The sequence below is a fragment of the Streptomyces sp. HD genome (assembly GCF_028369295.1).
Lineage (GTDB): Bacteria > Actinomycetota > Actinomycetes > Streptomycetales > Streptomycetaceae > Streptomyces.
This window is the reverse complement of record NZ_JAQMYP010000014.1, coordinates 1-57,671: the sequence shown is the minus strand read 5'-3', so window position 1 is coordinate 57,671 and position 57,671 is coordinate 1. Positions and strand designations below refer to the sequence as shown.

At 70.2% G+C, this 57,671-nt stretch carries 45 protein-coding genes, 3 tRNA genes and 3 pseudogenes (1 of these 51 running past the window's edge); 23 read left to right on the top strand and 28 right to left on the bottom strand.

Translation table 11 applies throughout. The annotated features are described in order from the left end of the window. From pdxR to POF73_RS16005, 3 genes are all read right to left on the bottom strand, one after another. Positions 1 to 727: the 5' portion of a MocR-like pyridoxine biosynthesis transcription factor PdxR gene (gene pdxR / locus POF73_RS16015; RefSeq protein WP_272115497.1), read on the bottom strand. It extends 653 nt beyond the left edge of the window; only the first 727 of its 1,380 coding nucleotides appear in the window; it begins with the start codon at positions 725 to 727; the stop codon falls past the left edge of the window. Between the two features lie 129 nt (positions 728 to 856). After that, entirely contained in the window at positions 857 to 2,344 is a 1,488-nt protein-coding gene (locus POF73_RS16010) for an aminopeptidase P family protein (RefSeq protein WP_272115496.1), read from the bottom strand. Between the two features lie 193 nt (positions 2,345 to 2,537). After that, complete coding sequence (locus tag POF73_RS16005; protein WP_272115495.1) at positions 2,538 to 4,043, bottom strand: PP2C family protein-serine/threonine phosphatase; 1,506 nt, start codon at positions 4,041 to 4,043, stop codon at positions 2,538 to 2,540. Positions 4,044 to 4,544: 501 nt separating this feature from the next. On the opposite strand from POF73_RS16005, the gene POF73_RS16000 reads away from it, so the two are divergent. Next, the gene (locus tag POF73_RS16000) at positions 4,545 to 5,204 is read left to right on the top strand and encodes a bifunctional DNA primase/polymerase (protein WP_272115492.1); all 660 of its coding nucleotides are present in this window, start codon (positions 4,545 to 4,547) and stop codon (positions 5,202 to 5,204) included. A 55-nt stretch (positions 5,205 to 5,259) separates the two neighbouring features. After that, a complete protein-coding gene (locus tag POF73_RS15995) occupies positions 5,260 to 5,874 on the top strand; it encodes a hypothetical protein (RefSeq protein ID WP_272115490.1) in 615 nt (204 codons plus the stop codon). Between the two features lie 243 nt (positions 5,875 to 6,117). On the opposite strand, the gene POF73_RS15990 is transcribed toward POF73_RS15995, so the two are convergent. The 3 genes from POF73_RS15990 to POF73_RS15980 all read right to left on the bottom strand — a co-directional run bounded on the left by POF73_RS15990 (position 6,118) and on the right by POF73_RS15980 (position 8,869). After that, positions 6,118 to 7,107: a DUF5926 family protein gene (locus POF73_RS15990; protein WP_272115488.1), complete on the bottom strand. Its 990-nt coding sequence runs from the start codon at positions 7,105 to 7,107 to the stop codon at positions 6,118 to 6,120. 107 nt (positions 7,108 to 7,214) lie between these two features. Then, positions 7,215 to 7,853 (bottom strand): ATP-binding protein, encoded by a 639-nt coding sequence (locus tag POF73_RS15985; RefSeq protein WP_272115486.1) that lies wholly within the window; start codon positions 7,851 to 7,853, stop codon positions 7,215 to 7,217. Positions 7,854 to 8,041: 188 nt separating this feature from the next. Then, positions 8,042 to 8,869 (bottom strand): glycerophosphodiester phosphodiesterase, encoded by an 828-nt coding sequence (locus POF73_RS15980; protein ID WP_272115484.1) that lies wholly within the window; start codon positions 8,867 to 8,869, stop codon positions 8,042 to 8,044. Positions 8,870 to 9,177: 308 nt separating this feature from the next. Here POF73_RS15980 and POF73_RS15975 point away from each other — a divergent pair, with 308 nt between their 5' ends. The 3 genes from POF73_RS15975 (at position 9,178) to POF73_RS15965 (ending at position 13,018) form a co-directional block, all read left to right on the top strand. Continuing rightward, on the top strand, positions 9,178 to 10,779 hold the full coding sequence (locus POF73_RS15975; RefSeq protein ID WP_272115482.1) for a S1C family serine protease: 1,602 nt from the start codon (positions 9,178 to 9,180) through the stop codon (positions 10,777 to 10,779). Between the two features lie 379 nt (positions 10,780 to 11,158). Continuing rightward, positions 11,159 to 12,805, top strand: coding sequence for a serine/threonine-protein kinase (locus tag POF73_RS15970; RefSeq protein ID WP_272115480.1), 1,647 nt, complete (start codon positions 11,159 to 11,161; stop codon positions 12,803 to 12,805). 126 nt (positions 12,806 to 12,931) lie between these two features. Continuing rightward, positions 12,932 to 13,018: transfer RNA gene (locus POF73_RS15965), tRNA-Ser, on the top strand. A 146-nt stretch (positions 13,019 to 13,164) separates the two neighbouring features. On the opposite strand, the gene POF73_RS15960 is transcribed toward POF73_RS15965, so the two are convergent. The 13 genes and pseudogenes from POF73_RS15960 to POF73_RS15900 all read right to left on the bottom strand — a co-directional run bounded on the left by POF73_RS15960 (position 13,165) and on the right by POF73_RS15900 (position 24,035). Beyond that, positions 13,165 to 14,574, bottom strand: a complete 1,410-nt coding sequence (locus POF73_RS15960; RefSeq protein WP_272115478.1) for a tyrosine-type recombinase/integrase — start codon at positions 14,572 to 14,574, stop codon at positions 13,165 to 13,167. Positions 14,575 to 14,636: 62 nt separating this feature from the next. Next, entirely contained in the window at positions 14,637 to 14,828 is a 192-nt protein-coding gene (locus POF73_RS15955; protein ID WP_272115476.1) for a helix-turn-helix transcriptional regulator, read from the bottom strand. Between the two features lie 298 nt (positions 14,829 to 15,126). Next, a complete protein-coding gene (locus POF73_RS15950) occupies positions 15,127 to 16,671 on the bottom strand; it encodes a YfjI family protein (protein WP_272115474.1) in 1,545 nt (514 codons plus the stop codon). Continuing rightward, complete coding sequence (locus POF73_RS15945) at positions 16,668 to 17,732, bottom strand: DNA primase (RefSeq protein WP_272115471.1); 1,065 nt, start codon at positions 17,730 to 17,732, stop codon at positions 16,668 to 16,670. The genes POF73_RS15950 and POF73_RS15945 overlap by 4 nt, the downstream gene beginning before the upstream one ends. A gap of 90 nt (positions 17,733 to 17,822) precedes the next feature. Next, on the bottom strand, positions 17,823 to 18,287 hold the full coding sequence (locus POF73_RS15940) for a hypothetical protein (RefSeq protein WP_272115469.1): 465 nt from the start codon (positions 18,285 to 18,287) through the stop codon (positions 17,823 to 17,825). A gap of 172 nt (positions 18,288 to 18,459) precedes the next feature. Continuing rightward, positions 18,460 to 20,529, bottom strand: a complete 2,070-nt coding sequence (gene traB, locus POF73_RS15935) for a plasmid transfer protein TraB (RefSeq protein ID WP_272115467.1) — start codon at positions 20,527 to 20,529, stop codon at positions 18,460 to 18,462. A 12-nt stretch (positions 20,530 to 20,541) separates the two neighbouring features. Further along, positions 20,542 to 21,105 carry a plasmid transfer protein TraA gene (gene traA, locus POF73_RS15930; protein ID WP_272115465.1) on the bottom strand — a complete coding sequence of 188 codons (564 nt, stop codon included), beginning with the start codon at positions 21,103 to 21,105 and terminating at the stop codon, positions 20,542 to 20,544. Between the two features lie 16 nt (positions 21,106 to 21,121). Then, positions 21,122 to 21,622 (bottom strand): hypothetical protein, encoded by a 501-nt coding sequence (locus POF73_RS15925; RefSeq protein ID WP_272115463.1) that lies wholly within the window; start codon positions 21,620 to 21,622, stop codon positions 21,122 to 21,124. 47 nt (positions 21,623 to 21,669) lie between these two features. Further along, complete coding sequence (locus POF73_RS15920) at positions 21,670 to 21,909, bottom strand: hypothetical protein (RefSeq protein ID WP_272115461.1); 240 nt, start codon at positions 21,907 to 21,909, stop codon at positions 21,670 to 21,672. A gap of 27 nt (positions 21,910 to 21,936) precedes the next feature. Further along, positions 21,937 to 22,277 (bottom strand): annotated as a pseudogene (locus tag POF73_RS15915) (RRQRL motif-containing zinc-binding protein). Then, positions 22,277 to 23,251, bottom strand: coding sequence for a DUF2637 domain-containing protein (locus POF73_RS15910; RefSeq protein ID WP_272115459.1), 975 nt, complete (start codon positions 23,249 to 23,251; stop codon positions 22,277 to 22,279). The pseudogene POF73_RS15915 and the gene POF73_RS15910 overlap by 1 nt, the downstream one beginning before the upstream one ends. Then, positions 23,248 to 23,781 carry a hypothetical protein gene (locus POF73_RS15905; protein ID WP_272115458.1) on the bottom strand — a complete coding sequence of 178 codons (534 nt, stop codon included), beginning with the start codon at positions 23,779 to 23,781 and terminating at the stop codon, positions 23,248 to 23,250. Before POF73_RS15905 ends, POF73_RS15910 begins: the two co-directional genes overlap by 4 nt. Further along, on the bottom strand, positions 23,778 to 24,035 hold the full coding sequence (locus POF73_RS15900) for a DUF6284 family protein (protein WP_272115457.1): 258 nt from the start codon (positions 24,033 to 24,035) through the stop codon (positions 23,778 to 23,780). The genes POF73_RS15905 and POF73_RS15900 overlap by 4 nt, the downstream gene beginning before the upstream one ends. A 551-nt stretch (positions 24,036 to 24,586) precedes the next feature. Between POF73_RS15900 and POF73_RS15895 the strand changes: the two genes are divergently transcribed. Both POF73_RS15895 and POF73_RS15890 read left to right on the top strand, forming a co-directional pair. Beyond that, a complete protein-coding gene (locus POF73_RS15895; protein ID WP_272115455.1) occupies positions 24,587 to 25,381 on the top strand; it encodes a GntR family transcriptional regulator in 795 nt (264 codons plus the stop codon). Then, positions 25,378 to 26,040: a YdcF family protein gene (locus tag POF73_RS15890; protein WP_272115453.1), complete on the top strand. Its 663-nt coding sequence runs from the start codon at positions 25,378 to 25,380 to the stop codon at positions 26,038 to 26,040. The genes POF73_RS15895 and POF73_RS15890 overlap by 4 nt, the downstream gene beginning before the upstream one ends. A 2,064-nt stretch (positions 26,041 to 28,104) precedes the next feature. Here POF73_RS15890 and POF73_RS15885 read toward each other — a convergent pair. The 4 genes from POF73_RS15885 to POF73_RS15870 form a co-directional block, all read right to left on the bottom strand. After that, a complete protein-coding gene (locus POF73_RS15885) occupies positions 28,105 to 28,563 on the bottom strand; it encodes an amphi-Trp domain-containing protein (protein WP_272115451.1) in 459 nt (152 codons plus the stop codon). A gap of 103 nt (positions 28,564 to 28,666) precedes the next feature. Further along, complete coding sequence (locus POF73_RS15880) at positions 28,667 to 29,197, bottom strand: DinB family protein (RefSeq protein WP_272115449.1); 531 nt, start codon at positions 29,195 to 29,197, stop codon at positions 28,667 to 28,669. 181 nt (positions 29,198 to 29,378) lie between these two features. Further along, a complete protein-coding gene (locus POF73_RS15875; protein WP_272115446.1) occupies positions 29,379 to 29,810 on the bottom strand; it encodes a hypothetical protein in 432 nt (143 codons plus the stop codon). 93 nt (positions 29,811 to 29,903) lie between these two features. Further along, on the bottom strand, positions 29,904 to 30,770 hold the full coding sequence (locus tag POF73_RS15870) for a bifunctional DNA primase/polymerase (protein ID WP_272115444.1): 867 nt from the start codon (positions 30,768 to 30,770) through the stop codon (positions 29,904 to 29,906). 378 nt (positions 30,771 to 31,148) lie between these two features. Between POF73_RS15870 and POF73_RS15865 the strand changes: the two genes are divergently transcribed. The 6 genes and pseudogenes from POF73_RS15865 (at position 31,149) to POF73_RS15840 (ending at position 37,086) form a co-directional block, all read left to right on the top strand. Further along, complete coding sequence (locus tag POF73_RS15865) at positions 31,149 to 31,475, top strand: hypothetical protein (protein WP_272115442.1); 327 nt, start codon at positions 31,149 to 31,151, stop codon at positions 31,473 to 31,475. A 281-nt stretch (positions 31,476 to 31,756) separates the two neighbouring features. Beyond that, the gene (locus tag POF73_RS15860) at positions 31,757 to 32,788 is read left to right on the top strand and encodes a bifunctional MaoC family dehydratase N-terminal/OB-fold nucleic acid binding domain-containing protein (protein WP_272115440.1); all 1,032 of its coding nucleotides are present in this window, start codon (positions 31,757 to 31,759) and stop codon (positions 32,786 to 32,788) included. Then, a pseudogene (locus tag POF73_RS15855) lies at positions 32,775 to 33,161 on the top strand (MaoC family dehydratase); the annotation flags it as partial. The gene POF73_RS15860 and the pseudogene POF73_RS15855, both read left to right, overlap by 14 nt. Positions 33,162 to 33,373: 212 nt before the next feature. Continuing rightward, a complete protein-coding gene (locus tag POF73_RS15850) occupies positions 33,374 to 34,540 on the top strand; it encodes a lipid-transfer protein (RefSeq protein WP_272115438.1) in 1,167 nt (388 codons plus the stop codon). Between the two features lie 146 nt (positions 34,541 to 34,686). After that, on the top strand, positions 34,687 to 35,256 hold the full coding sequence (locus POF73_RS15845) for a SigE family RNA polymerase sigma factor (RefSeq protein ID WP_272115436.1): 570 nt from the start codon (positions 34,687 to 34,689) through the stop codon (positions 35,254 to 35,256). Positions 35,257 to 35,430: 174 nt separating this feature from the next. Further along, positions 35,431 to 37,086 carry a long-chain fatty acid--CoA ligase gene (locus tag POF73_RS15840; RefSeq protein ID WP_272115434.1) on the top strand — a complete coding sequence of 552 codons (1,656 nt, stop codon included), beginning with the start codon at positions 35,431 to 35,433 and terminating at the stop codon, positions 37,084 to 37,086. A 222-nt stretch (positions 37,087 to 37,308) separates the two neighbouring features. Here the strand turns inward: POF73_RS15840 and POF73_RS15835 are convergent, their stop codons facing one another. Together POF73_RS15835 and POF73_RS15830 are read right to left on the bottom strand one after the other, a co-directional pair. Beyond that, entirely contained in the window at positions 37,309 to 41,859 is a 4,551-nt protein-coding gene (locus tag POF73_RS15835) for a PAS domain-containing protein (RefSeq protein ID WP_272115433.1), read from the bottom strand. Positions 41,860 to 42,179: 320 nt separating this feature from the next. Further along, positions 42,180 to 42,689, bottom strand: coding sequence for an SSI family serine proteinase inhibitor (locus tag POF73_RS15830; RefSeq protein ID WP_272115432.1), 510 nt, complete (start codon positions 42,687 to 42,689; stop codon positions 42,180 to 42,182). A 169-nt stretch (positions 42,690 to 42,858) separates the two neighbouring features. On the opposite strand from POF73_RS15830, the gene POF73_RS15825 reads away from it, so the two are divergent. Together POF73_RS15825 and POF73_RS15820 are read left to right on the top strand one after the other, a co-directional pair. Then, a tRNA-Ser gene (locus POF73_RS15825) sits at positions 42,859 to 42,949 on the top strand. A 198-nt stretch (positions 42,950 to 43,147) separates the two neighbouring features. Continuing rightward, a tRNA-Arg gene (locus POF73_RS15820) sits at positions 43,148 to 43,220 on the top strand. Between the two features lie 115 nt (positions 43,221 to 43,335). Here POF73_RS15820 and POF73_RS15815 read toward each other — a convergent pair. Next, positions 43,336 to 46,281: a SpoIIE family protein phosphatase gene (locus POF73_RS15815; RefSeq protein ID WP_272115430.1), complete on the bottom strand. Its 2,946-nt coding sequence runs from the start codon at positions 46,279 to 46,281 to the stop codon at positions 43,336 to 43,338. Positions 46,282 to 46,443: 162 nt separating this feature from the next. On the opposite strand from POF73_RS15815, the gene rutA reads away from it, so the two are divergent. Both rutA and POF73_RS15805 read left to right on the top strand, forming a co-directional pair. After that, positions 46,444 to 47,511, top strand: a complete 1,068-nt coding sequence (gene rutA / locus POF73_RS15810) for a pyrimidine utilization protein A (RefSeq protein ID WP_272115428.1) — start codon at positions 46,444 to 46,446, stop codon at positions 47,509 to 47,511. After that, positions 47,508 to 48,233: an isochorismatase family protein gene (locus POF73_RS15805; protein ID WP_272115426.1), complete on the top strand. Its 726-nt coding sequence runs from the start codon at positions 47,508 to 47,510 to the stop codon at positions 48,231 to 48,233. The genes rutA and POF73_RS15805 overlap by 4 nt, the downstream gene beginning before the upstream one ends. A 74-nt stretch (positions 48,234 to 48,307) precedes the next feature. Here the strand turns inward: POF73_RS15805 and POF73_RS15800 are convergent. After that, positions 48,308 to 48,731 (bottom strand): annotated as a pseudogene (locus POF73_RS15800) (GtrA family protein); the annotation flags it as partial. Positions 48,732 to 49,030: 299 nt separating this feature from the next. Next, positions 49,031 to 49,567 (bottom strand): MarR family winged helix-turn-helix transcriptional regulator, encoded by a 537-nt coding sequence (locus tag POF73_RS15795; protein WP_272115424.1) that lies wholly within the window; start codon positions 49,565 to 49,567, stop codon positions 49,031 to 49,033. A 78-nt stretch (positions 49,568 to 49,645) separates the two neighbouring features. Between POF73_RS15795 and POF73_RS15790 the strand changes: the two genes are divergently transcribed. The 6 genes from POF73_RS15790 to POF73_RS15765 all read left to right on the top strand — a co-directional run bounded on the left by POF73_RS15790 (position 49,646) and on the right by POF73_RS15765 (position 57,667). Beyond that, positions 49,646 to 50,041, top strand: a complete 396-nt coding sequence (locus tag POF73_RS15790; RefSeq protein ID WP_272115422.1) for an HGxxPAAW family protein — start codon at positions 49,646 to 49,648, stop codon at positions 50,039 to 50,041. A 341-nt stretch (positions 50,042 to 50,382) separates the two neighbouring features. Continuing rightward, complete coding sequence (locus tag POF73_RS15785) at positions 50,383 to 51,267, top strand: DUF2797 domain-containing protein (protein WP_272115420.1); 885 nt, start codon at positions 50,383 to 50,385, stop codon at positions 51,265 to 51,267. 208 nt (positions 51,268 to 51,475) lie between these two features. Further along, positions 51,476 to 52,216, top strand: a complete 741-nt coding sequence (locus POF73_RS15780; protein ID WP_272115418.1) for a response regulator transcription factor — start codon at positions 51,476 to 51,478, stop codon at positions 52,214 to 52,216. Further along, positions 52,213 to 53,850, top strand: a complete 1,638-nt coding sequence (locus POF73_RS15775) for a sensor histidine kinase (protein ID WP_272115416.1) — start codon at positions 52,213 to 52,215, stop codon at positions 53,848 to 53,850. Before POF73_RS15780 ends, POF73_RS15775 begins: the two co-directional genes overlap by 4 nt. Before the next feature lie 14 nt (positions 53,851 to 53,864). Beyond that, on the top strand, positions 53,865 to 55,355 hold the full coding sequence (locus POF73_RS15770) for a bifunctional glycosyltransferase family 2/GtrA family protein (RefSeq protein ID WP_272115414.1): 1,491 nt from the start codon (positions 53,865 to 53,867) through the stop codon (positions 55,353 to 55,355). Further along, on the top strand, positions 55,352 to 57,667 hold the full coding sequence (locus POF73_RS15765) for an ArnT family glycosyltransferase (protein ID WP_272115412.1): 2,316 nt from the start codon (positions 55,352 to 55,354) through the stop codon (positions 57,665 to 57,667). The genes POF73_RS15770 and POF73_RS15765 overlap by 4 nt, the downstream gene beginning before the upstream one ends. Positions 57,668 to 57,671: the final 4 nt, after the last annotated feature.

The window sequence follows — 57,671 nt, the reverse complement described above, 5'->3', positions numbered from 1 at the left end:
GATGCAGCGTCACCCCGGTCGGATACTGATGCGCGGGTGTCACGACAACGGCGGCACAGTCCCCCAACTCCCCTGCACGCGCGCCCCGTTCGTCGACCCGCACGGGCACGACGGCACCCCCGTTGCGCCGCACCACCTCCCGGTGGAACGGCAGCCCCGGATCCTCCATGCCCACGGCGCCGCCCTCCAGCACGCGCGTGAGCAGCGCCAGCCCCTGTACATACCCGGAGGTGACCACGATCCGCTCCGGCGGCGCGATGACTCCACGCGCGCGCCCCAGATACCCGGACAGCGCGTTCCGCAGCTCGATACGCCCACGCGGATCGCCGTAGTCGTACGCCAACGAGGGCGCCGTGGCGATCGCCCTGCGCAACGCCCGCAACCATGCGGCGGCCGGAAACGCCCCCACGTCCGGGCTGCCGGGCCGCAGATCGAACCGCGGCTCACGCGCGCGTGCGGCGGCCTCCGACGGTTCGGCGTGGACCGGGAGCAGCGGGGCGACCTGCGTACCGGCTCCTTGCCGGGCGGTGAGGTAGCCCTCGGCGACAAGCTGGTCGTACGCCGCCTTCACGGTGTTCCGGGAGACCCCGAGCTGGTCCGCGAGCCGGCGCGTGGCAGGCAGCCGCTCCCCGGGCGTCAACCGCCCCTCGCGCACGGCATCACGCAGCGCTCGCTCCAGCCCCGCCCGACGCCCTTCACCGACGTCGGTTTCCAAGTGCAGGTCCACCCCAACCCCCTCAGGGGCGCGCGACTGTACCGATATGCGGCTCCGCCGCGTGGGCGCGACCAGCCCCCACAACCCGCAGACCGCGACGATGGCCGGACACCCCTCTGGCATCCGGCCATCGATCCAACGTCAGCCCTTGAGAGAGGCCATCCAGCTCTCGACCTCGTCCGACCGCCGAGGCAGCGCAGCGCTCAGGTTCCGGTTGCCCTCCGCCGTCACCAGAATGTCGTCCTCGATCCGGACGCCGATCCCCCGGTACTCCTCCGGCACCGTCAGGTCGTCGGCCTGGAAGTACAGCCCCGGCTCGACGGTCAGCACCACGCCCGCCTCCAGCGTGCCGTCGACGTACGACTCCACGCGCGCGGCAGCACAGTCATGCACGTCCATGCCGAGCATGTGCCCGGTCCCGTGCAGCGTCCACCGTCGCTGCAGCCCGAGCTCCAGCACCCGCTCCACGGGCCCCTCGACAAGCCCCCACTCGACGAGCCGCTCGGCGAGCACCCGCTGCGAGGCGTCATGGAAGTCCCGGTACTTCGCGCCAGGCTTCACGGCCGCGATCCCGGCCTCCTGGGCGTCGTACACGGCGTCGTAGATCTTCTTCTGGATCTCGCTGTAGCGGCCGTTGATCGGCAGCGTGCGCGTGACGTCGGCGGTGTAGTACGTGTGCGTCTCCACGCCCGCGTCGAGCAGCAGCAGATCACCCGAGCGCACGGGCCCGTCGTTGCGCACCCAGTGCAGCGTGCAGGCGTGCGGACCGGCGGCGCAGATGGAGCCGTAGCCGACGTCGTTGCCCTCCACGCGCGCGCGGAGGAAGAACGTGCCCTCGATGTAGCGCTCGGAGGTCGCCTCGGCCTTGTCGAGGACCTTCACGACATCCTCGAAGCCGCGCACGGTCGAGTCGACGGCCTTCTGCAGCTCGCCGATCTCGAAGTCGTCCTTGACCAGTCGTGCCTCGGACAGGAAGACGCGCAGCTCCTCGTCCCGCTCGGCGGTGACCTTGTCGGTCAGCGCGGCCTCGACACCGGCGTCGTAGCCACGGACGACACGCACCGGCCCCGTCGCCTCGCGCAGCCGGTCCGTCAGCTCGCGCACGTCGGAGGCCGGGATGCCGTACAGCTTCTCCGCCTCGGTGAGCGAGTGCCGGCGGCCGACCCACAGCTCGCCCTGGCCGGAGAGCCAGAACTCGCCGTTCTCACGGTCGGAGCGGGGCAGCAGGTAGATCGTCGCCCGGTGGCCGTCCGCGACGGGCTCCAGGACGAGCACGCCGTCCTCGGTCTGGTTGCCGGTGAGGTACGCGTACTCGACCGACGCGCGGAAGGGGTACTCGGTGTCGTTGGAGCGGGTCTTCAGGTTGCCCGCCGGGATCACCAGACGCTCGCCCGGGAACCGCGCCGACAGCGCGGAGCGGCGCGCGGCGGTCTCGGCGGCCTGGGGGATCGGCCGCAGGTCATGCAGCTCCGTGTCGGCCCAGCCGGACTTCATGCTCTCGGCGAGCTCGTCGGACACGCCCGGGTACAGGCCGTTCTTGCGCTGCTTGATCGGCTCTTCAGACTCTTCCGGGCCCGCTGCGGTAGCAGCAATGGACTCGGCCGGGGTGAGCTCGTCGGCCACGGTCATCCTCCTCGATACGGCACTGGACCTCGTCCATCGTACGGACGTGCAGGACGGAACCCAGGGTCGTAGGACCGGTCACCCGGCGCTCGGGCGCCGCTGTTATGGCCGAGATCACTCGCCTGTTATGGGTGCTTTCCGATGAGCGCTACGCGCGCGTGCCGAGCGACTACGCGGACTACGCGTGTGTGCCCCGCGACTACTCGAAGCGAGCGGCGAGCAGTACGACGTCCTCCTCGCTGTCCGCCCGGTCGAGCCCGTCCGGCAGTACGGTCCGCAGGACGTGGTCGACGACGGCGTCCGGGTCGTGCCGGATCGCCCGGGGCACCCCGGCCGCTGCCGCGTGCAGCCGTGCGAAGGCGCGGTCGGTGGGGTCGCCGGTGCGGTGCAGCAGCCCGTCGGTGTACAGCAGAACCGTCTCTCCGGCTTCTGCGGTCAGCTCCACGCTCGGCGCCTCCCAGCAGGCCAGCATGCCCAGCGGCGCGGACACGGAGGTCTCCACGAACTCGGTGCGCCGGTCGCCGATCAGCAGCGGCGGGGTGTGTCCGGCGCCGGCCAGCGTGATCTTGCGCAGGGCGGGCTCGCAGTAGGCGAACAGGGCGGTGGCGGAGCGGGCCGGCTCGGTGAGTCTGAGCAGCAGCTCCAGGTCGGACAGGACCGCGACCGGGTCCTCGCCCTCCATCACGGCGTACGCCCGCAGGCTGGCCCTCAGCCGTCCCATCGCGGCGACCGCGCTGGGCCCGGCCCCGGTAACCGAGCCGACCGCGAGGCCGAGCGCGGCGTCCGGCAGCGGCAGCGCGTCGTACCAGTCGCCGCCCCCGCGCGGGCCGGTGCGATGCCGGGCGGCGAGCTGGACGCCGGCCATGCGCGGCAGACGGGAGGGAAGTAGTTCCTCGGCCATCGTCCGCATGCACGCGCGCGTGCGCTCGACTTCGAGGAGCCGGGCCAGGTGCTCGGTGGCGTAGCGGGTGTACAGACCGACGAGGTGCCGCTGGCGCTCGGCCGGTTCGGCGGGCTCGTCGTACAGCCACACGGCGGCACCGAGGCGGCCGGCGGCGTCGGTGGACAGGGGGAGTGCGTAGCACGCGGCGTAGCCGAGGCGTGCGGCCACCTCGCGGTGGCGGGGGTCGAGCCCGTCCTCGGACATCAGATCCGGCTGGGCGATCTCGCCGTCACCACCCGGCAGTCCGTCGAGGATCCGTCCGTACGACATCGCGCTGCGCGGCACGGTCTCGATGTGCCCCAGGTCGGCGCGGGCCAGGCCGAGCCCGATGGTCGTGTCCGGTCCCAGGCCGTCGGCCGGTTCCAGTACGACGAGTCCGCGCCGGGCACCCACGAGGGCGGCTCCGGCGCGCAGCAGTTCCTGGAGGGCGTCGGCGAGTGCGTCCGTGCGGGCCAGGCGTTCGGTGAGTTCGTGGAGTGTCGTGAGGTCGGACACCCAGCCGGCGAGCCGGTCCTGGAGCACGAGGCCCGGTGCGTTGGGTGAGGGGACCGCTGAGCCGCCCGGGGTCGCGGGCGCGACAGTGTGTGCGGGTGAAGGAACCGTCGCATCGATTCCGGCCACTTTCGAAGGGTGAGGGGCGTTCATGGCGTCCGGCTTTCCGACCGGTGCGTATTGCTCAAAAGCATCGCAAACCCCCATGTCATTCTGCGCCGCTAGCAGTGTCTCCACATCTACACGCACTCGTAAGGGGATGTCCAGCATTGTCCTGCCGGGATTCCTGGTGTCCGTGGGTAACCAGAGCGCTCGTCGTAGACCTCTTGCGCAAAGGCAAAGTTGGCTTAAAACTGCTTCAGGGAACGGGGTATTGCGGTCGACTGGTTTCGCTCCACAGAGCGTCACAGCGGTCGTGATGGGTACGTACTCGGAGAAGGCCAGGGGTGGTTGACAGCCACCCGGAACCTGGCGACGGACCCGGGCGTCTTAGCCACCGACGACCGGCCCCATCCTCCCGTGGCGGAGGCGAAGAGAAATACGCGCGACGGTAAACGCCAGACTTCGCCACCCCACGCCACGCCCATGTTTTTGGTAGACGCAGTATGGGCGAGGTTGCCGCGGAAGCAGCCAACGCTCGGCCCATAGGGGTTTCCCTTGCTCACAGCAGGGGTGTGATGCGCCATTAGGTACGCACAGTGAAGTGATCGACACATGGTGTGATGTGGTCCACGGTGTTGCCAGCGGTGCAACGGAAAGGAACGAGCGCTCATGCGCGAGATCCTCGGAAGGCGACGCAGGCTCCTGCGCGGCGACGGGAAGCCTGAATTGATCAGCGCGGCCCTGACCTTCGCGACTCAATGGCAGTGGCCCGTACTCCCGGGAGTGGCGGCGGATCCGCAGCGGCGTGACCGCTGCGGCTGCCCGGATCCCGAGTGCACGGTGCCCGGTGCCCATCCCTTCGACCCCGGCCTCCTCGCGGCTACCACCGACGAGCGCATGGTGCGCTGGTGGTGGGGCAACCGGCCCGCGGCCCCGATCATCCTCGCCACCGGCGGCAAGGCGCCCTGCGCGGTCAGCCTCCCGGCCCTGCCGGCCGCCCACGCCCTCACCGCACTCGACCGCATGGGCATGCGCCTCGGCCCGGTCGTCGCCTCGCCCACCCGCTGGGCGATCCTGGTGAAGCCGTACTCGATGGAACAGTTGGGCGAACTGCTCTACGCCAAGGACTTCGTCCCCGGCTCCCTGCGCTTCCACGGCGAGGGTGGCTACGTCGCCCTGCCCCCGTCCGAGACGGGCCCGGGGCAGATCAGCTGGCAGCGCGCTCCGCTGCCCGGCTCGGCCTCCCCGTGGGTACCCGATGTGGAGGCCGTTGTCGACGCCGTGGTCGAGGCCCTCACTCGTACGGGTGTGAGCGCGCCCGAGTTGTAGGCCACACCGGCGTGCGCGGAACGGGGCACACGTGCACGGTCGTTACATTCCGTGTATGCCCCGTCACGCTGAGACACGCCGCTCAGGCTCAAAGATCCGTCTGTTCGCCCTCGCCGGCGTCGTGGTGGGCGCCGTCGCGCTGCCGCTTGCCGTGGCCTCCGCGGGACCCGTGGGCGAGCAGGACCGCGCCCACGGCCATACGTCCCGCAAGGCCGCGCGTCCTTCGGCACCTCCCTCCCCCGCCCCCGACGCGAAGGGGCCCGCGGTCGGGCCCGTCGAGTCCCCCCTGCTGCTCGGCCTGGGCCTGGCCACCGCCACCCGCTGCGGGCCCGAGCTCACCTCGCCCGAGGGCATCGAGGCGCAGACCTGTGTCCTCACCCAGGGCGCGGAGACCTGGGCGCGCACCTACTTCCGCAATGCGACCGGCGGTGAGCTGGACTCCGTACTGAGTCTCATGGGGCCGGGTGGGCGCACGGTGCAGATGCGCTGCGCCGAGGGCGTCGAGGACGAGCCGGGGACGTGCGAGACGCCCCGGGAGCGCACCCGAGGGAATCTGGACGCCTACACGGCGGTCGCGGAGTTCGCCGCGCGGGCCGGGAACGGGCCACTGCTGCTGCGCTCCGCGAGCAACTCGGCGCCGGACAATTCCGGGGCGCCCACGGGGGGTTGACACGCGATGTCATTCCGTAAATGACTGCGCACATGAAAAGACCCGGTTGCTGGCGACGGGGGATGCACCAGCAACCGGGCTAATGGAACGGTAACAAGAGATCGGCTGTTCGCAAATTCGATCTGGGCTTTCCAGTCACGGATTCCCTTGCTCCGCATGGGAGTTGTGATCGGATTCACCCCTCCCGAGGGGGCCGGTTCGGCTGAACGGCCGTTCAGCCGAACCCGATCTCCGCGACCCGCGTCAGCTCAGCGTGACCTGCCGGTTGGTCAGACCGCCGCGCGCGCGACGCTCGTCCGGCGTGAGCGGGGCGTCCGTGGCGAGGGCCGCGGCGAGGCGCTCGGCGAACTCGGCCGCCGGCTTCTCCACATCCTCCGCGCCGACCTCGCTCGGCAGGTCCCAGACCGGCACCGTGAGGCCGTGAGCACGGAAGGAACCGACCAGTCGGGTGCCCTCGCCGAGGCTCGAACGGCCCGCCGCGTGCAGTCGCGCGAGGGCGTCCAGAAGCTGCTCCTCGGGGTGCGGCATGACCCAGCGCAGGTGGTTCTTCTCCGGTGTCCGGCACCAGTAGGCGGCGTCCACCCCGGTCAGCTTCACCGTCGGAATGGCCGCGGCGTTGGCCCGCTCCAGGGAGGCGGCCACCTCCGGAGTGGCGTTCTCCGCGTCCGGGACCCAGAACTCGAAGCCCGGGTGCACAACTGGCTCGAACGTGCCTTCCGGGTCGAGCAGATCCTGCAGCCGCGGACCGTCGGCCGGGGCGCGCCGACCCTGCACCGGGGTGCCCGGCTGCGCGGCGAGGGCCTGCTGGAGGGTGTCGGCGAGATCGCGGCTGATGTCGCCCGACGCCGTGTCGTTCTGCAGGCCGAGCAGCACCGAGCCGTCGTCGCGGCGCAGGGCCGGCCAGGCCATCGGCAGCACGGTGGCGAGGCTGACGGACGGGACGCCCTCGGGGAGGCCGCCCTTGAGGGTGAGCTCGGCGGTGGCGGCCGGCACCAGTTCACGCAGGGCCACCCAGTCGCACTCGCCGGGGAGTCCCTCGAACGGACGCTGAACCAGCTCCGTCACCGCTTGTGCGGCGGCCCGGCCGTGGCAGGCCTTGTAGCGGCGGCCGCTGCCGCAGGGGCAGGGCTCGCGCGCACCGACAACCGGAATGGGTCCATCAGCGCCTCCGGCGCGGGCTCCGTCAGAGATCTGCGGGCGCTTGGCCTTGGTCTGGACTCGCTTCTTGGCCATCGTGGGTGTCTCCCGGTTACGGCTCGTCTGGTACGGGCGCGAGCCTAGCCGTTCACGCCATGGCCGACGGGAGCCTGTGGACAACCCACGGGTCGTGCCGGGCGCCGTCAGTCCAGGTCGTCGAAGGCGTCCGCGAAGTCGAGGCCGGATATCGCCCCCACCGACGGTGCTGCGACGCGCGTAGCGAAATCGTCGCGACGGTGCCCGGCGCCAGGATCGTGGACGGCGTCGTGCACCACGACCCAGACCGTGACCTCGCCGCGGGCGTCGTCCCGTACACCCCAGTCGTCGGCCAGGGCGGTGATGATGTTCAGCCCGCGGCCGCCGTGTGCGGTGACCGAGGGCGTGGCCGGAGCAGGGCGGGTGGGCCCGCCTCCGTCCGTGACCTCCACCGTGAGCCTGCCGCCCACGTCCACGCGCCATGCGGCGCGGACATCGCCGTCCCCGGACAGCGCGTCACCCAGCGGTCGGCCGTGTTTGCACGCGTTGCTCAAGAGTTCGGAAAGAATCAATACGGCATCGTCGATGACCGATTCCGTGACCCCGCCCCTGCGCAACTGAGAGCGCATACGGTGTCTCGCTTCCCCCACGCCTGCAGGACCATGGGGTACGGCCATGCTCGACGACGTGGGCACCTCCTGTGCCACCACCAACGCCACCCCCGAGACCTCCTTTGCCCCACGCCACGGTGTGGATGCCCCATTGGCCTGTACCGGAAACCGGCCAATCAACGTCCGGTGACGCATTCGGAACGATCGAATACGGACCGAACGCGCCGGAGCACTCCCTGTAATCGAGATGGCTGGAATTCTTCGGTGTGGCCGAGAGTGGAGGATGAGGCTGATGGGGCTACGGGGTCAATAGGTTGTGCAGGGATTGATGAGGTTTTAGGAGTTTCCGGGTGCGGGGTTTGCTGTGGGCATGCGCGCGTGCGTCAGCGGCCGAGCTGGTGCAGCACCGCGCGCGGGCGGTTGGTGATGATGGCGTCGACGCCGAGTTCGGCGCAGAGGTCGACGTCCTGGGGCTCGTTCACGGTCCAGACGTGCACCTGGTGACCGGCTCGCTTGAGGCGCTCCACGTACGTCGGATGGTTGCGCACGATGCGGATGGAGGGCCCGGCGATATGGACGCCCGCGGGCAGTCGGCCGTCCCGCAGTCTGGGTGAGACGAACTGCATCAGATAGACCGTCGGCAGCGTCGGCGAGGCGGCACGCACGCGATGCAGCGAGCGCGCCGAGAAGCTCATCACGCGCACCGGGGACTCGGCGGCCGAGGCGGGCGTGTCGAGCCCGAACCGCTTCAGCAGAAGCAGCAGTCGCTCCTCGACCTGCCCGGCCCACCGGGTCGGGTGCTTGGTCTCGATCGCCAGCTCCACCCGCCGCCCCGCGTCGGCGACGAGCTCCAGCAGTCGTTCCAGGGTCAGTACGGAGGTGTCCTCCGGGTCCTCGGGCCGGAACTCCCAGTCGGGCTCCTCGGTCCGGTTCTTCCAGGAGTCGTGGTTCTTGCGGGAGCCGAAGTCCAGTGCCGCGAGCTCGGCGAGCTCCAGCGCCGAGACCGCGCCGCGGCCGTTGGACGTACGGTTGACGCGACGGTCGTGGACACAGACGAGATGGCCGTCCGCGGTGAGGCGTACATCGCACTCAAGGGCGTCCGCACCGTCCTCGATCGCCTTCTTGTACGCGGCCAGGGTGTGCTCGGGAGCGTCTTCGGAGGCTCCGCGATGGGCGACGACTTGGATCTGGTGCTGCCGTGCGTGGGTCACGGCGTCATGGTGCCACCGCACCTGGGTAGGCGTGCGACCGGAGGAGTCGCGAGAGCGCTGGGATTGCGCCCGTTTAGTCCTTCATGGGCAATATAAAGGTTGGCCGTGGATGCACAGCGACCGCTTATGGTGCTCTGACGGCTCGTGGGAAAAGCTGACGGCATACAAATATCTGCACAGCTGAAGCGCACCGACCGCTGACAAGTACGGGCCGACAAGCCAGGAACTGGCCCACAAGTACGGGCAAGCGTGGACGGGCGTGACCGAGTGCGACCGAAGACAACAGCCGTGGATCGAGGAGAGAAGCTGTGAGCACCGAGAACGAGGGCGCCGCGGTACCCCCGGCCCCGTCCGCACCCCCTGTGCCGGTGGATGCTCCTGCTGCTCCGGCGTCCCAGGAGCGCCCGGCGGCCGAGGGCGATGCCGCCCCTACCGCTCCGCTCCCGCCCGTGCCGGGCGGCGCACCGGCGGGTTCCCACGGCACGGCGAGCCACCACGGCACGTCGGGTGCGAACGGCACGTCAAGCGCCAACGGCGCTTCTGAGAGCTCGAACGGCACCCAGCCGTACGCCGCCCCGGCGGCCTCGAACGAGCCTTACCCGCCCGCCACCCAGGGCTCGGCCCCGGACGCCTCCTGGCCGCCCCCGCCGCCGCCCGGTACGCCGCCGTACGCCGACAATGGCGCTGCCGGTGTCGGCGCGGGTGGTGTCGGCGCCGGTGCTGCGGGTGGTGCGGCGGGCGGTGCCGGTGCGGGCTCCGGCTGGGGTGCGACGTATCAGCAGCCTGCGCCGAAGTCCGGCCGCGGTGGTCTGCTCGCCGCGGTTCTCATCGCCGCCCTGGTCGCGGGCGGCCTGGGCGGCGGCCTCGGCTACACGCTGGCCAAGAACGACGACAACACCTCGTCGACGACCGTCTCCGCCTCCGACAGCGGTGGCTCTTTCAAGCGCGACCCGGGCACCGTCGCGGGCGTGGCCGCCAAGGCGCTGCCGAGCACCGTCACCATCCAGGCCGAGAGCAGCGCGGGCGAGGGCGGCACCGGCACCGGCTTCGTCTTCGACGCCGAGGGCCACATCCTCACCAACAACCACGTGGTGGCCGAAGCGGTCGACGGCGGCAAGCTCACGGCGACCTTCCCGAGCGGCAAGAAGTACGACGCGGAGGTCGTCGGCCACGCGCAGGGCTACGACGTGGCGGTCATCAAGCTCAAGAACGCCCCGTCCGACCTCAAGCCGCTGACGCTGGGTGACTCCGAGAAGGTGGCCGTCGGCGACTCGACGATCGCGATCGGCGCCCCCTTCGGCCTCTCCAACACGGTCACCACGGGCATCATCAGCGCCAAGAACCGCCCGGTCGCCTCCAGCGACGGCAGCGGCTCCAACGCCTCCTACATGAGCGCCCTGCAGACCGACGCCTCGATCAACCCCGGCAACTCCGGCGGGCCGCTGCTGGACGCGCAGGGCAACGTCATCGGCATCAACTCCGCGATCCAGTCCGCCGCCAACGGCCTGGGCGGCACCAGCCAGTCCGGCTCGATCGGCCTCGGCTTCGCCATCCCGATCAACCAGGCCAAGTACGTCGCCCAGCAGCTGATCAAGACCGGCAAGCCGGTCTACGCCAAGATCGGCGCCTCGGTCTCCACCGAGGACACCACCAACGGCGCCAAGATCATCGACCGGGGCACCGCCGGTGGCTCGGAGGCGATCGAGGCGGGCGGCCCCGCCGCCAAGGCCGGCCTCAAGCCCGGCGACGTCATCACCAAGCTCGACGACCGGGTGATCGACTCCGGCCCCACCCTGATCGGCGAGATCTGGACCCACCAGCCCGGCGACCAGGTCACGATCACCTACGAGCGAGACGGCAAGACCCAGACGGTCGAACTCACCCTGGGTGCCCGCACGGGCGACAGCTGACACGACGGGCACGCGCGCGTGCCCGTTCAAAAGGGGCGGGGCGGGAACCGGGGGCGAGGAATCCTCGTCCTCCCCGCCGGAAGGCGCCCGTGCACTTCCCCATTCGTTTCACAGAACGGGTTCATAGAACGGGTTCGCAGAACGGATTCGCAGAGTCGGCCGGCAAACCGATGGCTGCGGCATCGGCTGCTGCATGGGGCGGACGGCCAGGAAGCTGTTCGTCCGGATGTGAACGGCTTGTGAGGCACGGACTGCACGGGACTTGGCGACAGTTGCCGACCGGTCGGTGCCCGCGTCCAGGTGTTCGGATGGGCATGTTCGGATGGGCTATCGTGCCTTCTCGACCTCGACTGTTCGCGAATGGGAAGCAGAGCCGCGGATGGGAAGCAGAGAAGGGGACGGTCTCGCGGTGACCGATCTGGGGCGGCTCGTCGCCGGCCGGTACCTGCTCGTGGAGCGGGTGGGCAGCGGCGGCATGGGCACCGTGTGGCGTGCCGAGGACAAGATGCTCGGCCGCCAGGTCGCCGTGAAGAAACTGCGCATCCCACCACACCTGCAGGACGACGAGGTCCGCACGCTCTATGAGCGCACCCGCCGTGAGGCCCGCAGTGCCGCGCGGATCACCCATCCCAATGTGATCGTCGTGCACGACGTGGTCGACGACGACGGCCTGCCGTGCATCGTCATGGAGTACATACCCTCGGTCACGCTGAGCGACGTACTGAAGCGGCGGGGCGCGTTGCCGCCCGACGAGGCCGCACGGATCGGCCGCGCCATGACCTCGGCCGTGCGCGCCGCCCACGACGCGGGGGTCCTGCACCGGGACATCAAGCCCGCCAACGTGCTGCTCGGTGACGGCGGGCGGATCGTCCTCACCGACTTCGGGATCGCCATGGAGTCGGGAACGTCGTCGCTGACCAAGCCCGGCGAGTTGATCGGCTCCATCGGCTATCTGGCGCCCGAACGGCTCCGGGGTGCGCATCCCGAGACCGGTCCCGCCAGTGACCTGTGGGCCCTGGGCGCGACGCTGTACCAGGCGGTCGAGGGGCAGGACCCGTTCCGCCGCAACACCCCGATCGAGACCGCGTACGCGATCGCCACCGACGCGTACGAGCCGCCGCGCAGTGCCGGGGACCTGACCCCGGTGATCGAGGGCCTGCTCGTCAAGGACCCCGAGCAGCGCATGGACGTCCACGAGGTCGAACGCCGCCTCGACGACATCGCCGGCACCCGAACCGCACCCCTGGACCCACCCACCCGCCCGGACCGCGCCGATGCCCTCACACCGCCCGGCCGGACCGGCCGGAAGGGCAGCGGCAAACGCCGCCGTACGGTGCTGCTGTCTGCCCTGGCCGTGGCGCTCACCGCTTCCCTGGCGGGCGGCACGCTGTGGTGGCTCAACGGCAGAGCGGACGGACCGAGCACGCACGCGTCCGATTCCGAGACGCCCACTGGTTCGGCCGATTCCACCGATTCCGCCGATTCCAACGGTCCTGGCGATTCCGCCGATGCCGGGGCGTCCACCCCCTCCCCGAACACCAGCTCCGGCAGCACCGGCTCCACCGAGCCGCCGCCGGTGCCCGCCGGATACCACATCGAAGAGCCGGACAGCGGCATCTCCGTGCCCGTGCGGGACGGCTGGAAATACAAGACGCTGTCCGGCGGCGAGGTCGGCTACATCGACCCGTCGGGACTGGTGGGCCTGCGGGTCAACGTCATCGAGTTCGCGGGTACCGACCCGCTGCAGCACTGGCGTGACACCGAAGAGGAACAGACCGCCCGCGACAACGCCGGCTACGAACGGGTGCGGATGTCCGAAACGACCTTCCGAGGGCGGCCCGCCGCGTACTGGGAGTTCACCTTCGAGGGCAGGGCACGCAAGTACCGCGGCGCGGAACTGGCCTTCGCGAGCACCGACGGCACCCAGTACGTGATCTACCTCTCCGCTCCGGACAACCAATGGCACGAGTACCGCCCGGCCTTCGACAACGCGGTCAACGGTGTCCGCCTGAGCGACAGCTCCTGACCAACGGCTCCTGACCAACGCCCCTTGGGCAACGGCTCTTGAGCCACCCCATCCGACCCACGAACCCCGCACCCCGCGTTCGGCCGGTACGCTGTACCCGCTCCGCCCCTGGTGGGCCGGGGCCGAGGTGGGTTGCCCGAGCGGCCTAAGGGAACGGTCTTGAAAACCGTCGTGGCAGCGATGTCACCGTGGGTTCAAATCCCACACCCACCGCGCAGGTCAGAAGCTATGCAGGTCAGAAGGGGTGCCACTCGCCGGAGCGGCACCCCTTCTGCATGCACCCTGTCTCACCCTGGCTCGCCCGTGTCTCACGTTTGACCAGTGCGTATGGGCCATCTGTGGGCCAATGTGGGCCCCGCCTACCCGCCCTTGTTCAGCTCCTGCGCGATGAGCTGATTGGAGCGGGATTGCTCGCCTCGGAGGATCTTGGCGTAGAAGCGGAACAGCACGGCGATGCTGTGGCCGGCTCGCCGCGCGACTTCCACGGGGTCCACTCCGGATTTGATCCACAGGGACACCCCTGCGTGCCTGAGCGAGTACGGCACTTGAGCGAGGGGCGTTGCCGCGTCCTCCTTCGACAGCACCGCAGCGCGTGCCGCGTCCCACAGATCGCAGTACTCGGTCGACCGGACCCGACCGCCCTGCGCCGCGCGGAAGAGACGGCCGTCCGGGGCCGTCCCATAGGCCGCGATGTGGTCCCGCAGCATTCGCACGAGGATCGGCGGAATCGGAACGGACCGCGTCGCCCCACGGGCCCGGCGCTTGAGACTGCGTGCCTCATAGGACGCGCCGTCATCCGTCCAGCCTCCCCCGACCTCCGGGCGGCTCTCCCCAAGCAATAGCTCCCCCCACTGCTCCGCAGTTTCCTCGGTGTCCGGGGGCAGGGTGCAGTCCGAGGCCTTCAGCGAGGCGATTTCGGCGGGGCGCATCACGGCGTAGTACAGGCATCCGAAGAACGCTTCGAGGTGTTGCCCGCGGGCTCCGGAGTTCCGCACGGCGGTGATGAACGAACGGGCCAGGGGCGGGCCAGGTACGTACCGGAAATCGATCTCGTCATCCGTCTCCGGTGGCGTCCAGTCGACGCGCAGGAGGGGGTTGGCGGACAGGAGTCCCTTCTCCTCCACCGTGTACCGGAGGAAATTGCTCAGGACCATGCGCTTTCGCCGGGCGGTGTTCTCCGCAGCTTTCTTCCCGTCCATGCGGCGTGAGAGCGCTTCGAGGGCCGGACGCAGGAGTGCGGGGTCTTCCAGAGCCACGACCTTCATGGAGTGCTCGGAGAGCCAGGACAGGGCCGATCGAATCTCTTGGGGCGGCTCATCCACGGTGTGGCGTGCGGTCAGTTGACCGTCAGGGCCTGGCACCGCGCGGAATGCCCACTGATAGAGAGCGGCCCGCAGGGTCCTGGAATCCGGTGCACCGCGAGTCGTCGTGACCAGCGTCGGGATGACGACCGCGAGCGCTTCGGCGATTCCGGCCCGGTGCTTGGCCGCGGCGCGTGGCCACTTCATGAGCGCGTACGCGGTGGCGTGGTCGTACCAGGTGGGCGAGGTACGCACGGCCAACTCCCGTGCCGGCAGGCCCGTGTCCTCGTCGAACTGCTCGCGCTCCCGGAGAGCGGTCATCAGCTCGGAACGACGGCCGTCTGCCTGCGGCTTGAGCCTGAAGCTCTTGGAGTGCGGCCGTGCCCCGACGCGCCAACGCAGTTCGTAGGGCTTCGGGCGTCCTGCTCGCTTGCGGATGGACCAGATATCGACGTCGTACGTGAGCATGGGTCTCCCACGGAAAAGGGCCCGCCGTACGGCGAGCCCTTGGTTGATTTGCAGGGGTGGGTTCAGGCCGCGGCACTCTGTCCGCAGCGCTCCCACCAGGCGTCGAGGTCTGCGCGGTTGACACGGAGTTGGCCGTTGGGGAGCTTGTGAATGCGGGGGGCTTGGCCACGGGCGCGCATGCGGTAGAACGCCGCGCGGCTCATCTTGATTTCTGCGAGGACTTCAGCGAGCTTGAGCTTCTCGGGGCGGGCCACGATGGGGACTCCTTCTCAGATCCTGCGGGAACCGGGAATCCGCTGACACAACTGACAGAACCTCGCCGCTAGGTCGCTGACCTGCGGTTTCGATGCTCCAGTGATCTTTGACAGAACCGAATTAAAACCTGACAGAACCTCGATGGGCGGGGTTCTGTCAGAGGGCCGCCGTCGCGGGGGCCGGAGGTTCTGTCGAGTTTTAACTAGGTTCTGTCAAAACCGTGATCATGGTTGTTTTTGCAGGTCAGCAGCTTGCATGGGAGGTTCTGTCAGTTGTGTCGGCGCTCTGGGGGTTGTGTCAGGCGGCGCGGGCGATGCGGGGGTGGGTTTCGTAGCGGGGCGAGGGCGGTCGGCCACCGCGTCCGGTCCGCGGGGGCGGCGGAACCTGCCGGATCCACCCGTGTTCTTCGAGCAGGGCGAGGGCGGGGTCCAGGTCACCGATGGCGGGGAAGTCCGCCCGCCGGAGCATGCGGAACAACTCCCGCTTCGTGAACCGCGCCAGGCTGCCCGTGACGATCTGGGCAAGCGCGGTGAGGGCGGAGTCGTGGGCGGGGTCGGCGCTCATGGTGTCGAACACGTCCAGGGCGTGCGCGGTGAAGTAGTCGCCCAAGATGGTGGCCGCGGCCATGATGGCGGCGTCGATGGGCTTGTGCCATCCGTCCTCGGGGTGCGCGGCGAGGTGCAGCAGTCCGGCGATACGGGCCACGGCCCCATCCCGCTTGGACGCCCATTTCACGATCGGCGCGTAGCTTCCGTCCGGTCCGAGCCGGGACTCGGTGACCTTCTGGAACGCGAGCAGGACCGCGTCCGCCTCGGGGGTGAGCTGGAGCAGGGCGGGGTCGGTCCAGTCGGCCAGAGCCAGGGTGAGACCGCCCAACTGCCGGGCATAGGTGGCGGCGACCTCCTCGTCCAGCAGGTCCGGGGCGAGGTTGCGGCGACCGACTAGGGACAGGGGCTTGGAGTAGAGGAAGCGGGCGAGCAGGCCGCGGCCGTCGGCTCCGTCGATGCGGGAGAGGGCGTCCAGGACCTCGGGCTGCACGGCGAGGCCGATGGTGACGGCGGGCATGTCGATGTGCTGGGCTTCGCGTCCCTGCCGGTTGACGCGGATCATGTCGCCTGCGTGGCCCTTGAGGAACATGCCCATGTTGGGCTTGCCGCTGTAGCGGCCGGCGATGATGTCGAACAGCTCGCCCTCGGCGCTCAGGCAGGAGATCCGCCCGCCCTGCTGATCCAGCAGGGTCCCGATGTTCTCCGGCGTCACATCGTCCGCGACAAGCTGCGGTACGGCCGGAACGCTCATCTCATCGACCGCTTGGGCGAGTTGGACGGCTTCCGCGGTCAGCGTGCCCCGCTCGTCCGGTTCGGCGCCCGCGGCGCGACCCGCGGCCTTGTCGGCTGCGGACTTGGCCAGGCGGATGGTGGTCTCTGCCTCTGCCCGAATCGGCCCGGAGAGCTCAATCAGAGACTTTTCGGCGGCGAGCAGGGGGCGGACCATGAGGTCGAACACGGCGCTCTTGCGGTTGCCGGGGTCCAACGCTACGGCGGTGTAGATGTTGACGGGCTCGCGCCAGTGGCCGCGCACGCACACCTTGACGCGTCCGCCGGCGGCGGTGGCGATCACGGCGAGGGCGAGGCATCCGGCGAGGTCGGCGGGGGTCTGGGTCTCCTCCGCCACGCCGCGGACCATGTTGCCCAGCCATGGTGGCAGAGCATCAACGGGGAACGGCGGGAGCGGGGGGCGGGACTTGAGGGGCACCGGTTCGTCCCAGGCGGGCCCGGTGATGTCCTCGGCGGTCAGGTCGAACCCTTCCCACAGGTCCGGGGCAACGTCGTTCGTGCTCATGCGGGCATCCCTCCGTCTGGCAGGTGAAGGTCAGTGACAAGGGCTTTTCGGACGCCCTGGCGGGCGGCGTCTTTCGCGCCCACGGTCGTTGCCGACGGAGTGGGTCGGGCGGCTTGCGGTAGGTGCGCGGAGGCGCCTGCCAGACCGTTGGTAACGGCCCGTTCCGCGTACGACTGAGGGACGCCCACGGCGACGGCCGCGGCGACGATCTGACGGCCGATCTCCTCCAGGCCGCACGGTCCGGGGCACTGCGCGTGCTGCCTGGACATGAACTGAGCGACCCCGAACGCCTGCGATCCGGCGCCGGATTCGGTGCGGGAGAGCACCATGGCCACGCCGCGGGCCAGGCCTGTGCGGACGTAGCTGGCGGTGTGACGGCATCCGGTGGCCACGGTCGCGTCCCACACGGCGCGCTCGGGGAGGGAAGAGACCACCCTGCCCCGGGCGGGGGTGGTCTCTTCCCCTTCGACCAGGGCGCGGACGGCCGGAGGTAGGGGCTGCATGCGCCCCGTGCCGGGTCCGAGCCAACGGACGTACTGACTGCGGGATTTGATGTCCACGCCGGGACGTACCGAGTTGGCTGACGACATGGTCCCGAGGTAGATCCAGTGCTCGCCACGGGTGGTGCGCACAGTCCGGGTGGGCGGCAGGGTCCCCCTCGCCCATGCGATCGCCCGCGCGTCGTCCAGGTCCACGACGGTCAGCCCTGCCCCGCCGGGGTGATAGGCGACCGCCCGAGCCTGCCGCCACGCAGACACCCATTCGGGCGAGGTCAGGACCCTGGTGTCGGTCGTGGCGGCGGCCCACGCGTGGCACACCGCGGGACACTGGCAGGTACCTGCGCTCTTCATGTGAGGGCGCCCGCCACAGGCGTTGTCGCCACAGGCACGGCAGTTGCCGAACGGCACCTTGCCCTCGCGCAGAGGCAGCGGCGGCACGCCGGCCGCCGCCAATTCCAACGCGGTCCGCAGATGCTTGCTCACGTCGGCCTGTCGAGAGAACGCGTCCGGCAGACGCGGCCTTGAGTCGCATACTCGCCGGTTGTCGGTGGGTTGGGTCATGCTGGAGACCTCCAACAGGTCTGTTGAGGACGGGTTGGACAAGGGCGGCCCCGGTTCTTTGGCGAGATGCGGGGGCCGCCCTTGGCGTAGCTAGCCGTGGAAGTGGCTGCGCTTGATCACGGCTTTGCGGATGTTGACGGTGCTGCCGCTCGCGCCGCCCGTGATGGTGCGAGCGGGCATACGCAGGGCGAGGACGATGAGGGCGATCCACATCGCGGCGCCGGAGCCGAACCCGGCGGCGGCACTGATGATCTCGCCGACGCCGTAGCCGACGCCGGCGGACAGCACGCCCCCGCCGATCCCCGCGCCGACGAAGCGCTGCGCGATCGGGTCCAAGAGCGGGAGCGGGGTCAGGTCGCGCGGCTCGGGGCGGACCATCGGGGGCGGGGCGAGGTGCTTGGGCATGGGGACCATGCGGCCGTAGGCGTCGGGCACCCACACCACCGCTTCCCGCTCGCCGTACAGCTCCACCGATGCGGCGGTGGGGACGTAGGGGGCGAGAGGCTCGGGGTGGTGGAGTTCGACCGGTGCGGGCCGCCGTTCGAGGTGCGCCACGAGGGGCTCCCTTCGGGAACAGCCGCAGGCCCGCGCCACCAGGTGTGAGACGGGCCCGCGGGCGGGTGTTACGTGACGGTGTTAGGGGGTGTGATCGGCCGCTGTTAGGGCGGGTAACACGTGCGCCTGCCTAGGGGTTTGGGTGTTAGGCGGGCGTAACGCGTTACGGGTGTCAGGCGGCCGTGAGGGCGGGCACGATACGCCACCGGCCGGTGGTGTTCGTGGCGTCCAGCCGTCCCTCCTGCGCGGCTTCCTTGAGTCGCAGGGAGACCCAGGAGCGGGAGAGGTGGTGGCGGTCGCACCAGTCGGTGAAGTCCTTCGGACCGACGACCATGCGGCCCTCGTCCTCGAACTCCTCCAGCGCTTCGGAGAACAGCTGCCGCGCCTCCTCGGGGGAGGGCTTGTGCCCGGCTTCCTGCCCGAAGATCGGGGAGTCGTCGCCCTCCTCCGCCTCCGGGAGTTCCGCCTCGGGGTCGATATCGGCGTCCTCCGGATCGACCAGCAGACCGCCGTACTCCATGTCGTCCTCCTCGGGCACGGCCCGCAACGCGACCGGCTGCCGGGCAGACTTGCTGTCGGCATCGGAGCGGCCGGTGTAGGCGCGGCCGGCCACCCCGGATACGGCTCCGGCGGTGATCGGGTCGGCGGTGGCGCCGTTGTGCTGCGCCCACGCGGCCAGGCGTTCCATGACGGGCACGGCGCGGATGGTGAAGCGGCGGGTGCGGCCCGGGGACGGGTAGCGGGATTCATCGATGCCCGGCGAGACGACGTAGCAGTATCCGGGGCGCCGGTTGCCCCACGCTCCGGGGTGGGCACCCGCGTCGATGACCGTCTCCGGCAGTGAGAACCCCTCGTCGCGCGGGTCGCAGCCGAGCGCGATCACGGACGGCAGGGAGGCACGGGTGGAGGTGGACATCTGGTCGTACGACGGCCGTTGAAGCGACACGATCAGCGAGATGCCCGCCGACCGGGCTTCCTGGGCGATGCCGGTGAACACGTCGTCGCCCAGTGCCCGCAGGGTGTTGGCGGCTTCCTCGAACCAGGCCACCAGGAACGGCATGCCCTCACAGCCGCACGCCCGGCCGTCGTCGCGGCAGGTGTGCTCAGGGCTGTTCTGGGTCTGTGCGGCCTCGGGGACCCACTGGCGGTAGCCGTGGGCACCCAGCCAGCGCGTCCGGGCGGGGATGGCGGCCTCAACACCCGCCACCATCACCTCCGTCTGCGTGCCGCCCTCAACACCCCAGTCCAGACCCGCCCGCAGCGGCGCGAAGTCCTGGAACGCCTTGGGGTCGGAGAACCACACGATCACGTCCCGGCGGGAGAGGATCTCGGTCAGCAGGTTCAGCGCTGCATCGCCCTTGCCGGACCCCGTGCCGCCCGCGATCAGGCCGTGCGTGGAGTTGCGGCCCGCGTCCGGGTCCCCGGGCAGCCACATCACCAGCTCGGCTCCGTCGTCGTAACGGCCGATGACCAGCGGTTCGGCGATCGAGCCACCCAGGTTCGAGGGGCCCTCCCACTCCACCACCTCGGACAGCATGTCCTCGGGCACGATGACCAGGTCACCGCGCCGTTCAGAGTCCGGATCAGGCGAATACCGCACGGCGGACTTCGGCAGGTCCAGCGCGGACGCGATCCGCGCCAGGGCCTTGGTGACGTCGTCGTTGGTCTGCTCACCGGGCTCCAGCGCGAGCGGCGCGGTGACCCGGTTGGGGTCCACCTTCGCCTGCCCGATCTGCGCCCGCGCCAGACCCACCTTCTCCAGCAGACCCCCATCCCCGCTACCGCCCGCGGCGCCCTCGGGGCTGTGCCGCAGGACCATGCGCACGTTCCACGACAGGGCCACGACCGGCCCGCCCATCAGGTACAGGTCATCGACCGGACCGGCGGTCGGTCCGGCCAGGCAGGCGGCCGTCAGCCACGCCGACCCGCACGCGACGGTGACAGCCGAATGGATGCGGCGCTGCTTGGTGGTGGACTTGCCCATCAGCCACGTGGCACCGGTCAGCGCCACGGAGGCAAGGGTCAGGCCCACGCCGGCCGCCGCGCTGTCCCCCCAGTGCCAATGCCCCAGCGCCCCGGCCACGCCGGTACCGGCCAGCCCGAGCCACGGCGGCAGATGGGGCTTGGCCCGGTGCAGCAGGTACGCCCGCACCGTGCCTCCGGAGCTGGATTGAGCCTCGTGCAGGGCGTCAACCCGAAGAGGGTAGGTCTGTCCGTCCTGGTCAGTCCACTTGCGAGCCATGGTCCAACCTCCTTACTGCTGAGCCCAGTTCATGACCGGCTGCTGCGGCTTGCGGGCACGGTGACGGACACGGTTGATCTCTTCCTCGAACTCCTGCTGGAAGGTCGAGTAGCAGGCAGCGGCGTTCTTCGCCGCGTCCCGCAGGCTGTCGGCGGACTTGCGCATCTTGCGGGCCACCTTCCGCGCCCGGACCCGCGAGCCGAACGCACGCCCATCCGGGTCCGGCACGGCCGCCAACACGCTGTTGAAGATCTCGGCACCCATCGCCACCTCGATGGACAGCGTCACGCACGCCGCACGCAGGGTGTTGCAGTAGTTCCGCACCTGCGCCGGGGAACCGAACTCCGGTGCCGGCAGCAGGGATTGGGCACCCGACCGACCACCGCGGCCACGGGCCGCGTTCTTGTTGTTGTTCACGGTGACGTTGATCGGCGGGACCATCGAGCCGCCCAGCGCGCCGACGAACCCGCCGGCGGCGGCACCGGCGTTGGCGAACTTGTTCGGCTTGTTGGCCGCACCGTTGCTGTTGTTGTTCGTCGGCGGACGCCGACGCTGGCCGTTGCTGGTCTGAGCCATCAGGCAGTCTCCTCAGTCAGTGGGTGCGGCGGACGATGAGCCACGCGGTCTGAGCGGCAATCAGGATGAGCAGCCAGACCAGTCCCAGCGGGCCCGCGAACGGGCCGAACCCGGCGGCCAGCGCCAGCCAGGCGCCCGAGAGCGTGGCGAACACGGCCAGGGCGATGCGCCAGGCCAGCGCGGAACCCTGCGCGGGCCGACGGCGCTGGACGATGCCGAGCCACACAACCGAGGTCACGGCCAGGGGCGTGAGCACCAGGCCGGACCACCAGCCCAGCACGTGCAGGAGCGCGGTCACGACCAGCGCCAGCAGGGCAAAGCCCGTCGGGGCGAGCGATGCGCGGGAGCTCCACAGCGCGCGGCCCAGGAAGCCGAGCGCTTCGCGGGTCAGGGAGGGGCGTTCGGGCACCACGACCACGAACGGGTCACTCCGGCGGCGGCCACGCTGGCGGGGGATACGGACGGTGTGGACACTCGCGCCGGTCTTCACAGCGCGGGTGCGGGTACGGCTGGACACAGCACAACTCCCGGGTGAGAGAAGGAAAGTGGAGGTAGCGGGGGTGTTCACGCGGTCGGGCGGGGCAGCGCGCGGCACTTCTCGGCATGCTGCTGCGCCCAGTTCTTGACCGTGTTCGTGTAGTAGGAGTCGTTGCTCCAGCAGTCACCGCAGCCCCGGCAGGTGGCGGTCGACTTCGCGTCGCCGTAGGTGACGTCCACCGTCAGCTCCGCGTCGTGCAGCAGCTCAGCGGCGTGGGTGAGGTAGCGGGCGATGACGCCCTCGGGCCAGGCAATCGTGGCGCGCATGGAGTGTGTCTCCCGGAGGTTGAAGGGTCAGGCGGCGCGCGGTTCGTCGTCGGGGAAAGCGCAGGGCACGCACATGCCGACCGAGACGGGGATGGTGTAGCCCGCGTCGGTGCGGCACTGCGGGCAGGTCCGGCGGGCAGCGTTGGCCTTCTCCAGCGCCCGCCATTTCGCGGGGGTCATGGGCCGCACGGGCTTGGCCTGGTCGATCCGGTAGAGATAGGCGACCAGCGGCGGACGCCGGCGGCGCGGGCGCTCGATCTGTGCCACCACGTCCTGACCACCGGCCGGAGCTCTTGCGCACGGAGCTGACGGCGAGTGGCAAGACCCTCCGGCGCAAGCCGCCACGGGTAGACCGGAACGGCACCCATCAGCCGCTCGCGACGGCCAGCTCAGCGCTGTCCCTGCCGGGCTCGCGGTGTTCGGCGTAGCGGGCGGAAACCCAGCCCACGGACCAGCCACACAGGTCCGCCGCGCGCCGCACGGAGGCTCCCTCAGCTACGGCGGCGACGATGATCCGCCGGGCGTGCTCCTCGGGCAGCTTGGTGTTCACGGGCGGACCATCCAGCAGCGCCGCGTGTTCACGACGGGCGGCCTCCTCACGCTGACGGCGCTCGGCTTCCGCCTCCCGGGCAGCGCGCTGTTCACGATCACGCTCGGCCTGTTCACGCTGTTCACGCTCGCGTTCACGGCGTTCACGGCTCTCCCGCTCGGCCGCCTCGGCCCGCTCCCGGGCCTCACGCTCCTCACGGCGCCGGCGCTCTGCCCGCTCGTCTGCCTCACGGGCCAACGCGGCTTCGTGTTCACGCTGTTCACGCGCCAGCATCACCGCGTGCTCGCGCTCCTCCCGAGCCTCGGCACGGGCCTGCGCGGCACGCTCGCGGGCCGTCTGCTCGCGCCGTTCCCTTTCCGCTTTCCGCTCGGCTTCCAGGGCCGCCACGGCGTGGGCGATGGCCCTCCGGTAGGCGAGGCTGGTCTCCGCCGTGACGATCAGCAGCAGCGGCGCAACCGAGTGGACAGCCACGCCGACCAGGTCTTTATTCAGCGCGGAGTCGGCCGTGTTGAGGGCGAGCGTCATGAGACCGGTCATCCAGCGCAGGATGACGGGCCAGCGTCCGCCGTGCCCGCCCAGGCGGGCCAGCACGTCATCGAGCTTGACCACGATGACCACGGCGGCATCCACCACAAGGGGCAGGATCGGCGCCGTCCAGTCCCACTCATCGGCCGTGTGCGCGGCCATCAGCGGCGTCACGGTGAGGATCGAGTAGAGCATCGCCCCGCACACGATCAGCCACGTGCCGCCCGACAGGGCGCGCTCCGCTGAACGGGTCTGAACACTGTTCACGCCGCCTCCCCCACAGGCTTCACGGCGGGCAGGGAAGCGCGGCGGAACCCGTTGGAGGCGGCGTTGTAGATGAACGCCTCACAGCGCCACTTGAACTCGGCAGCCGGGCGTTCACCGCACCGCTTCCACACGTGGCCCGTCGGCACGCCGTGCGTGGCGGCGTCGGCGTGAGCCTCCTCGCACGAGGCGTAGATGGTGTGCGGCTCGCCGTAGTGCAACAGCACCGACAGCGTCCGCCCCTCCATCGACTCACCCTCCGGCTCCTCGCGAAGCCGCCGGATCTCGATGTCCTTCAGCAGCAGTTCCTGCTGCGCGACGGACAGCTCCGCCATCGCGTGGGCCAGGAGCTCCCCCACCTCGGTAGCGGTCGCCTCCGCGCGCTCCGCACGGCCGGTGGTGGCGTACAGCTCCCGCACGTGCCGGCCGAACGCCTCGGTCGCCGCGCCGCTGGTCTGCCGGGCGTGCTCGCGGGCCGTGCCCGCGTCGGCGTCCAGCCGTTCCAGGCGCGCTGCGGTGACGATGCGGATCACGCCGCCTCCCCCGCGGTCGCGCGGTTGGCCAGGGCAACGCGTTCGGCCAGCACCTTGTGCACCGCCTTGCGCAGCCGCCGCTCGTCCAGCTCGGTCGGCGTGCGGTCCATCAGGGCGATGCGGACGTCCAGCAACTCGACTTCCGCGTCGATGAGCGGCGTCTCGTACGCGATGGCGTCCAGCTCTGCGGCCGTCGGCTCGCGGTCGAACTCGTCGGTGGTAACAACCGTCTGAACAGCACCGATGTGCCTCATGGGTCGTGTTCCTCTCGAAGGTGGGAACGGCCCGAACAGCACCCCCGGAGTTGCCGCTCCGGGGGTGCACGCCGTTGGTGGTGAAGTCGCGCGAACCTCGCGCGGCGCGGCCATTGAGCAGCGGCCGGAGTGCCCCGGACCGGACTCGAACCGGTCAGGCTGCCTTCGGGGCTCCGCGATCTTTGCCCTTGTCTCACCGCACGTGTGGATCACTTGTCCGCCCTGTAGGGACGGCATGGGAGAAGGTGCTTGCTGCTCGTGCGGCAGGGCCTACGGCTTGTCGCTGTTGCCTGATGCTTCTGACGGCCGCTCTTCCCGTGTCCAGGTTGCGGTGCGCCCTCTGTTCAGTTCTCAGGGAACGACCAACTCAGGGCCCCACATGAAGGCGAGCTATCCCGAACCGGCACTACCTGGAAGCAGCCCAAAGAAGGCCCCTCCCGATTCGCTGTCCTAGGACTGCGAGCGGCTCGGGAAGACGATGGCACGCAGTCCTAGGACTGTCAACAGTCCTAGGACTGTGGTTCACTGGTTCGCGTCGAGAGGAGTTCTGCGTGGCACCGAAGTGGCGCGAGCTGGCGGACAGGCTCGCGGAGCAGATCAAGAGCGGTGCGTACCCGCCGGGCGCGCAGTTGCCCCAGATCAGAGAGCTAGTTGAGGCCGGGGAAGGCTCAAAGGCCACCGTCCATCAGGCGTACAAGGCGCTGGAGGCCGAAGGGCTCGTGACGTCGACGCGCGGACACGGCACCGTGGTGCGTCCGCGCGCTCCGCTCAAGCGGCTGGGCATCGCTCGGTACGACAAGGCGAAGTGGCGCGACGGTGACGAGGTCGCGTTCATAGCTGACCGCGTCGCATCGGGTCGCGCGTACAAGCGGAACGAGCAGACGCAGACTGTGAGCCGAGTCCAGGCGGACAGCCTCGTAGCCGAAGGGCTTGGTGTCCCAGTCGGCTCGGAGGTGTACGCACGCGCCCGCCTCGTGAAAGAGGGGACGCAGCCGACACACACCCTGACCAGCTACTACAGGCCGGAGCACGTCGAGGGGACACGCATCGTGGACCCTGCCCCGGGCCCTGCCGGTCGTGGCGGCGGATTCCGGGTCCTCTACGACGCCGGATACGAGATCGACCACATGCGAGAGGCACTGTTCGCCCGCGTCCCGACGGCGGACGAAGTGCAGCTCCTACAGCTCCCCGTCGGTGAGCCCGTAGTCGAGTTGCACCGGACCACGTACACCGCAGATGGCACGGTGGTTGAGTTTGCGGTTGGCCTCCATGCAGCTTCTCGCTTCGCGTGGGAGTACGACTTCAAGGTTCCCGACTCGGCACAGCACAGGAAGGGGCAGGAATGATCTCGGCACAGGCATGGGCGGATGCTCGACTTCTATGGGACTACCACCGGATGCACCACGAGCCGCGACCTTGTTCGGTGGCCGTCGGTCTCGGCAGCCACGACCTTGGTGTGGCTGACGTGACGGCGGAGCTGTACCACCAGCGCATGGCGCCGGTCATCGTCTTCACGGGGGCCACCAGCCCCACGACCCGGGCGCGCATGCCGCGCGGTGAGGCTGTCCACTACCGAGAGCGGGCGTTGCAGCTAGGGGTGCCCGATGCCGCAGTATTCCTGGAACCGCGTGCCACGAATACTGGCGAGAACATCGAGTTCACGAAAGCGGTGTTGGCAGAGGCCGACGTCAAGGTCTCGTCCGTCCTGCTCGTGAGCAAGCCGTACGAAGAGCGGCGCTCGTACGCCATGATGCGGAAGCTCTGGCCTGAGGTCGAAGTGGTGTGCGCGTCCACTCCGATGGGCTTGGAGGAGTACGCCGATTCCATCGGAGACGTGCGTATGGTGATCGACATGATCGTAGGTGCCCTACAACGAGTGCTTGTCTTCCCAGGCTGGGATCTGGCCATCGAGCAGGTTGTGCCGGATGCCGTCGTGGCCGCCTATGAGAAGCTGTGCGTCGCAGGTTTCACCAGTCGACTCATCCCTGGGGTAAACAGCGCTTGAGCTCAGTTGGAGCCGGGCGGCAAGAGCAGGCTGGTCCCAGTGAACTCCTCCGAGTCTCTACTTCTCCGAGCGCGACATTCAGCGGTACCGCACTCGCTTTTTACCTCCCGAGTCGAACGAACCGCACCTCATTTATGACGACGATCCTGCGGCCGTGATTGCAACCTTGGGAATCCGTCCAGCCCTGACTCGCACAGTAGCCCGCCCGGATCGATCCGAGCGGGCTATAGAAAGAGCAGCGTCCACCAGCCCTTTCCCTTCCACCTTTGCCTTAGCAGGACGTCGTGGTTTCCCCACGAGCCTTGCGGCCGTTATAGTTAATAAAGCCGACTACCGAAATGCAGTTCCTGCCGTCTTTCATGGAGACGGGCCCCGCATATTGCTTATAATTCCCGGAGTCTCGATCCCATTGGAGCGATGTGCATCCATTTCCCGGGGCTGTCTCTCTACACAGGTGTATTTCTGCATACATCGGCTTAGCGGTTCCGTAACCTCCTGCCGCGTTCGCCACAACGGCGGCGCAATGTTTACCGCTGGAAGCATCGTAATACAGATATGTGGTGCCATAACGAACCGAAGGGCTGTCGATTGTTTCCAAGCCGTACGAAGCGACTTGAGATCCCGTGCAGCCGTATCCCCCGGCGGATGCTGATGGCGCAGCAGCCAACCCGCCAAAAAATATCGAGCACGATAGAAGCGTGCGACCGATTATTCTGCGCATTTTTGCCATTTGCATGCTCCCTGGTGAGTCGATTTTTCAAGGTCCGCATCGATGGAACGGAAAGTTGCGAAGGAATTGCCGTGTAGTTATCGAGGGCCTGAACCCAGTAAGCCTGGCATGGCCATCGAGTTGCATCCTCAATTTATATTGAAGGTGATCATTGCTACTTCCCATAATCTTGCATAAATGGGAAATTGCCCTCACTCCCCGAGGGGGATGGCTCGGGGTTGGATGCCGTTCCGGACCTCACCCGGGAGGGTCTTCTTCGTAGGTCCCGGATCGGCAGACTGCTGTCGGAGAACAAGGCGAGGACTGTGGACGTGGTCTGGTCCGGAACTGTGGGCAACCTCTTTGAGGCCTTGGCATCGGTTCACTCCCTGCGACCGCACGACAAGGCGAGCGCACAACTGCAACCGCCAGACCTCACGCTGCTGTTGGCGTGCACCAACAGCAGACGCAACCTTATCAACCGAGATCACCCATGCGCCGTACGATCAGCCCTCAAGCTGGGGAACCCGGCAACCGACCGCGTACACGACTGCGGGCATACGTGAGATTCAGCCACCTTCACCCATTGCCCATACGTGAATATTACCGACGAAAGCCAGCATTCAAGACATGACCATGAGGGTCATGTCCGAGTTCAGAGGTGGCTAACCACCTGACGGGAGCCTTTTATCGGGGCAGCCGAAATCGATTCGACTAGACGAATTCGCAGGTCAGCGATGTTGTACGTTCATTGGCGGACAAGAGAACCCCGCCCCTCACGTCTCGCCAGACCGGGGCGGGGTAATCAGACGCTGCCCTACTAGGGCCGCACAGAGAGGAACGACGTGTATATGACCGCTCCCTCCAACCCCGAGCCTAGTAACAAATCCAAGGTCAACGCCAGTGCGCTGATGGTGGGCGTAGGGACGCTACTCATGGGCGTAGGGGCTCTCATCGCGGCTTTGCGATGAGAGCCCCTACGAGTGTCTAACTGTGTGACAACGCCCGCGCATAGCAACGAACACCCACGCACACCTGCGGCCCACCACAGCAGGTGAGAGCCACACCAGCCCAAGGCCGACCGCCCGCCTCAGTTGCTTCGGGGCGAAGAGGTCGCGTACTCAGCGCCAAGTCCGTGGGCCATACGTGGGCCAACGTACCTGATTCTCCGCATGGTTGACGTATCAGTGCAGGTCAGAGCATGTAAATGTCGCGACGGCGCGGCGGTCTTGAAAACCGTCGTGGCAGCGATGTCACCGTGGGTTCAAATCCCACACCCACCGCCACGGCGCAGTGAACGCGCTGGTCAGAAGGGGTGTCCTGAATTCGGGGCACCCCTTGCTCATGGTCGCGGGTCAGGATTTCTTCGCGGCCGTCCGCTTCGTGGTTCTGCCTCTGCCGGTGGCCTTGGCGGTGGCAGTGCTGGTGCTGGTGCTGGTGCGCCCGGAACCCGAAGACGCGCTCTTGCGCCTGCCCCCGGCCTTCGCTGCCCCGCCCGCCCCAGCTGCCTTCGCCGCCCCAGTTGTCTTCGCCGCCCCGGTCGCCGCTGCCGTCCCTGCCGCCCCCTGCGCTGACGACCCGCGCGCGGCTGTCGTCGGCCACTTGAACTCGATCTCCAGCTCGATCTCCCCCTCGCTGACCTCGACCTCAAGCTCGGTGCGGAGGTCGGAGGGGATCCGCAGGCTCAGCGTCCAGGGATCGAGTTCCAGTTCGGCCTCCCCGCCCTGCCTCAGCGCGGCCGCGAGCGCCTCAAGCTGATCGGCCGCCTCAAGGCGGGACAGCGAGCGCTTCTGCTCAAGCTTGAGGTCCTTCATGGCGTCTCCGATCCAGCAGAGCGGCAGAGCGGCAGAGCAGCAGACAATGCCGATAGTCACCATTTTGGGGCCATGTGTCGGGTTGGACATCTTGTCGCGTGGGTCAGGGCCCGGGCTGCTGGACCCGGAGCAGCCGCAACTGACCGATCTCCGCGGCGTTCTTCATCAGCTCGGAGTTCACCCAGCCGATCATGTGGGCCATGGTGTACTGCGGGTCGTTCGGCCAGGGGAACGGCGCCGTGGCGTCCAGGTCCGTGTCGTCGAGCCGGTCCAGTCCCGCCAGCCAGTCGGTGCGCAGGTCACGCAGCCAGGCGACGGTCGCCTTTCCGTCGCCCGGCCAGATGACGTCGGTCCGCTCGCGTGGCTGGCGGCCCCGCAGATGGTCGGCGGCCACGCTCCACCACCAGCCGATGTGCCAGCTCACCCAGGCGATGGTCGGCACGGGGACGGGGTCGGGCTCGGTCTCCGCCCAGTCCGGAACCCAGCTGCCGTCGACGGCCGGGCGCACCGTCCAGCAGTGCGGCGCCGGCTCCCACAGGAAGTCCTCGGGCTGCAGCCGATCGAGGTGATACTCGAACAACGCCCAGGTGACTTCGAACTGCCAGCGCATCAGATCACGTCGGGAAACGCTCATCGGCCGACCCTGGCACAGGCGCTCCCCTCCGGGGCAAGCCGGTTTTCGGGACGCCTGTGCCCGAGCTCGTGTCTCAGAGCTTGTCCTTGAGAGCCTGTTCTTCAGGGCTTCAGGGCTTCAGGGCTTCAGGGCTTCGGGGCTTCGGGGCTTCGGGCTTCGGGGGCTTCGGGGGCTTCAGGGCTCAGAGCTCGTAATCATGTGCCAGCTCTTCCCAAGGCACCTCCCGCAGCCCCTCCTCCGCATCGCAGCCGGACGGCACCCGTGGGGTCGGCTGGAACCAGATGATCGTCAGGGTAGAGCGGTAGAGGACCGGGTCGTGGGTGCGGTCGAGGGCGGTGGAGTGGAAGGCTCCGACGCAGGCCACCGGCGGCAGCACCTCGACGGGACCGAAGCCGCCCGCGTACTGGTCGGGGTACTCGCGCGGCGGCGGGACGAGGTGCACCGGCGCGGAGGGGCGGGCCTGCTCGGCCGTGCGGACGAGGCCCTTGATCTTCATGTCGTTGACGGGCTTGCAGGGGTAGCCCTCCAGCATTCCGCCGTATGTCGAGGAGAACCGCAGTTCGGACAGGTCGAGCGAGCGGCCGGACGTGAGGATGACGCGGGTCAGCGACATGGTCGGCACTCTAGGGCGGTGGCGCATCGAGCTCCCGTGAATTTCAAGGCCCCGTGAATTGCCGAGCCCGTCAGGCGCCGGCGCTGGTCAGGATCAGGGCCGGTGCCCCGTCATCCGCGCGGCCGACGCGATCGTCGCGCGGGCCTCGCGTTCGGTGAGGCCGGTGTTGAGGGCCGCCTCCACGAGAGGGTCGACGAGAGCGGGGCCGATGCCGTCCTCGTAGGCGCGGCAGGCCGCCCAGAACAGGCGGGTGTTGCGTTGCCCCTCGTGCGCGGCGAGCACGAACTGGACGAGCCCCTGACCGTGACGGCCGGCCGACGGGAGCGTGGGGTGGTGTGTGCGGGGCGGCGGGAGCAGGAGGCGCAGAAGGGCGCGCGGGCAGGGCGCGGGGGCGATGTGGGCCGTTCCGGGAGCGGTGCTGTAGACGCCGTGGTCGGTTCGGGAGCCGGGGCCGACGAGGTAACCGCCGGCGCCCCGGATGTCGATGCCGGGCGCGAGACGGCCCGCCGAGTTGGGGACGACGACGTCGGCCGGGCCGGTCAGCCAGAGGTGGCGGCCGCCGCTCGGGGTCAGCACGACCACCGTGGGCGGGATCGTGAACAGGTGGCGCAGCGCGAGTTCGCGCAGGGCGGCGGAGGAGTCCGTACCGGATTTCGTGTCGAGGTCGATGCCGATGAGGTGGTGCGGAGGCAGTCCGCAGGCGATGCCGTAGCCCGTCGCCCAGGGCGCGGCGGCGAAGAGTTCGCGGATGCGGGCGGGGTTGGAGGAGGCGTCGTAGACCCCGTGCCCGAAGCGACCGCACTCGCCGTGGCAGGGCGCGGGTTGGGGGTCGTCGCGGTGCGGGGAGCGCAGGGCCGGGAGCTTCGTCCGGGACAGGGGGATGACGGCCAGTCCGCGCTCGGCGGCTGACAGGGCGTGTGCGAGGGCCAGCGTCGTGGCCTGCCGGTCGGTGGTGGCCATGCCTCCATTTTCGTACGAGTGTTCGAAAAAAGAAAGGGGAAATGGGTGTGACCCGCCGGGCGACTCGCCGGGTGGCGGAGATTGGCCGGAAGTGCGCAGGAACGCTTACCCCGTTGTGGGCCCTGGGGTGGAGCTGTCCGTACTGCCCCGACCCGGGAGGAAGGAGTGGCGAAAGGGGTTTATCGACTTGTCATCACGCTTCAGGGCGAATCGAGGCTTCCGGGGTGGTTCGCCGGGGATTCGGTGGGCAACTCTGATCTCGCGACGTCGTGAACGACTCCGAGGCGGTCGGCCAACTGCCTTGGGATGACCAGTACTTCATGCACTATCTATGCGTCCGGCGGGGAGCCTGGGCGCACGTGTTCTGGAGGAACAAACATGGCAAGCATCCGTACCGCCCGCGTCATCGCCGCCGTCTCCGCCCTTCCGCTCGCTGTCGCCCTGTTCTCCGGCGTCGCGACGGCGGACAATGGCGCCATCGCGGACAACGGATCCAGCGCGGCCGTCACGAACGCCGCCCAGGGCCTCCTCGGCAGCGGGGTCGGCGGCGACAACTACGGCACCTCGTCCACCACCCAGCAGCAGGCGACCGGCTCCGGCGCCTCGAACCAGAGCAACACCGCCCAGGTCAACGGCTCGGCGTTCACGGCCGTCAACCAGGGCAACGACAACACGTCCGTCAACTTCACGCCGCTCTGGTGGTGAGCTGAGGGGGCCGGTGCCCCGGTGCTCAGGCATCGGCTCCCTCGGATTGTGTCGGGTGTGCTCTGTGGGGTGAAACGCGCCTGCGCGGCGGTACTTCGGTGCCGCCGCGCAGGCGTTTTTCGTCGGCCTTGACAGTGCGTCGTATCTGACGGACAGTCAGAAATCTCTCTAGGGGTCTGTCCCGAAGTTTCCGGAGCCGGGTGGGAACCGGATCGGTGGTCGCGGTGTACCAGAAGTGACATTGCGATACGCCGTGGGGCGATGAGGGTGAGGGGACGACGGTGAGCTACGGGCCGGAGGCGAGCCAGCGGGTGGAAGCGGGCGAGGAGTTCGAGGCGCGGCTGAAGGCGTACGAGGGGCAGTCGGCCGCTGTGGCACGCGCGGGCCGGGACCCCGTCAACGCGCCCATGATCCGGCACTGGTGCGAGGCGATGGGTGACACCAACCCGGCGTATCTGGGGCCGGACGCCATCGCACCCCCCACCATGCTCCAGGCGTGGACCATGGCCGGCCTCTCCGGCCATACGGCACGCACACACGCGTACGACGAGCTGCTCGGCCTGCTCGACGAGGCGGGCTACACCTCGGTCGTCGCCACCGACTGCGAGCAGGAGTATCTGCGCCCCCTGCAGCCGGGGGACGAGATCACCTTCGACTCGATGATCGAGTCGGTGTCGGAGAGGAAGACCACGAAGCTCGGCACGGGTTACTTCGTCACGACCCGCATGGACATCCACGTCGGCCCCGACCTCGCGGGTACACACCGCTTCCGCATCCTCAAGTACGCACCCATACGCCGGGCAGGGCAGCCGGACCGGCAACGAAAGCCGTCAAAGCAGGGCGCCGACGGTCGGCGGCAGAAGCCATCGGAGCAGGACGACGGGGGCCGGCCGCAGAAACCCGCCCGCCCCCGCCCCGTCGTCAACCGCGACAACGCCGGCTTCTGGGAGGGCGTCCAGCGCCGCAGACTGCTCATCCAGCGCTGCACCGGCTGCGGCACCCTGCGCCACCCCTGGCTGCCCGGCTGCAACGCCTGCGGCGGCCTGGACTGGGACACGGTCGAGGCGAGCGGTGAGGGGACGGTCTATTCGTACGTCGTGATGCACCACCCGCCCTTCCCGGCCTTCGACCCGCCCTACGCGGTCGGCCTGGTCGAACTGGCCGAGGGAGTGCGGATGATCGGCAATGTGGTGGGGGTGCCGTGCGACAAGGTGCGCATCGGGCTGCCGGTGCGGCTCGAATTCCGGGAGTACGAGGAGGAGTTGGTGCTGCCGGTCTGGTGTGCTGAGGAGGGGACACATGAACGCCGGTGACGAGATGCCCCCGCTGGAGATCCCGATCACCCGCACGCTGATCGTCGCCGGTGCCCTCGCCTCCCGGGACTACCAGGACGTGCACCACGACGCGGAGTTGGCCCGCCAGAAGGGCTCCCCGGACATCTTCATGAACATCCTGACGACAAACGGCCTGGTCGGCCGCTACATCACCGACCACTTCGGACCGACGGCCGTGCTGCGCAAGGTGGCCATACGGCTCGGGGCGCCCAACTACCCGGGGGACACGATGGTGTTGACGGGCAGAGTCGAGGAGGTCGACGGCGACACGGCGACGGTACGAGTGGTCGGGGCCAATGGCATCGGCAAGCACGTCACCGGCACGGTGACGGTGACGGTCCCACCGGGGTCGCTGGGGGCATCGGGGTCTCTGGGGTCGGCTGAACCACCACCGGAACCACCGGAACTACCGGAGTCACCAGAGGCACAGAGGTCACCGGAGACGACGAGGTCGGCGACGGAATCGGCACCCACCACGCCCGCACCGGCCACAGGCACCGAGGCCCCGGAGGCCCCGGAGGCCCCGGAGGCCCCGGAGGCCCCGGAGGCCCCGGAGGACCCGGCATGAGCGTGCGCGGGCGGGATGCCCTTGGCGGGCAGGCGGCGATTGTCGGTGTCGGGGCCACCGAGTTCTCCAAGGACTCGGGGCGCAGTGAGCTTCGGCTGGCCGTGGAGGCGGTGCGGGCCGCGCTGGACGACGCGGGGCTGGCGCCGGGGGACGTGGACGGGATGGTGACGTTCACGATGGACACCAGCCCGGAGATCACTGTGGCCCAGGCCTGCGGGATGGGTGAGCTGTCCTTCTTCTCCCGCGTCCACTACGGAGGGGGCGCGGCCTGCGCGACCGTCCAGCAGGCGGCGCTCGCCGTGGCGACGGGGGTCGCGGAGGTGGTGGTCTGCTACCGGGCGTTCAACGAGCGGTCGGGGCGGCGCTTCGGCTCGGGGGTGCGGCACCGGGAGCCGTCGGCGGAAGGCGCGGCGCTGGGCTGGTCGCTGCCGTTCGGGTTGCTCACACCGGCGTCCTGGGTGGCGATGACGGCCCAGCGGTATCTGCACACGTACGGACTGACGCCTGAGGCGTTCGGGCATGTGGCGGTGATGGACCGCAAGTACGCGGCGACCAACCCGGCCGCCTACTTCCACGGCAGACCCATCACCCTCGCCGACCACGCGGCCTCGCGCTGGATCGTCGAGCCGCTGCGGCTGCTGGACTGCTGCCAGGAGACGGACGGCGGCCAGGCGCTCGTCGTCACGTCCGTCGACCGGGCCCGTGACCTGCCCCATCCACCGGCCGTGATAGCGGCGGCGGCCCAGGGGGCCGGCCGGGGGCAGGAGCAGATGACGAGCTTCTACCGGGACGACCTCACCGGCCTGCCGGAGATGGCCGTGGTGGCGCGGCAGCTGTGGCGGACGGCGGGGCTGGGGCCGGGGGAGATCGACGTGGGGATCCTCTACGACCACTTCACGCCGTTCGTGCTGATGCAGCTAGAGGAGTTCGGGTTCTGCGGAAAGGGAGAGGCCGCCGACTTCGTGGCCGAGGAGCGGCTGCCGCTCAACACCCACGGGGGGCAGCTCGGGGAGGCGTATCTGCATGGGATGAACGGAATCGCGGAGGGGGTGAGGCAGGTGCGGGGTACGTCCGTGAACCAGATAGCCGGGGCGGGACGGGTGCTGGTGACGGCCGGTACGGGCGTGCCGACGTCGGGTCTGGTGCTTGCCGCCGAGGGATGACCCCCAGGGGTAATCCCGCAGTAGGTGTCCCCCGCTCGTCCACCTTCAGGAGGTGGAGTGAGCCCCACCCCTACAACCTGAGGCGGACGCTTCTTCGGCACCTGCGGCCGATCCGCTCAAGGAGGGGTCGCTCATAGCGTGGAGCCATGACCACACCCGTCTGCACCAGCGCTTCCGAGGCCGCTACATCGGCGAGGCAGACCTTTCCGAACGCGACGTACCCCTCCTTCACGTCGTATGTGCGGGCCCGTCAGCCGGTGCTGCTGCGTACCGCCCGGTCGCTGACCGCGAACCCGAGCGACGCGGAGGACCTGCTGCAGACCGCACTCGCCAAGACATACGTGGCCTGGGAGCGCATTGAGGACCACCGTGCGCTCGACGGCTATGTGCGCAGGGCACTGCTGAACACAAGGACGTCGCAGTGGCGCAAGCGCAAGGTCGACGAGTTCGCCTGCGACGAGCTGCCCGAGCCGGAGCCCGCGCCCGGCCGGCACGACGACCCGGCCGAGCAGCAGGCGCTGCACGACGCCATGTGGCGCGCGATCATGCGGCTGCCGGCGCGGCAGCGGGCGATGGTCGTCCTGCGGTACTACGAGGACCTCAGCGAGGTTCAGACGGCCGAGGTGCTCGGGGTGTCCGTGGGCACGGTGAAGTCGGCCGTGTCGCGTGCGCTGGGCAAGCTGCGCGAGGATCCCGAGCTGGGCCTCGCCCGATAGGGGACTGGGTCGGCGCAAGCCCCGCCCCCTGGAGCCGGCCGCCCCCCAGACAGGCTGTCTTTGTCAACGTGACTTGATCGATCAGCGGCACCTAGTGACATACCAAGCGGTATGTGAGCAGAATCAGCGCATCCCATACCACCGCGTAGGCAATGTCGCCCCCGGGAGGACGCCGTGCTGAGCACCATGCAGGACGTACCGCTGCTGATCTCCAGGATCCTGACCCACGGGTCTACGATCCACGGCACATCGCAGGTCACCACCTGGACCGGCGAGGCCGAGCCGCACCGCCGTTCCTTCGCCGAGATCGGTACCCGTGCAGCGCAGCTGGCGCACGCCCTGCGCGAGGACCTGGGCGTGGCCGACGACGAACGAGTCGCGACCCTGATGTGGAACAACTCGGAGCATGTCGAGGCATACTTCGCGATTCCCTCCATGGGTGCGGTGCTGCACACCCTCAACCTCCGTCTCCCGGCCGAGCAGCTGGCCTGGATCGTCAACCACGCCGCCGACCGGATCGTCATCGCCAACGGTTCCCTCCTCCCCCTGCTCGCCCCGCTGCTCCCGCACCTCAAGACGGTCGAGCACGTGGTCGTGTCGGGGCCGGGTGACCGCTCCGCCCTCGCGGACGCGGGAGTCCAGGTGCACGAGTACGAGGAACTGATCGCCGGCAAGCCGATCACGTACGACTGGCCCGAGCTGGACGAGCGGCAGGCCGCCGCCATGTGCTACACCTCCGGCACCACCGGCGACCCGAAGGGCGTGGTCTACTCCCACCGCTCGATCTACCTGCACTCCATGCAGGTCAACATGACCCAGTCGATGGGGCTGACCGACCAGGACACCTCGCTCGTCGTGGTCCCGCAGTTCCACGTCAACGCCTGGGGTCTGCCGCACGCCACCTTCATGACCGGCGTCAACATGCTGATGCCGGACCGCTTCCTGCAGCCCGCGCCCCTCGCCGAGATGATCGAGGGTGAGAAGCCGACCCACGCGGCCGCCGTGCCCACCATCTGGCAGGGCCTGCTCGCCGAGCTGACCGCGAAGCCGCGGGACGTCTCCACCCTCGGCCAGGTCACCATCGGCGGCTCGGCCTGTCCGCCCTCCCTCATGAAGGCGTTCGACAAGCTGGGCATGCGGGTCTGCCACGCCTGGGGCATGACAGAGACCTCCCCCCTCGGCACGATCGCCCGTCCGCCGGCCCACGCGGTCGGCACGGAGGAGGAGTTCGGGTACCGCCTGACCCAGGGCCGTTTCCCCGCCTCCGTCGAGGCCCGCCTCACCGGCCCCGGCGGCGAACGCCTCCCCTGGGACGGCGAGTCCGCCGGCGAGCTGGAGGTGCGCGGCCCCTGGATCGCGGGCGCCTACTACAACGGCCCCGACGCCGAGCCGCTGCGCCCCGCCGACAAGTTCAGCCAGGACGGCTGGCTGAAGACCGGCGACGTCGGCACCATCTCCGCCGACGGCTTCCTCACCCTCACCGACCGCGCCAAGGACGTCATCAAGTCCGGCGGCGAGTGGATCTCCTCGGTCGAGCTGGAGAACGCGCTGATGTCCCACCCGGACGTCGCCGAGGCAGCCGTCGTCGCCGTCCCCGACGACAAGTGGGGCGAGCGCCCGCTGGCCACGGTCGTCCTCAAGGAGGGCGCCACCGCCGACTTCGAGACCCTGCGCGCCTTCCTCGCCGACGAGGGCAAGATCGCCAAGTGGCAGCTCCCGGAGCGCTGGTCGGTCATCCCGGCAGTGCCGAAGACGAGCGTCGGCAAGTTCGACAAGAAGGTGCTGCGCAGGCAGTACGCCGAGGGCAGCCTGGACATCACCCAGCTCTGACCCACATACGTCGACGGCCGGGGCGACCTCGTCCCGGCCGTCGAGCGCTTCACCGCCGTCGAGCGCTTCACCGCTGTGGAGCGCCCGCCGCCGTGGAACGCCCGCACCGCCGTACGGCCGACGGCCGTGCGGCACCGTCACCGTCGTACAACTCGTCACGCTGCCTGTCACCGGCACCGCGGCCCGCACAACCCCACGGCCCGAAGTCGCGGCGGTGCTGCGTCAGTTGGTGCCGATCCGCGACAGCAGGTCCACGATCCGGGCCTGGACCTCGGCGCTGGTGGACCGTTCGGCGAGGAACAGGACCGTCTCGCCGGAGGCCAGGCGCGGCAGGTCGGCCTGGTCGACGGCGGCGGTGTAGACGACGAGCGGGGTGCGGTTGAGCTGCCCGTTCGCGCGCAGCCAGTCGACGATCCCGGCCCGGCGGCGATGCACCTGCATCAGGTCCATCACGACCAGGTTCGGCCGGAAGTCACCCGCCAGCGTCACCGCGTCGGTGTCGCTCGCGGCCCGTGCCACCTGCATCCCGCGCCGCTCCAGCGTCGCCGTCAGCGCCAGCGCGATCTCGGCATGCTCCTCGATGAGCAGGACGCGCGGCGGGTGCTGCTCGCTGTCCCGAGGCGCCAGCGCCTTCAGCAGTACGGCAGGGTCGGCGCCGTACGCGGCCTCCCGCGAGGCCTGTCCGAGCCCCGCCGTCACCATCACCGGCACCTCGGCCGCGACGGCGGCCTGCCGCAGAGACTGCAGCGCGGTCCGGGTGATCGGCCCGGTCAGCGGGTCGACGAACAGCGCGGCCGGGAACGCCGCGATCTGTGCGTCGACCTCCTCGCGCGAGTGCACGATGACGGGCCGGTAGCCGCGGTCGCTCAGCGCCTGCTGGGTCGTCACATCCGGCGCGGGCCACACCAGCAGCCGACGCGGGTTGTCGAGCGGCTCCGGCGGCAGCTCGTCGTCCAACGGCTGCGGGCGCGGTGTGTCGGCCACCTCGATGGCGCCGCCCGGCCCGTCCAGCGGCTCGGGCCCCTCTGCGGCGTTCTCGTCCGGCGCGCCTATGGCGTACGACCGCCCGGCACCCTCGGTCAACGGCGCCAGCCGCGACTGCCCGGCCAGCGACGGCTGCTGCTGCCCGCCGAGCGACGGCTGCGCGGGCACTTGCTGGGAGGGCGCCGGCTGCGCGGGCACCGGCTTCTCGGCCGGCGGATGCGGCCGTGCCGTCTGCTCCGCCGAGGCGGACGCCCGAGCGGCGGGGTCGGGCGGCGTACCCAGCTTGCGACGCCGTCCGCCGCCCGCGGTCTGATGCGGGGGAGGCGTGGCCGACGACTGCGACGTCTGTGACGGCTGAGGCGCCTGCGGAAGCGCGGGCTGCGAGGGCTGCTGCACCTGCGCCGCCTGCCGCGTGAACGGCACCCCCTGCCCCAAGGTCCGCACACTGATCGCCCGCCCCTGCGTCGAGTTCGGGTCGACGGGGGCCCCGGCCGCACCCGGAGCGGCGGCCTCTGCCGGGAGCGGCTGCGCCGCACGCTGCTGCTGGGCGGCCGGAACCGCTTCGGCGGGCAGCGGCGTGCCCGGAGCCGGCGTGCCGGGGGCGGGCTGGGGCTGGGCCTGCTGAGCGGCGGCCGGATTCGGCGGTACGGGTGCGGCGGCGCCGTTCGACGGTACGGCGGTCCCGGCGCCGGGCGTGTCGTCGGCAGCGGGCCACGGCTGCGGGGCCGGGGCGCCCTGGACCGGCGCGCCCTGGACAGGCGCGCCCAGCGCGGGTACGCCCTGACCGGGGGGCGCCTCGGCGGGCAGGGCCTGCCCCGGAACCGCCTGCGCGGCCGCGGCCTGACCGGGCACCGGGCGGGGCTGCCCCTGCACCGGTTGCCCCGGAGCCACCTGCCCCGAAGCCGTCTGCCCGGTCTCCTGAGCGGCGGCGGCCTGCGCCGGAACGCCCTGCGCCTGCGCCTGCCCTTGCCCGCTCTGCGCCGCGACCTCCTGCGCAGACGTCCCGGCCGCACTGGTCGCACCGGCCGGCTGGCCCACGGCCCGTCGGCGACGCCCGGTCGGCGCGCTGGTCGGATGCGGCTGCGGCGGGGTGTGGTCGTCGGCCTGGTCGTGCGGTACGGCGTCGTGCCGGCCCTCGTCGACGAGGACGTCGGCGGGAGCGCCCTGCCCGGGAACCGGAGCCGGAGCCGCCGAGTGGCCGTGCGCCTGCGCGTGGCCCTGCGCCGAAGGCTGCTGAGCCTGCACGGCACCCGGACCCGGACCCGGAGCCTGCCCCGGAACCCCACCCGGAACCTGCGCGGGAGCCCCAGCCGAAGCAGCGGGCGCCGCAGTCATAGCCGTAGCCGCAGCCGCAGCGGGTGCCGGAACCGCGCTCGGCTCAGGGCCACCACCCTGCCCCTCGGTTCCGGGCGCGCCACCCCGGTCCGCCTCGGCGGGCGGCAGCGCGAACACTTTCCGCGGCCCCGCCTCCTGAGCCTGCGCCTGCGCGGCAGCTCGCTCCGACGCGGCCGCCAGGGCACGCCGACGCCGCCCGGTCGGCTGAGCGGCGTCACCGGAGCCTGCTGCCGCACCCGCACCCGTACCCGAACCGGGCGCGGAAGCCTGCTGGGCGCCGTCACCACCCGCGGGCAGCGCGGGCGGCAGAGCGTGCTGCTCCCCGTCCCGCCGGGCACGTCGTCCGGTGGGCGCGGGTACGCCCTGCGGCGGCACGGTCCCGCCCAGGCCGTTGCCGGTGGCCGCAGTGCCCGCCGCATGCTCGGCGGCCGTGACGACGGCGCCCTCGGCGACACCGTCCCCGCCGTCCTCGGCAGGACGCCCGCGGCGTCGTCCCGTACCGCCGGAGACCTCGCCGGCACCGTCCCCCGCGCCCTGGGAGAGCTCCGGCGGGGCCGCACGCCTGCGCCGCCGTCCGGTGGGCGCCGCGCCCTCGGCATCGGCGCCCGCGTCGGCCTCGGGCACGTCGCCACTGTCCAGGAAGGCGTCCACGGAGGACCGCCGGGCCCGCCGCCGACCGCTCCCGGCGCCCTGCGCGGCACCGCCCTCGGCACCCTCGGTCCCGTCACCGGCCCCGGCTGCCTCACTCGCCGCACCGGCAGCGGGGTCGACGGCGTCGGCGACAACGGCCCCGGCCCCGGCCCCGATCGGCACTTCGAGGACGTACGCGTTGCCGCTCATCCCCGGCACCTCATGCGTCTGCAGCACACCGCCGTGGGCCCGCACGATCCCGCGCACGATCGGCTCGTGCACCGGGTCTCCCCCGGCGTACGGCCCACGCACCTCGATCCGTACGACCTCACCGCGCTGCGCCGCCGCGACGACGACGGTGTTGTCCATGTAACCGCCCGCCGACACGGGCGCGTTGCCGGTCGCGTCGACCCCCGCGACGTCCGCGACGAGATGCGCGAGCGCGGTGGCGAGGGCCTGCGGGTCGACCTCGGCCTCGATGGGCGGCGCGTGCACGGCGAACTGCACCCGCCCCGGTCCGATGAGCTCCACGGCTCCGTCGACACCCGCGGCGACGACGGCGTCGAGCATCACCTTGGTACGGGAGACCGTGTCGCCACCCGTGTCGAGCCGCTGGTACCCGAGGACGTTGTCGATCAGCGTGGTGATCCGCGAGTACCCGGCCGACAGGTGATGCAGCACCTGGTTGGCCTCGGGCCACAACTGCCCCGCGTCGTCCAAGGCGAGCGCGGCAAGCTCACGGCGCAGCTCGTCGAGCGGACCGCGCAGCGAACGCCCGAGCAGCGTCAGCAGCTGTTCGTGCCGGGCCGCCAGCGCCTCGAACCGGTCCTTCTCCCGCTCCCCGAGCGCGGCGTACCGGTCCTCACCGGCGGCCAGCTCCTCCTGGTGCCGCTCCTGCAGCTCCTCGACCTCGGCCACGTGCTTCTGCCGCAGGGCGGTCAGCTCGGAGGCGTGCTCCTCGGCGAGCCGCTCCAGCTCCTCCTCGTGCCGCTGCTGCGCGGCCTCCTTCTCCTCGGCGAGGGTGTCGTAGGGCCGACGGTCGGCGAAGGTCATCACGGCGCCGACGAGCTGGTCCCCGTCGCGCACGGGCGCGGTCGTCAGATCGACGGAGACCTTGTCCCCGCCCTTGGACCACAGCACCTGCCCGCGCACCCGGTGCTTGCGCCCGGAGCGCAGGGTGTCGGCGAGCGCGGACTCCTCGTACGGGAAGGGCGACCCGTCGGCACGAGAGTGGAGTACGAGTGTGTGGAGCTCCCGGCCCCCCAGGTCACTGGCCCGATAACCCAGTATCTGAGCGGCCGCCGGGTTCACGAGGACGATCCGCCCGTCGGTGTCGGTCCCGACCACACCCTCGGACGCGGCCCGCAGGATCATCTCGGTCTGCCGCTGTGAACGAGCCAGCTCGGCCTCGGTGTCGACGGTCCCGGAGAGGTCCCGCACGACGAGCATGAGCAGCTCGTCACCGGTGTAGCCGTAGCCGTCGTAGGCCTGTTGCCCGTTCTCAAGATTCGCGGACGTGACTTCGACCGGGAACTCGCTGCCGTCCGTCCGCCGGGCCATCATCCGGGTCGGCTTGGTCCGCCCCTGCGGGTCCATGTGATCGGGGCGCCGCATGGACCCCGGGATGAGCTTGGAGTCGAAGTGCGGCAGCAGATCGAGCAGCCCGCGCCCGACCAACGCGGTCCCGGGTGCCTCGAAGGCCTCCAGGGCGATGGTGTTGGCGTTGACGACGGTCCCATTGGCGTTGACCAGCAGCAACGCATCGGGAAGCGCGTCGAGTATGGCTGCGAGGCGAGCAGCGCCTCGGGATGGCCTGCTGCTCACGAGACGCTTCCTCCCTGTTACCGCACCTTGCCGACCGCTCGGGCCATCTTGCCAACCGGCCCGCAGCGTGTCACGCGAGGGAGTCTAAGGGCTGGGGTTGCGCTCGCGACGCCGGATGAGAGGGACGTCGCACGACGAAGTGACCCAGAACGTATGACTGCCGGTGCAGACGTCCTGCCCGCCTCCTTCCAGCAACCTTCCGTTTTCGCGAGACCTCCGCGGGACATTTACGGAGCCGGTGCGTCCCCCTTGGAAAGTCTGTACGACACCTGTGCATCCACTACACCCACGTACCGGAGCCCCCGCTTCCCCGCCTGGGCCTACGACTGACCTTCCTGCCGCAGATCGGGCAGTACCGGCACAAGCCGGTCCCACCGGCCGATCTGACACCCGTCACCACGGTCGTACCGAGCGTCGACGGGCCGCCCGGCCCAGGTCCCGGTGACATGCGCGGTGGCCGGCCCGCCGTACTGCATGGTGCAGAGGGTGCCTTCCGGTACGGGTGCGAAGGCGTCCTTGCCCCACCGGGTGCCGCGATCGAGCGTGGCGCAGGCGTCGGCGACGTCGGGGTGATCGCCGCCGCCGGGGTGGCAGTGCAGCTCGAAGGTGCCGTCGGCGCCGTCGCCGGCGTCGCGGACGGTGATCGTGAGGTGGTCGCCGGAGCGGCCGGGCTCATGGGGCGGCGGGGGTGTCAGGGGGAGCGGCGCGGCCTGGGCGTGGGCGGAGGCCGGCGCGGCGGTGGCGGAGCCGACGGCGACGAGGGACCCGGCGGCGAGAAAGAGGAGCCGGCGGAGGCGCCCGGGCGTGGCGGAACGATTGACCTGCAACATGACCTGACTAACGTCGCGCGCCCCCCGACGTTGCGCGACGCGAAGCACGCCGGGAAGGGCTTTGCCCTGTGGCCTCCCCGCCTAGTACCGTGGACGTCGATTGGTGACACCACGCTCGACTGTGTCATCATCTGCACGCACCAATCGCGCTCGCGCGAGCGGCTGTGCTGGAGGCGTCGCCTAGTCCGGTCTATGGCGCCGCACTGCTAATGCGGTTTGGGCCTTAAAGCCCATCGAGGGTTCAAATCCCTCCGCCTCCGCGCTCGATCACGAAGCCCCGGTCCACTGGACCGGGGCTTCGTCGTTCACAGCCCGCCCATCACCCGCCCAAGACGGTGTTTCCCCAGGTCGCAAGGGGTATGGCAAACGGATTTCACATGGCGGCGCCGGTCATGTAATGTTCTTCCTGTCGCCGCGAGCGGGCCGAAAGGGCCGGGAGCGGCGAGAAAACAGAACAAGCACTCGTAGCTTAACGGATAGAGCATCTGACTACGGATCAGAAGGTTGCAGGTTCGAATCCTGCCGAGTGCACACAGGTCAGAGGCCCCGGAGAGATCCGGGGCCTCTGGCGTTTTCTGTCGTCGGGCGCCTTTGCGGGACCGGACGGGCGTACGGGCTGTTGCCCGTACGCCCGTGGTCGTCGTGTCTACAACTCCTGGTCCCCGAAGGCCAGCGACTCCAAGTCGCCGTCGAAGTCCTCGCCCAGGCCCGGCAGGCTCAGGAACATCCGTTCCAGGGAGTCGGCGGGGGGTTCCTCGCGGAGTGGCTCCGGGGTGTGCAGGGTCTGTTCCGTCCAGATGCACTTGCCGGTCGGGGTGTAGCGGGTGCCCCAGCGTTGGGTCAGTGCCGTGACCAGTTGGAGGCCGCGGCCGCCCTCGTCGGTTTCCGTCGCGCGGCGTATGCGGGGCATAGTCAGGCTGCCGTCGAAGACTTCGCAGATGAGCGTGGCGCCGTGCAGGAGGCGTAGGCGGAGAGGGCCCTTGGCGTGCCGGATGACGTTGCCGACCAACTCGCTGGCCAGGAGTTCGGTGGTGGGGGTGAGGGCGTCCAGGCCCCAGGTCGCCAGTTGGTCGCGGATCAGGGCGCGCGCCTGGCCCGCCGCTCTGGGGTCCTTGGAGAGGGGCCAGGAGGCCATGCGGGACGTGGGCAGGGCGTGCAGGCGGGCCAGGAGGAGGGCCGCGTCGTCGGCGGCCTGGTGGTCGGCGGGGAGGAGGGTGGCCGTGACGCGCTCGCAGAGCTGTTCCAGATCCTTGGCCGTGCCGTCCGTGTGGGAGGTGCCGAGGACGTCGGCCAGGGCCGCCATGCCTTCGTCCATCTCGCGCTTGGACGACTCGACCAGGCCGTCGGTGTAGAGGGCGAGCACGCTGCCCTCGGGGACCGGGATCTCCGTCGTCTCGAAGGGGGGTTCCGCCGCGCCCAGGGGCGGGTCGGCCGACAGGGCCGGGTACACGACCGTGCCGTCCGGGTGGAGCAGGGCGGGTGGCGGGTGGCCCGCCCTCGCTATGGAGCAGACCCTGGTCGTGGAGTCGTACAAGGCGTAGAGGCATGTCACGTACGACTCCTCGCCCATCGCGCCGACGATGTCGTTGAGATGGCTCATGATCTCGTCGGGCGGCAGTTCGAGGTCGGCCAGGGTGTGGACGGCCGTGCGCAGACGGCCCATCGTCGCCGCCTCGGGGAGGCCGTGGCCCATCACGTCGCCCACGACCAGCGCCACCTGGCCGCCGGAGAGCGGGATGATGTCGTACCAGTCGCCGCCGACGTCCATGCCCTGGCCGGCCGGGAGGTAGCGGGCCGCGGCCGTGCAGGCGGGGTGGGCGGGCAGGTCGCGGGGGAGCAGGCTGCGCTGCAGTTCGCGGGACCGGGTGTGTTCGGCGTCGAAGAGGCGGGCCCGCTCCAGGGCCTGGGCGACCAGGGCGCTGGTCGCGGTGAGCAGGGTGCGCTCCTCGTCGGTGAGGCGGCGCGGGTGGTCGAAGGTGACCGCGCAGATGCCGAAGGTGTGGCCGGAGGCGGTGAGCGGGAGCAGTGCCCAGGCCTGCTTGCCGGCCCGTTCGGGCAGGTCGGCGATCTCCGGGTAGCGGGCGGCGAATTCCTGCGGGGAGGACATGAACAGCGGGGCGCCGGCCAGTATGGCGTCCCACAGCGGGCTGGGTTCGGTGCGTTCGCGGCCGTCGAGGACGGCGAGGATGTCCTCCGGGTAGCCGACGGATCCGACGGTGTGCAGCCGGTCGCCCTCCACGGCCTGCACCACCAGGCCGGTCGCCTCGAACGGCGGCAGCACCCTGCGGGCGACCGCGTCCACCACGTCCTTCGAGGTCGTCGCCTTGGCGAGCGCGGTCGTCAACTCCGCTATCCGCGCGGCCCGTTCGGACGCGGCCCGCTCGGCGCACCGGCGTTCCTCCTCCAGCCGCCGCCGCTCGGTGACGTCGGTGAAGTAGATCGTGCGCCCGTCGGGGCCCGGGACCAGCCGCAGATGGCACAGGCGCCCGTTCGGCAGCCGTACGTCGAAGCTGACCGACTTCTCCGCGGCGGCGGCCTGCCGGCAGCGGATCTCCAGGCCGGGCACCTGCTCCGCGGCGGGCAGGTCCCACAGCAGCCGGCCGAACAGCTCCTCCTCGGAGAAGCCCAGGGTGCGTTCGGCCTCCACGTTGGCGAAGGTGATCCGCCAGTCGTCGTCCATGGCCAGGAAGCCGTCGCTCATATGGCGCAGCGCCCGGCCGAGCGCGTCACGGGCGGACCGGGGCTCGTCGCTGTCCCAGCCCACGCCGATCATCCGGTGCGGCTCACCGCTGTCGTCGTACGTCGCCCTGCCGCGGGCCTGTGTCCAGCCCCAGCTGCCGTCGAGCTTGCGCACCCGGTACTCGGCCTCGAAGACGGCGTCGTCGCGGATCGCCCGGTCGACCGCCGCGAGCGTCGGCGCGAGGTCGTCGGGGTGGACGCAGCGCATCCAGTTGTCGACCTTGCCGGTGTAGTCCTGCGGGCGGGTGCCGTACAGCTCCAGCGCCGCCTCGTCCCAGATCAGGTCGCCGGTGCGGATGTTCCAGTCCCAGGAGCCGACGCTGACCTCCTTCAGCGCCTGGCGCAGCCGCTCGCCGTTCGGCTCCGGCTGTGCGGGCCCGATGGGCGGTGGTGCCTGGACCATACGGTCCTCGGTCCAGGCGATGAGGGCGCGCAGGAACTCCCAGTGCTCGAAGGTCGGTTCGCCCTCGTCGCCCATCAGGACGCTGAGGGCCCCGGTGCTGCGGTTGTTGCTGTACATCGGCAGCGCGGCGAGGCCGGTGCCGGGCCAGGCGGCGTCCGGGGTGTCGACCGCTCCGGACGGGCTCAGCGGGACCCAGACGCCGTTGCCCTCGTGCAGTGCGCGGGCCGGGGCCAGCGGGCCTTCCTGGTCGATGATCTCCCAGCCGTGGGTGAGGGCGGGCGGGAGCCCGGCCGTCGACACCAGGCGCAGCGCGGACATCGGGCCCCGGAGATGGATCATGCCGCCGAGCGCGCCCAGTTCGCCCACCGCATGCTGCAGGGCCAGCCGGAAGACTTCGCTTTCCGCGACACCGGGGGCCACCGTGCCGAGCAGTGCCAGCCGAGCGTTCATGGTGCGGACTTTACCGTTCCATGCTCAACCGAATCGGTGCTTCGCAAGATCCTTACGCCCCTCACTCTGCTGCTCGACAGGCCGTCAACCGGCAATGATTAGCGTGGAGTTGAAGCGATAAGTTGAAATGTTGATTGCGGTTCACGATCTTGGAGGAGCGGCATGGACATCGGTGTCTTCATCCCCATCGGCAACAACGGCTGGCTCATATCGAAGAGTTCCCCCCAGTACCTGCCCACCTTCGAGCTGAACAAGGCCATCGTGCAGAAGGCCGAGGAGCACGGGCTCGACTTCGCGCTGTCGATGATCAAGCTGAAGGGGTTCGGCGGCGAGACCGAGTTCTGGGACCACTGCCTGGAGTCGTTCACGCTGATGGCGGGCCTGGCCGCGGTCACGGAGCGGATCAAGCTGTACGCCTCCACGCCGATCCTGGTCCTGCCGCCCGCGATCGTCGCCCGCATGGCCACGACGGTCGACTCGATCGCCCCCGGCCGCTTCGGTATCAACATCGTCACCGGCTGGGCACCCGGCGAGTACTCCCAGATGGGTCTGTGGCCCGGCGATGAGCACTTCGGCAACCGCTACGACCGGGCCGTCGAGTACGTCACCGTGATGAAGGAGCTGTGGCGCGACGGCGTCAGCGACTTCAAGGGCGAGTTCTACGAGATGGACGACTGCGTGCTGTCGCCGCGCCCGGCGAACGGGCACATCGACATCGTCGCCGCCGGCCAGAGCAACACCGGTATGCGGTTCGCCGCCGAGCACGCCGACTACAACTTCATCCTGGGCAGCGGCGTCAACACCCCGCTCGCCTTCTCCGACACCACGGCCACGCTGGTGGACGCGGCGCGTGAGAGCGGCCGGGACGTCGGGGCGCTCTCCCTGTTCATGGTCATCGCCGACGAGACCGACGAGGCGGCGCAGGCCAAGTGGCGGGACTACCACGACAACGCCGACCGTGCCGCTCTCGCCTACATGGCGGGTGAATCCGCCTCGGACACCACCGCCGACGACTCCTCGACGGCCCGCACCATCGTGCTGCCCGAGGGCGCGGTGAACTTCAACATGGGCACGCTCGTGGGGTCGTACGAGAGTGTGGCGCGGATGCTCGACGAGGTCGCCGAGGTCGACGGCACCAAGGGGATCATGCTGGTCTTCGACGACTTCCTGGCGGGCATCGAGAACTTCGGTACGCGTATTCAGCCGCTGATGAAGTGCCGCCGGGCGTGAGCGGGTCAGGGCGGCCGGGCTCGCGGGATCCAGAAGCCTCGCGCGAACGGGAGTCCTCGCGTGACCGGGAGTCCTCGCGCGAAGGGGATGCCTCGCAGGACGAGGACTACGAGCGTGCCGGACTGGCCGGACGGCTCGTCCCCGGTACGTCCCCCGCCCTGCTACTGGTGGACCCGGCCCGCGCCTACGTGGACCCCGACTGCCCCCTGTACGCCGGGGTCGAACCGGCCGTCGACGCGATGAAGGAGCTGCTGGCGGGCGCGCGGCGGGCGGGGATCTCGGTGGTCGTCACGCGGGTGCGGTTCCGGGCCGACGGGAGCGACGGCGGTGTCTTCTTCCGCAAGGTGCCGACGCTTCGGGTGTTCGCCGAGGGAAGCCCGTACGGCGACTTCATCGACGGACTGTCGCCCACGGCAGACGAGTTGACGGTGACCAAGCAGTACCCGAGCGCCTTCTTCGGCACGTCGCTGGCGGCATACCTCACCGCGAACAGAGTCGATACGGTGCTGATCGCGGGGCTCTCCACGAGCGGTTGCGTACGCGCCACCGCGCTCGACGCGATGCAGCACGGGTTCGTCCCCGTGGTCGTGGAGGAGGCGGTGGGCGACCGGGACCCGGACGTGCACGCGGCGAACCTCTTCGACATCCGGCACAAGATCGGCGAGGTGTGGCCGATCGGCCAGGTCATGGACTATCTCGCGGGGCGAGGTGAACGGCCTTGAGGACAGCCTTGAGGACGGCTGGGCAGGACTGGACAGAGGCCGGCTCACAGGCACAGGGGTCGCCTCCTTCTTCCGCTCGGAGAACACGAAAAGCCGCAGGACCAGGAACCGGCCGATACCGGCGAGGCCGGAGGTGGTGAGGTAGACGGCCTGCTCCTGGAGCAGCGTGGGGGACGGCTGGACCGCGTGGAGCATGAGCATCGCGGCCGTCGTCACGAGATACGCGGCGGTGGCCGAGCTCGCCGACTGGAGGTGTTCGCGCAGGCCCGGCCGGTGTCCGGTGCCGAAGGTGAACAGGGCGTGCAGCTCGGTGCACAGGAGGGTGGAGGCGACGGTGATCAGGGCGTTCGCCAGCGCCCAGGGCACCGCCGTGGCCAGCAGCGGTACGACGATCCCGGCCAGCAGCCCGACGCCGCCCCCGCACACCACGAACCGGGCGAAGGAGGCGAGGGGGCCCGGCCGGGACGCGCTCGGCTTCGACGGGTGCTGCGACTCCATGGCGGCTTCCTTCCGGGCGGACCTGAATCTCTGAGGGATTCAGCTCATCCCGGCACGGCTTCAGGGGGGCCTCAGTCGGGCTTCAGCCGGTGTCGTCCTGGCTTCAGCCGGGATCAACCGGGCCCAACGATGCCGTCGTGCGTGCGCGGAAACGATGGAGTGATCTACCGGAGCGGGAGTGGAGCGGGCTCCACCATGCGGGGGCGGACGGGCGGACGGGCGGACGGGCGGACGGGCGGAGGGCCGGCGGACGGGCGGACTGGCGGGCGACCGAAGGCGGACTGGCGGCCGGGCGGAGGTCAGGCCTTGTCCGGGGCCCGGTCGTGGTCCTGGTCGCGGCTCCGATCGCCGTCCTGGTCTCGGTCTTGGTCGCGCATCTCGTCGATGTACGTCTGCGCGAGCCCCGTCGTGCGGGTGAACCAGTCCGTGAGTACGGCGATCTCGTCCGTGGAGTAGGAGGCGAAGAGGTCGTTGAGGCGGGCGTAGTAGGGGCCGTAGAGCTCCTCGGCGCGGGCGGTCGCGTCCGGTACCGCGGCCACGCGGACGCGTCGGCGGTCCGTCGGGTCCGGGCGGCGGGTGATGAAGCCGGCGCGTTCCAGGCGGTTGAGGATGCCGGTCATGGCGCCGGTCGTGACGTGGGCGTGCTCGGCGAGTTCGCCCGCCGTGAGCAGGTTCTCGCCGGCCTTCAGGACGCAGGCGAAACAGAGCAGGTCGGTGATGTTCAGGCCCAGCCGCTGGGCCATCTCCTGCTGGCCGAGCAGGTGGGCGGCGATGAGGGAGTCCATCGCCTCCAGCGCCTGGGCAGGGGTGGCGGTGGGACGGGGCGTGGCTTGCATCTTCCGTATTACCTTAGCTCGTGAGAGATTTAGTGCCTAAACTTCTTACGATGTGAGAGATTCTCGGGAGGAGGGCACGTGAGCCAGTATGACGAGGGGCACACGGTCGCGGGGTGGACCGGAACCGCGATCGCGACGTTCGGTTCCGCCGTGGTGGGGGCGGGGATCTGCATGGTCTCGGCCGCGCTGATCGTGGGCGGCCTGGGGATCCTGGCGGCGAGCGTCCTCGTCACCTGGGCCCTGCACCTGACCGGGTGGGGCAAGCCTCCGGGCGTCCGGCCGCGCGGTGAGTGGCGGATGGGGGCGCGTGATCCGGCGGCGCGGGCCGGGCATGCGGACTGCTGGGGGTGCCGGCTGGCGGGGCGGGGGCGGCGTGCGGGCGTGGGGGCGTCCATCGGTGTGGTGCCCGTGGCGGGGGCTGTGGCGGGGGAGCCGAAGCCGGAGCCGAAGCCCGCTGTCGCGGAAGCCGGTTGAGCCGGGCGGCGCGGTCGAGTCGGTCGAGTCGGGAGGGCCGGTCGGTCAGGCCGGCGGGGTCGGTCGGTCAGGCCAGGGGGTCGGTCGGGCCAGTGGGGCCAGCCGGGTCGGTCGGGCCAGCCGGGTCGGTCGGGTCGGTCGGGCCAGCCGGGTCAGTCGGGCCAGTGGGGTCGGTCGGGCCAGCCGGGTCAGTCGGGCCAGTGGGGTCAGCCGGGTCAGTCGGGTCGGTCGGGCCAGTGGGGCCAGCCGGGTCAGCCGCGTCAGTCGGGTCAGCCGGGCCAGTCGGGCCAGTCGGTCACTGAAGGGGCGTTGTCAGTGGCAGCGCCTAGGCTCGGAGAGCGATGGCACAGGCATGGAGATGCTCGGGGCTGCGGTGGTCGGCGGACGGCCCTGAGCTGGCGTGGGACGGCGGTCGGCGCTCCGCGCTGACCTGGGGGAAACGGGTGGCCTTCGGGGTCGCGGAAGGGGGTGTGCGGACATGCGTGGGAGCGCGGGGACATGCGTGTCCGGTACGAGCGGTCGTGCCGGGGCGGAGTACGGGGGTGCGGTGCGAGGAGTGTGCGCGGCTGGACCGGGCGCACTCGGTGGCCGCGGACACGATCGCGGACGATCCACGCCCGTACCACGTATATCTGGCGTGGTTCGGCCCCGGGATGACCAAGGTCGGCATCACCGCCCTTGACCGCGGCTCGGCACGGCTGCTGGAGCAGGGTGCGGTCTGCTTCACCTGGCTCGGCGCCGGCCCGCTGATGGCGGCACGGCGCGCCGAGGAGCTGCTGCGGGCGGCACTGCGTGTCCCGGACCGGATTCCGTACGTCGACAAGCGGGCGGTACGGTCCGCGCTGCCGACGTCGGCGGCGGAGCGGGCGGCCGAGGTCGCGGACCTGCACGCGAGGGCGGTTGCCCTGCCCGACTGGCCGGAGTCCCTCACCCCTGAGCCCTGCCAACCGGTCGACCACGCCGGGGCGTTCGGGCTGGCGGAGCTGCCGGATGCCGTCGGGGAGGTGACCGAGCTTGTCGCGGGCGGGGTGGTGAGCGGGCGGTTGGCGGCGGCTGCGGGGCCGGATCTGCATCTGATGGTCGGGAGCGGGGTCGTCGTACTGGACACGCGGTTGATGCGGGGGTGGGAGCTGGTTCCGGTCGGGGCTCCGGCAGAAGAGGGCGAACTCACCCTGCCGACAAGGGAGTTCAAGCGCGAGGAGAGTGCGCAGGACAGCCTGTTCTGAGCCGGGAAGGAGGAAGGGCTCCGAGCGGGAGCCCCTGCGCGCCCTGACCCGCCATCGCGGGGCGACGGTCACTGCCGCCGCTCGGGTGTGACCGTGGGTCTCCCGTGTCGATCACCCAAGTGCCCTCTTAGAGGTTCCTGTGCGTTTCTCAGGAGATTCACAGGTTTCGGAAAGCGTGTTCTAAGAGGACCTCGACATTGTTTCCAGCATGACCACGACCTCGCCCCAGGGGCGCACCGAACTGCTGAGGCCGGACGGGAGCCCCGTCCGAGTGCTTGTGGTGGACGACGAGATGTCGATCACCGAACTGCTGTCCATGGCCCTTCGCTATGAGGGATGGCAGATCCGGAGTGCCGGTGACGGCACCGGCGCGATACAGACCGCCCGGGACTTCCGGCCCGATGCCGTCGTCCTGGACATGATGCTGCCGGACATGGACGGGCTGACCGTCCTGGGGCGCCTGCGCCGTGAGCTGCCGGACGTTCCCGTCCTGTTCCTCACCGCCAAGGACGCGGTCGAGGACCGTATCGCCGGGCTCACCGCCGGTGGCGACGACTACGTCACCAAGCCGTTCAGCCTGGAGGAGGTCGTCGCCCGGCTGCGTGGGCTCATCCGGCGGTCCGGCGCCGCCGATCGGCGGTCCGACTCCGTGCTCGTGGTCGGCGACCTGACACTGGACGAGGACAGCCACGAAGTCTCGCGGGGCGGCCAGTCCATCCACCTCACCGCCACCGAGTTCGAACTGCTGCGCTTCCTCATGCGCAATCCGCGGCGTGTGCTCAGCAAGGCCCAGATACTCGACCGGGTCTGGTCCTACGACTTCGGCGGGCAGGCCAATGTCGTCGAGCTCTACATCTCCTACCTGCGCCGGAAGATCGACGCCGGTCGTGAGCCCATGATCCACACCCGGCGTGGAGCCGGTTACCTGATCAAGCCCGCGGCGTCATGAGCGGGCGACGACGACCGCGTGCGCAGAAGAGGCGGGCGGGCCAGCCGCGTACCCTGCGGACACGGCTCGTCGTCGCGTCCGTGGTGCTGATCGCCGTGGTGTGTGCGGTGATCGGTACGGTGACGACCATCGCCCTGCGGACCCATCTGTACGGCCAGCTGGACACTCAGCTGACCGAGGCGGTCAATCGGGCCACCGGTAAGCCGCCCGGTGACGGCCCCGGCAAGAGCGACCCCAACAAGAACGACGCGCCCGACCAGACCGCCCAGACCCTCAACCTCGGCGAGTTCGCCAAGCGCATCGGCGGCCCGGGGTCGTCCGGCGCTGTCATCGCCCTGGTCCAGAACGGCGTCATCACCGACGCCAAGATCGGCAAGAAGACGAATGACAGCGCCACCGCCGACAGTTTCGGTATGGAAGCCATGGACCTCACCGAGGCCCAGGAAGCGGCGCTCAACGAGGTTGCCCAGGACGGCGAGAAGCACGCGGTCGACCTGGACAGCCTCGGCGGCTATCGCGTCCAGTACCGGAAGACCGCCGACGGCACCCGCAGCTATTACGTCGCCATCCCCACCGAGAGCGTCGACAACACCCTCGGCACCCTCATGCTCATCGAGGCCAGCGTCACCGCAGCCGCCCTCGTCGCCGCCGGTATCGCCGGCACCGTGATCGTCGGCGTCGCCACCCGCCCCCTGCGCCGGGTCGCCGCCACCGCCACCCGGGTCTCCGAACTCCCCCTGCACACCGGCGAGGTCAACCTCAGCGAACGTGTCCCCGAGTCCGAGACCGACCCGCACACCGAGGTCGGCCGGGTCGGTGCCGCGCTCAACCGGATGCTGGACCACGTCCACGGCGCCCTGCACTCCCGCCAGCAGAGCGAGATGCGGGTCCGGCAGTTCGTGGCCGACGCAAGTCATGAGCTGCGCACTCCCCTCGCCTCCATCCGCGGGTACGCCGAGCTGACCCGACGCGGCAGAGAGGACGTCGGTCCGGACACCAAGCACGCCCTCGGCCGGATCGAGTCCGAGGCCGGGCGGATGACCCTCCTCGTCGAGGATCTCCTGCTGCTCGCGCGTCTCGACGCGGGCCGCCCCCTCCAGTTCGGGCAGACCGATCTCATCCCGCTCGTCGTGGACACCATCAGCGACGCCCGCGCCGCCGGCATGGACCACAACTGGCGGCTCGACCTGCCCGACGAACCCGCGCTCGTCTCGGCGGACGCGGCACGTCTGCAACAGGTGCTGGTCAATCTCCTCTGCAACGCCCGCAACCACACCCCACCCGGTACGACCGTCACTGCCCGTGTTCAGCGGCGCGGTCCATGGCTGTGCGTGGACGTCGAGGACAACGGGCAGGGAATCCCGCCGGATCTGCTGCCGCATGTCTTCGAACGGTTCGCCCGCGGCGACTCCGCGCGCTCCCGTGCCACCGGCTCGACCGGCCTCGGCCTGGCCATTGTGCAGGCCGTGGCCACCGCGCACGGCGGTGCCGTGACCGTCGACAGCGTGCCCGGGCGTACCGTCTTCACGGTGCATCTGCCGGCGCTCCCCGCGCCGCCGAGCCCCGAAATGAGCTGGCAACAGCACTCACAGGCACAGCACAGCGTCACCACATCGGTGGAACAGGGCGCCTGACGAAAGTCGGTTCCATGCGAACCGACTCTTCTCCCGGCACCCTGCCGGTGCGGGAGCACCTCCCGGCCGGCGATGCCGGTACGCCTGTCCTGGACGTAGTGATCCCCGTTTACAACGAGGAGAAGGACCTCCAGCCGTGTGTGCTGAGACTGCATGATCACCTCAAGCGCACGTTCCCGTACGCGTTCCGCATCACGATCGCGGACAACGCGTCGACCGACACCACCCCCCAGGTGTCGCAGCGGCTGGAGGCGGAGCTCCCGGAGGTCAGGGCGTTCCGGCTGGAGCAGAAGGGCCGCGGCCGGGCGCTGCGGACCGTCTGGGCCGCCTCGGACGCCCCGATCCTCGCCTACATGGACGTGGACCTGTCCACCGACCTCAACGCGCTGCTCCCCCTGGTGGCCCCGCTGATCTCGGGTCACTCGGACCTCGCGATCGGCTCCCGTCTCTCCCGCTCCTCGCGCGTGGTGCGCGGGGCGAAGCGGGAGTTCATCAGCCGCTCGTACAACCTCATCCTGCGCGGCTCGCTCCAGGCCCGCTTCTCGGACGCCCAGTGCGGCTTCAAGGCGATACGCCGCGATGTCGCGCAGGTTCTGCTGCCGCTGGTGGAGGACACCGGCTGGTTCTTCGACACCGAGATGCTCGTACTCGCCGAGCGGGCCGGACTCCGTATCCACGAAGTCCCCGTCGACTGGGTCGACGACCCCGACTCCACGGTCCACATCGTGAAGACGGCGACCGACGACCTCAAGGGCGTGTGGCGGGTGGGCAAGGCCCTCGCCAGCGGCGCGCTTCCGCTGGACCGGCTCACCCGCCCGTTCGGCGACGACCCCCGCGACCGTGACGTCCAGGACGTCCCCCGGGGCCTGGCCCGTCAGCTCGTCGGCTTCTGCGTCGTCGGCGCCCTGTCCACCCTGTTCTATCTGCTGTTGTACAGCGGCTTCCGGGTCTTCACCGGCTCGCAGATCGCCAACGCACTCGCCCTGCTGGTCTCCGCGATCGCCAACACGGCCGCCAACCGGCGCCTCACCTTCGGAGTGCGCGGCCGCGGCGGCGCCGTACGGCACCAGGCGCAGGGCCTGGTCGTCTTCGGCATCGGACTCGCCCTGACCAGCGGCTCGCTCGCCGCCCTCAACGCGGCCAGCAGCAACCCGGCGCACTCCACCGAACTCGCGGTCCTCATCGCCGCCAACCTCGCGGCGACCGTGCTGCGCTTCCTGCTCTTCCGGGCGTGGGTGTTCCCGGACCGGCGCGACACCGAGTCCATGGTGGCCGCCTCGCACACGCCGCCCCACACGCCGCCCCACAACCCGTCCTCGCAGACCATCTCCCTGGCGCAGCAGCCAGGCCACCACGGCCCGCTCCCGCAGCGCCGGGTGCCCCACCACCCGTACGAAACCGCACAGTTCCGCGCCGGTGAAGCCGCGGACGGCACCTGGCGGGACGCCACCATGCAGCTGCAGCCGGTGCGCCCGCACGACACCGACTCAAGGGACTCCCGATGACCGTCCACCACGACCAGCAGACCCACGAGAACCACGGGACCAACGAGTCCTACGGCAGAGACACGAGCCCCGCCGCCTGGGGCCCACCCCAGGCCGCACCGCCCGCCGCCGCACCGGCCCCCGACTCCGGTGAACCCAAGCAGCCCTTCGTACGACGGCTGTGGCGCGGCCGCCCCGAGGACCCGCGCTGGGCCCGCCCCGCCTTCCTCGGCCTCCTCCTCGCCACCCTCCTGCTCTACCTCTACAACCTGAGCGCCTCCGGCTACGCCAACTCCTTCTACTCGGCGGCCGTCCAGGCCGGCAGCCAGTCCTGGAAGGCCTTCTTCTTCGGCTCGCTGGACGCGGCCAACGCCATCACCGTCGACAAGCCCCCGGCCTCCCTGTGGCCGATGGCCCTGTCGGTCCGCCTCTTCGGCCTCCACTCCTGGGCGATCCTGCTCCCCGAGGTCCTGATGGGCGTCGGCACGGTGGCCGTGGTGTACGCGGCGGTACGCCGTCGCTTCAGCCCCGCCGCCGGTCTGATCTCGGGCGCGGTGCTCGCGCTCACCCCCGTGGCGGCGCTTATGTTCCGGTTCAACAACCCGGACGCGATGCTGGCCCTGCTGATGGCCGTGGCCTGCTACTTCGTCATCCGGGGCCTGGAGGACGGCCGTACCAGGTGGCTGGTGTGGGCCGGTGTCGCGATCGGCTTCGCGTTCCTCGCCAAGACCCTGCAGGCCTTCCTGATCCTGCCGCCGCTCGCGATCGTGTACGCGGTCTGCGCGCCGGTGTCGGTGAAGAAGCGCATCGGCCAGCTGACCGCGGGGCTGGTGGCGATCGTCGTCTCCGGCGGCTGGTGGGTCGCCGTAGTCGAGCTGTGGCCCGCCTCCTCCCGCCCCTACATCGGCGGCTCGCAGAACAACTCCTTCCTTGAACTGACCTTCGGTTACAACGGCCTCGGCCGCCTGAACGGCGACGAGACCGGCAGTGTCGGCGGTGGCGGTGGCGGTGGAGGCGGAGGCGGAAACGGCGGCGGCAACTGGGGCGAGACCGGCTGGGACCGTCTCTTCGGCTCCAGCATCGGCGGCCAGGTCTCCTGGCTGATCCCGGCCGCCCTGATCCTGCTGGTCGCGGGCCTGGTGGCGACGCTCCCCCACTCTCGAATGCGCTCAAGCGGGGGGACCCCCATGGCACGCCGTACGTCGGTGACGCGCGGGTCGTTCCTGGTCTGGGGCGGCGCGCTGGTCACGACCATGCTGGTCTTCAGCTACATGCAGGGCATCTTCCACGAGTACTACACGGTCGCCCTCGCCCCCTACATCGCCCCGTTGATCGGCATGGGCGCGGCGCTGCTCTGGGAGAAGCGGGAGAAGGCCTGGGCGTCCCTGACGCTCGCGGGTGCGATGACGGCCACGGCGGCCTGGGGGTACGTCCTGCTCAACCGCTCCTCCGACTACCTGCCGTGGCTGAAGTGGGCCGTGCTGGTCGGCGGTCTCGCCGCCGCGCTGGGCCTGGTCTTCGCCTCGAAGCTGGGACGTCAACTGACCATGGGCGTCGTCGGGTTGGGCCTCGCCGCTGCGCTGGCCGGGCCGACCGCGTACACCCTCACCACGGTGAACGAGGGGCACACCGGCTCGATCGTCACGGCCGGTCCCGCGGTCGCGGGTGGCCGTGGCGGCCCCGGCGGTGGCGGCGGCATGGGCGGTGGCCCCGGCGGGGGCGGCATGCCCGGCCAGGGCCAGCAGGGCCAGCAAGGTCAGCAGGGCGGCCAGAACCAGCAGAACGGCAACGGCTTCCCCGGCGGGGGCATGCCCGGCCGGCAGAACGGCAACGGCAACACCCAGGGTCAGGGCCAGAACCAGGGCCAGAACCAGGGCCAGGGCCAGAAGCAGGGCGGCATGCCCGGCGGTGGTCAGACGGGTGACGGCGGTGGCATGGGCGGCGGTGGCGGCGTGGGCGGTCTGCTCAACGGTGCCGGCGTCAGCGACGAGGCCAAGGCGCTGCTGGAGAAGAACGCCGGTGACTACACCTGGGCGGCCGCGGCCATCGGCGCCCAGAACGCGGCGAGCTACCAGCTCTCCACCGGCGACCCGGTGATGGCGATCGGCGGTTTCAACGGCACCGACCCGTCCCCGACGCCGGCCGAGTTCAAGAAGTACGTGGCGGACGGCAAGATCCACTACTTCATCGCCAGTGGCAGCGGCGGCGGCATGGGTGGCAGCAGCAACGGCACCTCCTCGCAGATCACCTCCTGGGTCCAGGAGAACTTCGAGTCGGTGACGGTCGACGGCACCACGTTCTACGACCTGACGCAGCCGAAGAGCGACAGCTGACGGT

What these genes read in the sequence shown, in the direction of transcription:
- POF73_RS15850 (WP_272115438.1), top strand. Translation starts at nt 33,374, where the DNA reads ATGAGCGTGCGCGGGCGGGATGCCCTTGGCGGGCAGGCGGCGATTGTC.
- rutA (WP_272115428.1), top strand. Translation starts at nt 46,444, where the DNA reads ATGGACATCGGTGTCTTCATCCCCATCGGCAACAACGGCTGGCTCATA.
- POF73_RS15875 (WP_272115446.1), bottom strand. Translation starts at nt 29,810, where the DNA reads ATGTCGCTGACCCGCGTCATCCTCACGTCCGGCCGCTCGCTCGACCTG.
- POF73_RS15770 (WP_272115414.1), top strand. Translation starts at nt 53,865, where the DNA reads ATGCGAACCGACTCTTCTCCCGGCACCCTGCCGGTGCGGGAGCACCTC.
- POF73_RS15775 (WP_272115416.1), top strand. Translation starts at nt 52,213, where the DNA reads ATGAGCGGGCGACGACGACCGCGTGCGCAGAAGAGGCGGGCGGGCCAG.
- POF73_RS15890 (WP_272115453.1), top strand. Translation starts at nt 25,378, where the DNA reads ATGATCTCGGCACAGGCATGGGCGGATGCTCGACTTCTATGGGACTAC.
- POF73_RS15870 (WP_272115444.1), bottom strand. Translation starts at nt 30,770, where the DNA reads ATGGCCACCACCGACCGGCAGGCCACGACGCTGGCCCTCGCACACGCC.
- POF73_RS15785 (WP_272115420.1), top strand. Translation starts at nt 50,383, where the DNA reads ATGGCACAGGCATGGAGATGCTCGGGGCTGCGGTGGTCGGCGGACGGC.
- POF73_RS15985 (WP_272115486.1), bottom strand. Translation starts at nt 7,853, where the DNA reads ATGCGTCACCGGACGTTGATTGGCCGGTTTCCGGTACAGGCCAATGGG.
- POF73_RS15945 (WP_272115471.1), bottom strand. Translation starts at nt 17,732, where the DNA reads ATGACCCAACCCACCGACAACCGGCGAGTATGCGACTCAAGGCCGCGT.
- traA (WP_272115465.1), bottom strand. Translation starts at nt 21,105, where the DNA reads ATGGCTCAGACCAGCAACGGCCAGCGTCGGCGTCCGCCGACGAACAAC.
- POF73_RS15830 (WP_272115432.1), bottom strand. Translation starts at nt 42,689, where the DNA reads ATGTTGCAGGTCAATCGTTCCGCCACGCCCGGGCGCCTCCGCCGGCTC.
- POF73_RS15950 (WP_272115474.1), bottom strand. Translation starts at nt 16,671, where the DNA reads ATGAGCACGAACGACGTTGCCCCGGACCTGTGGGAAGGGTTCGACCTG.
- POF73_RS15795 (WP_272115424.1), bottom strand. Translation starts at nt 49,567, where the DNA reads ATGCAAGCCACGCCCCGTCCCACCGCCACCCCTGCCCAGGCGCTGGAG.
- POF73_RS15990 (WP_272115488.1), bottom strand. Translation starts at nt 7,107, where the DNA reads ATGGCCAAGAAGCGAGTCCAGACCAAGGCCAAGCGCCCGCAGATCTCT.
- POF73_RS15900 (WP_272115457.1), bottom strand. Translation starts at nt 24,035, where the DNA reads ATGAGGCACATCGGTGCTGTTCAGACGGTTGTTACCACCGACGAGTTC.
- POF73_RS15970 (WP_272115480.1), top strand. Translation starts at nt 11,159, where the DNA reads ATGGGAAGCAGAGAAGGGGACGGTCTCGCGGTGACCGATCTGGGGCGG.
- POF73_RS15845 (WP_272115436.1), top strand. Translation starts at nt 34,687, where the DNA reads ATGACCACACCCGTCTGCACCAGCGCTTCCGAGGCCGCTACATCGGCG.
- POF73_RS15880 (WP_272115449.1), bottom strand. Translation starts at nt 29,197, where the DNA reads ATGAGCGTTTCCCGACGTGATCTGATGCGCTGGCAGTTCGAAGTCACC.
- POF73_RS15960 (WP_272115478.1), bottom strand. Translation starts at nt 14,574, where the DNA reads ATGCTCACGTACGACGTCGATATCTGGTCCATCCGCAAGCGAGCAGGA.
- POF73_RS15920 (WP_272115461.1), bottom strand. Translation starts at nt 21,909, where the DNA reads ATGCGCGCCACGATTGCCTGGCCCGAGGGCGTCATCGCCCGCTACCTC.
- POF73_RS15995 (WP_272115490.1), top strand. Translation starts at nt 5,260, where the DNA reads ATGCCCCGTCACGCTGAGACACGCCGCTCAGGCTCAAAGATCCGTCTG.
- POF73_RS16010 (WP_272115496.1), bottom strand. Translation starts at nt 2,344, where the DNA reads ATGACCGTGGCCGACGAGCTCACCCCGGCCGAGTCCATTGCTGCTACC.
- POF73_RS16005 (WP_272115495.1), bottom strand. Translation starts at nt 4,043, where the DNA reads ATGCTGGACATCCCCTTACGAGTGCGTGTAGATGTGGAGACACTGCTA.
- POF73_RS15780 (WP_272115418.1), top strand. Translation starts at nt 51,476, where the DNA reads ATGACCACGACCTCGCCCCAGGGGCGCACCGAACTGCTGAGGCCGGAC.
- POF73_RS15765 (WP_272115412.1), top strand. Translation starts at nt 55,352, where the DNA reads ATGACCGTCCACCACGACCAGCAGACCCACGAGAACCACGGGACCAAC.
- POF73_RS16000 (WP_272115492.1), top strand. Translation starts at nt 4,545, where the DNA reads ATGCGCGAGATCCTCGGAAGGCGACGCAGGCTCCTGCGCGGCGACGGG.
- POF73_RS15885 (WP_272115451.1), bottom strand. Translation starts at nt 28,563, where the DNA reads ATGAAGGACCTCAAGCTTGAGCAGAAGCGCTCGCTGTCCCGCCTTGAG.
- POF73_RS15815 (WP_272115430.1), bottom strand. Translation starts at nt 46,281, where the DNA reads ATGAACGCTCGGCTGGCACTGCTCGGCACGGTGGCCCCCGGTGTCGCG.
- POF73_RS15865 (WP_272115442.1), top strand. Translation starts at nt 31,149, where the DNA reads ATGGCAAGCATCCGTACCGCCCGCGTCATCGCCGCCGTCTCCGCCCTT.
- traB (WP_272115467.1), bottom strand. Translation starts at nt 20,529, where the DNA reads ATGGCTCGCAAGTGGACTGACCAGGACGGACAGACCTACCCTCTTCGG.